The organism is Pantoea sp. PNA 03-3 (assembly GCF_003201175.1).
In the GTDB taxonomy this organism is placed as follows: domain Bacteria; phylum Pseudomonadota; class Gammaproteobacteria; order Enterobacterales; family Enterobacteriaceae; genus Pantoea; species Pantoea stewartii.
In genome coordinates this window covers 57,672-115,143 of record NZ_QICO01000008.1, presented here as the reverse complement: position 1 = coordinate 115,143, position 57,472 = coordinate 57,672, and the positions used below count along the sequence as shown (strand labels likewise).

The window sequence follows — 57,472 nt, the reverse complement described above, 5'->3', positions numbered from 1 at the left end:
GGCAGGCTCAACGGGCGTGATCATACCGGTATGCGGATCAACCGCCGTTTCAGGCCCGGCTACACGGGCGGTAACCGGTACGTCTTCAGACGTAGCTGCATCACTTTCCTGTTGCTGTTCAACACGGTTTTCAGGTGCGGCACCGCGTTCCTGTTCAGCGGTTTCCGCCTGACTGCGTGCCGGGGCTTCCTGTTCTGGCTGCTGGGCTTCCGGTTGTGCCGTCTGCGCATCCGTTAAGGGTTGTTTCTCTTCTTCTTTGCCAAATCCCAGCCAGGAAAAAAAGCCTCGTTTCTTCTCTTTTGCCATTGTGTAACCACACTCCTCGATGGCTTCATCCCGGTAGCACAATGTTCCCAGGGTTAAAAACAGTATTGGTGATAAACGCCAAAGTGGCGTTAAACCGCAGAATTATGCATAACATCAGCAGCGTCGTAGTCTAACACTTTCCTGGCGGCTCACCACAGCACCCTTTTTTAACGTTTCTTCTCATCGTTTCGCCCGTTAAACTACGCAACAAATTATGACGATTTGTGAGCAAGATGATAAAACCTCCCCGTAAAACAGGTGGTGCGGGCCAAATCCGCATTATTGGCGGACAGTGGCGCGGCCGCAAATTACCGGTGCCAGACAGCGCGGGTCTTCGTCCCACCACCGACAGGGTGCGAGAAACCCTGTTTAACTGGCTGGCACCCCACCTGCAGCAGGCTGACTGCCTGGATTGCTTTGCCGGAAGTGGCGCACTGGGGCTGGAAGCGCTCTCACGCTATGCCGCGTCGGCAACGCTGCTTGAGCTGGAGCGCCCGGTGGCGCAACAGCTGAGCAAAAACCTTCAGACATTGCAGGCCTCAAACGGCAACGTTGTACAAACCAACACTCTGAGCTGGCTGGCGCAGGACGGTCGTCCCTTTGGTATCGTGTTTGTCGATCCTCCGTTTCGGCAGGGTTTGCTGGAGCAAACCCTGCAACTGCTGGAAAAAAATAACTGGCTGACAGCGGATGCACTCGTCTACGTTGAAAGCGAAGTTGAAAACGGCCCACCGCCGGTGCCGGTTCACTGGGATTTACATCGCGAAAAAATTGCGGGCCAGGTGGCCTATCGTTTATATCAGCGCCAACAGGAGACGCATGATGTTACTTAATTTAGGACGCCTGCTGATGCTGTGCGTATGGGGTTTTTTACTGTTTAACCTGATTCATCCGTATCCGAAGCCCCTGACCTGGTTCATCAATGTGGCCTTGATATTTATGATCCTGATGCACGGCCTGCAGTTAGTCCTGCTGCGCACGACGCAGGGCAAAGATGCACCACCGCTCGATCGCGCTACCCAGATCAAAGTCTTTTTATTTGGCGTGTTCGAACTGGTTGCGTGGCAGAAAAAAAATTTCCCACGTAAATAAAGGATAACGGCGGGCGTCACGCTCGCCGTCAGTTTCCGGCAGGCGTGAAGCGGATAAAGCGCGTGCCCTGAAGTGTCAGCTCGCCTTTCGTGCCCTTGTCCATCAGATGGTAGTCGCTTTCATTAACGCGCATCTTAATATCGCTTTCGCCATTGAGCGGATGAAACCAGGCCTCATAGCGCATTTCGTCTCCGGCGATCACTTCGCGCTCACGTGAGCGGCGACTGGATACCGAAAACTCACGTTTGGTTTTGACCTCAACCGCGACGGTGCGTACCGGCGAGGCATCGTTGACGGCTGCCTCGCGCCGCTGTTTGATGAACTGGCGTGTCGCGAGTACGGCAATAATAGCCACGACGATAATAAAAAGTAGCGGTGGTTTCATCTTTCCTCAGCGTTTATCCGGTCTCAGATCGTCTTGCATTGCGCGATAAAGCATACAACCAGAGTTGACCGATTGTCACATCGCGCTGGCATAACCTAGACTGACAGGAGTGTTTCAGGAACTGTCACCATTTTGGTAAAAAGGGAGAAGCAATGCTCTGGTCCTTTCTCGCTGTACTTTTCTCCGGCTGGCTGTACGTTGATGCCTCTTACCGGGGCCCGCAATGGCAACGCTGGTTATTTAAACCTGTTACGTTGCTCCTGTTAGTCGGTCTGGCCTGGCAGGCCCCCACACGCAATACTTCTGATTACCTGATTGTGGCTGGGTTAGTCGCCACGCTCATCGGCGACACGCTGACGCTGCTCCCGCGGCAACAAATGCTTTATGCGCTGGGCGCGTTTTTCCTGTCGCATCTGCTGTACACGCTGTGTTTTGCGGCCAATATGACGATGACATTTTACTGGCCCATCCCACTAACGTTTCTGATCATCGGGGTGGTTGTGATTGGTGTGCTGTGGAGTAAGCTGGAAACGCTGCGCTGGCCCGTCTGTACGCTGATCGGCATGACGCTGGTCATGAACTGGATGGCCACTGAACAATATGTCTTCCGCCCCAGCGATTACAGCTTCTCAATTCTGGTTGGCTCTGCCCTGCTGCTGCTGGCCAATATCGTGTGGTTTATCAGTCATTATCGCCGCCGTTTCAGCGCCGACAGCGCGATTGTCGCGGCCTGCTACTTTGCCGGTCACTTTATGATCGTCCGCTCCCTGTGGATCTACTGAAAAAAGACACAATAATGCTGGCGTTGGGTTAAACCTCTGGGTGTAAGATAAGCCGTGGGCACGTCGCCCACGTCTTCCGGAGGTTATATGCATCAACATCATGCTTGTGGCTGCGGTAAGCCACGCAATACTCATCGAGCCGCAAAACCACTTTGTGCCATGCGCCCTGTTCGTCCGGGCACCTTATCCATTACTGCGGCCTCTCCTGAAACGACAGAGCGCGCCAACTGCGGCGGCGACTGTAGCTGCTCTGCCGCGTCTGCCGGCGAAGTCAGTGACGAAGGTGACCGACGACGATCCTCTGATGCTTTTCAGTTCAGCTGGCAGGTTAGCGGTATGGACTGCCCCAGTTGTGCCCGCGCAATCGAAACCGCCGTTCGCCAACTCCCTGACGTCCTGCAGGCCCGCGTCGTCTTCTCCAGTGAAAAACTTGTCGTTAATGCCCGTGCCCCGGTTCAGTCTGCAATAGAAGACGCCGTGGTAAAAGCAGGTTTTCATCTCTCCTCAACCTCTGTTTCTGCGCCTGCGCCATCGCCCTGGCATGCCCGTTTCCCGCTTTTACTGCTTGCTGCGCTCATGGTAGCCAGCGCTGCGCTCACGCAGGTGAGTGCCGTTTGGGGCGACCGGTTATTTATTCTGACGACGCTGGTCGGGCTGGTGCCGGTCGCGCGTAAGTCGTGGCAACGTCTGCGAACCGGCTCTGCCTTTACCATTGAAACTCTGATGACCCTGGCGTCGGCAGGTGCGTTATTAATTGGTGCGCATGCGGAAGCCGCCATGGTTCTGCTGCTGTTCCTGTTGGGCGAAAAACTGGAAGCCTATGCCGCAACCCGCGCGCGCAGTGGGGTAAGCCAGCTGATGGCGCTGCGTCCCGAGTTCGCTGTGCGCCTGCAAAATGGCACCCGTAGTGAGGTGCCCCTGTCCGCGTTGCAGCCTGGCGACCGGATCGTAATCGCGGCCGGTGGCCGTTTGCCGGTCGACGGCTGCTTACTGGCGGAAAGCGCCAGTTTCGATGAGAGCGCGCTGACGGGCGAGTCGTTACCGGTGCTGCGTCAGCGTGGCGAAAAAATACTGGCGGGTGCGACCAGCGTTGATCGTCTGGTGGAACTTGAGGTGGTTTCCAGGCCTGGCGAAAGTGCCATTGACCGCATTTTGCAGTTGATTGAGGAAGCCGAAAGTCATCGTGCTCCGGTAGAACGTTTTATCGATAACTTTAGCCGGATTTACACGCCAGCCATCATGCTGCTGGCCCTGCTGGTGATGGTGCTGCCGCCCCTGTTTGGCGCGGGTGCCTGGCTGCCCTGGGTTTATAAAGGCCTGACGCTGCTGTTGATCGGCTGTCCCTGTGCGCTGGTGATCTCCACGCCCGCCGCCATCACGTCCGGACTGGCCGCCGCCGCCCGCCGTGGTGCGCTGATTAAAGGAGGCGCGGCCCTGGAACGGCTGAGCACAGTGCAGACGATCGCGTTCGATAAAACGGGTACGCTGACAGAAGGCCGGCCGCAGTTGACGCGAATTTTGCCGTTCGGCGAGGCTAACGAAGACGCGATTCTGCAATTAGGTGCCGCGGTGGAACAAGGTTCTACCCATCCACTGGCAACGGCGATTGTGGCAGCCGCACAGTCCAGGGCACTGCCGCTTCCGTCTGCCACTCAACAGCAGGCACTGGCGGGAAGCGGTATTCAGGCTGAAGTGGACGGCCAGCGTATAACGTTGCTGGCACCGTCGTACGTCAGCAGCCTGAGCCCGGCGCACCAGGCAATGGTGCATGAGCAGGAAGCCCAGGGCGAAACCCTTGTGATGGTGCTGCGTAATGGCGAGGTGCTGGGGGCGCTGGCCTTACGGGACAAGCTGCGCAGCGAAACCCCCGCCGCCTTGCAGGCCTTAAAAGCGCTTGGCATCAACAGCCTCATGCTGACAGGTGATAACCCGCGGGCGGCCGCTGTCGTCGCCCAACCTTTAGGCATCGCCTGGCATGCCAGCCTGTTGCCAGCCGGTAAGGTGGAGGCGGTTCGTCAGCTCAGTGAGCAGCAGGTGGTGGCGATGGTGGGCGACGGTATCAACGATGCGCCAGCCATGAAGGCCGCCACGCTGGGTATTGCGATGGGCAGTGGGACGGATGTCGCGCTGGAAACGGCGGATGCCGCCCTGACGCGCAATCAGCTCAGCAACCTGGCCCCGATGATTGCTCTGGCGCGCCGCACCCGGGCGATTATCCGTCAGAATATTGGTATTGCGCTGGGGCTGAAGGCGCTGTTCCTGGTGACGACGCTGGCGGGGTTAACGGGATTGTGGCTGGCGGTGCTGGCTGATTCCGGTGCCACCGCACTGGTCACGGCAAACGCGTTGCGGCTGTTGCGCACGCGGGATGCATAACCTGACGGCGGCTCACTGCCGCCGTTATTCTCCCATCCCTTTCTGAATCAAAAACTGGTAAGGCAGCGTGTCGGTTTGTTCGGCCAGTAGCTGATGCTCCATAAACCGGCAAAAACCGGGGATATCCCGCGTGGTTGCCGGATCGTCCGCGATAATCAGCAGCGTTTCACCGTCCTGCATGCCGCGCACCGTTTTACGTACCATCATGACCGGCTCGGGACAACGCAGGCCCTGAGCATCCAGTTGATGGTCGGCGGAAGAAAATGCATCACTCATGACGGTCTCGATTTCAGTTAACGGGCGCTTATTCTAGCGCGTCCGCCCTTTGACGCAAGGCGGTAACGATTGCGTTAAAATTAGCCATTGCATTAATAGCACAACAGGGTAAGATGCGGCCGTTTTTTGTTCATACAACTGCAGCGCACTGAATGTTCAGTTGCCTGCACTGGGTTCCCTCACCCCACCACTAAAAAGGCTTACTATGCTCGCATTTACCCCGCGTCAGCGCGCTCATGCGCTCGTCTGGTTGTCCCTGTTTCATCTGCTGGTGATCACTTCCAGCAATTATCTGGTGCAGTTGCCTGTTTCCCTTTTCGGTTTTCATACCACCTGGGGCGCCTTTAGCTTTCCGTTTATTTTCCTGGCCACTGATCTGACCGTGCGCATCTTTGGTGCGCCGCTTGCACGCCGCATTATTCTGGCGGTGATGGTGCCGGCCCTGTTTATCTCTTACGCGATTTCCAGCCTGTTTTACCAGGGCGAATGGCAAGGCTGGCAGGCGCTGCAACAGGTAAACCTGTTTGTCGCCCGTATCGCCTGCGCCAGCTTTATGGCTTACGCATTGGGCCAGATTCTGGATGTGCACGTTTTCAACCGCCTGCGTCGCTTGCCGCAGTGGTGGATGGCGCCAGGCTGTGCCATGTTTTTAGGCAACATCAGCGATACGCTGGCCTTCTTTTTCATTGCCTTCTACAAAAGCTCCGATCCGTTTATGGCACAGCACTGGGTAGAAATCGCTCTGGTCGATTACAGTTTCAAAGTGCTGATTTGTATGATTTTCTTTTTGCCTGCCTATGGTGTTTTACTCAACGCTGCGCTCAAACGCCTGGCCGAACGCCAGGCCCAGCCGCAGATACATTTCGGCTAACCGGCAATACAGCCTTTCCTGACAATCCGCTAAAATCTCCTGACAATACTCAGGTTGCGTTTGCAACCTGATTCCTGTTGTATAAACGCCTTCGTGGAATGTTAAAAAGGGATTCTGATGCGTAATTTAGTGAAATATGCGGGAATTGGTTTGCTGGTACTCGGCCTTGCCGCCTGCGATCAAAAGAAAGATGAAGCAGCAAACGATAATGGCGCATCTGCCAGTCAGTCTGCACAAACCGTGGCGCTGATGGACGGTAAATTACGTTTTACCCTGCCACCTGGCCTGTCAGATAAGAGCGGTAAACTGGGTTCTCAGAGTACCAACATGCACGTTTATGCTGATGAAAGCGGTGCGCGGGCGATTATCGTCATTGCCGGTGAGCCGACGAATGAGGCCCTGGATGTGTTAGCGCAACGCATGGAACAACAGCAGCGTAATCGCGATCCCCAGCTTCAGGTTGTCTCCAATAAAGCGGTCACGCTGGGCGGTGAGCCGGCACAGCAGCTGGATACCGTCATCTCAGCAAACAACCAGACCTCCTGGTCCTCGGTTGTTCTGGCCAAAGTCGATGGTAAGCTGATGACGATGCAGATTACGCTGCCCGGGGACAATCAACAGCAGGCCCAAAGCGATGCTGAAACCGTGGTGAAAAGCATTACCCTGAAATAACGGCAAGGGCACACCACACCACCGCGCGTTAATACTGAGCCATGCAATGATCATTCTGCCGCATGGCTCAGTTATCACTCATCCCTTCTGCTTCAGACACGCTGTTCGCGCGCCTGACGCCAGTAATCAATCAGCCGCAGGTAGTTCTCTTTTACCGCCGCCACCAGTGCGTCGTCACGTATTTCACCCTGCAACCACTGGCGCGAGGGCTGTGCAAAGATTGTGCGCCCCACCGCAAACCCTTTTACCCACGGGGCCTGCGCCGCCGCGGCAAACCCCGCTTTAAGCGTGGCTTCTGGCGCATCAAGTCCCAGTAATAAAATGCCACGACAGTAAGGATCCTGCTGTTCGATCAAGGCACCTATGTCACGCCAGCTTGCCGGAGACAGGGGTGGGAGCTTCCACCAGTCAGGCTTGATGCCAAGCGCATAAAAGTGGTTCAGCATCTTCAGAAAATGCGCTTCATTGTGGTCTGGCTGGCTGTCAGGCAGGATCACTTCCAGCAGTAACTCATGACCGCTCTGGTTACAGCTTTTCCACACTTCCAGCAACAGCGCGTCCTGCTCCTCGCGCAGTTCGGCACTGTCGTGAGGATGATAAAACACCAGGCATTTCACCACATGCTCCGCTGGCCAGCCGATCAACTGGGAACCAATGCTGCCATGTTCCAGGCGTAACGGACGCGACCCCGGTAGTTCAATGGGTCGGCCAATCCATCGGTTCTTACCCGTAATCGCATTCAGCGTTTTCTGACCGAAGGTCGTGTCCGCCAGAATGCCGCTTTTACTTTCAATGCCGGCTTGCTGCACGGCCTGCTCCGCAGCCTGCAATAGCAAAAGTTTCAACTGCGGAATGCGCGAAACGTCCGCGCCAGCCTCCGTAGCCATCTCTACCAGCTGTTTGCGGTGATCAAAAGCGAAAATATTCAGTTCTGGCCAGGCGTGTTGACGCGACGTGACGCGGTGCAGATGGGTCAGACGGCTATCCAGATCGGGGCGTTTCACGTCCTGTTCGCGGCTTAAAAAGTCATCCAGCTCCTGTCGGGTGGGCATCGCAGGGGCGCACCCGTGTCGCGAAACCACCAACGCGCCACAGGCGTTTGCGTAACGGCAGGCCTGTTCCCATCCTTCATCGTTTAACCAGCCGCGCAGCAGACCGGACATAAACGCGTCCCCTGCGCCCAGCACATTCAGGACCTCGACACGCACGCCGCTGTGCAGTTTCACCGCTGCCCAGTTTTCTGGAATCGCGCCTTCAAATACCACGCATCCCATTGCTCCTCGCTTACAGACCAGCGTTGCGTTGCTCACCGTGCGCACGTTTTTCAGCGCGGTCAGCGTATCGGTGCTGCCGCCTGCGATATGAAACTCTTCTTCCGTGCCGACAATGAGATCGAAATAATGCATAACCTGCTGCAGTTGCGCGGTGACTTCAGAGGAGGCAATAAACCGGGTTTCCCCGTCCCCCAGTGAAGTCAGGCCCCACAATACCGGGCGATAGTCGATGTCCAGCGCGGTACGCAGACCATGCTTACGGGCATACTCCAGCGCTTTCAGCACGGCCGCTCGCGTCTGCGGGTGCGACAAATGCGTGCCGGTTACCGCAACCGAGCGAGAAGAAGCGATAAAGTCTTCATTAATGTCGTCTGGCACCAAGGCCATATCGGCGCAGTTGTCGCGGTAAAAAATCAGCGGAAAAGTGTCTTCATCTTTAATGCCCAGGATGACCAGAGCGGTCAGCCGCTTTTTGTCCGTGATAAGTGCTTCTGTATTGCAGCCGACCCGCTGCAAACTTTCCCGCAGAAAACGGCCATTATGTTCATCGCCTACACGAGCCAGCATGGCGGATTTCAGCCCCTGAATCGCCGTACCGTATGCGACATTGCCTGATGACCCGCCCAGATATTTCGCGAAAGACGTGGTGTCTTCCAGCCGCGCGCCAATTTGCTGACCATAGAAGTCGACGGCAATGCGTCCGATACAAATCACATCAAGACGCTTCTGTTCTCTCTGCATGCTTCTGGTTTCCTTCTGTGATGAGCAGACACTGCGGACAGGTTGTGCGTGGGGTCTGAAGGTGTCTGGTTAACGATAAACGCAGTATGAGGAACAAATATTCCAAACTCAATTCAAAATGAAACTTACACTGCGATTATGTGAAGCAGTTAAAAATCTGTTATGCCCGACACGTCAGTCAGGCGTTGCCGGACGGGACCTCGCGGGCCCGGTGCGACAGGGCCATGACGCTCCTGCCCGTTTTGCAGCATCTTTCTGCGTGATGAAATGAAATCTCGAAAACTTTGTAACTCTCACTAAACATTCCAGTTACGCTTATGGCATAGCTTCCCGCTGCCCTGTCAGCAAGGGTAAATTTGATCCCCCTCGCAAAATGAAATATTTCTTCTGTAATCGTATTTTATGAAAAATGCATTTGTTTATAATCCTCTGACATTTCAGTTCTTCAGGTAGCCTTTTCCGTTACGTCACGCCTTTTTAGCGCGGTGCCGGACTCTGCTACTGCCAGCACGTTGAGGAAGGTTTATGGCCACCATCAAACTGACTACCGCACAGGCATTAGTTAAGTTTCTCGATAATCAATACATTGACGTAGACGGCACAGAGACAAAGTTTGTAAAAGGCATTTTTGCCATTTTCGGTCATGGCAATGTATTGGGACTGGGACAAGCGCTGGAGCAGGACAGCGGCGATCTGGTGGTCTATCAGGGGCGTAATGAACAAGGGATGGCCCACGCCGCAACGGGCTTTGCCAAACAGTCTTTGCGCCGCCAGATTATCGCCTGTACGTCGTCCGTAGGGCCCGGCGCCGCCAATATGCTGACGGCCGCCGCCACTGCCACCGCAAACCGAATTCCTCTTCTGCTCCTGCCGGGCGACGTCTTTGCCACCCGCCAGCCCGATCCGGTCCTGCAGCAGATTGAGCAGCCCTGGGATCTGAGTATCAGCACCAACGACGCCTTTCGTGCCGTCAGTAAATACTGGGACCGCGTCAGCCGTCCGGAGCAACTGATGAGCGCCTGTATTAACGCCATGCGCGTCCTGACCGATCCGGCTGAAACGGGTGCCGTCACGCTCTCTTTACCGCAGGATGTTCAGGGTGAAGCCTGGGATTATCCGGATTATTTCTTCCAGAAACGCGTTCATCGTCTGGATCGGCGTCAACCCACCGTTGCCCAGCTCGAAGATGCGCTGAAGCTCATCATCCGTAAACGTAAGCCATTAATTATCTGCGGCGGGGGCGTGAAATATTCCGGCGCAGGCGAGGCACTGCGTGCATTTGCCGAACGCTATCAGATTCCGTTTGCTGAAACCCAGGCGGGAAAAGGTACCTTATTATCTGATCATCCTCTCAACGTCGGCGGCGTGGGTGAAACCGGCTGTCTGGCGGCCAACCTGCTGGCAAAAGAGGCCGATCTGGTGATAGGCATTGGAACGCGCTACACCGATTTCACCACCTCGTCGAAATGGATCTTTCAGCATCCTGATGTGAGCTTTCTGAATGTCAACGTCAGCAACTTTGACAGTTATAAGCTCGATGGCGTGCAGCTGCTGGCCGACGCACGTGAAGCACTGCTGGCGCTCAGTCATGGACTGGTTTCACAGCACTATGCCAACGACTGGGGCGATCAGATTGCCCTGGCCCGGCAGCAGCTGGAAGACGAGACACAGCGCGTTTATCACATCACGCCCAACGATACCGCCTTTGAGCCTGAGATTGCCGATCACCTTGACCGAAAAGCCGTCTATGCCGAATTTAACCGCCTTACGCAGTCTCTGCTGACACAAAGCAGCGTAGTGGGCACGCTGAATCAGCACCTGCCTGCCGATGCCGTGATCGTGGGCGCTGCGGGCAGCCTGCCCGGCGACCTGCAACGCGCCTGGCGTACGCGGGGTTATAACGGCTATCACCTTGAATATGGTTACTCCTGCATGGGGTACGAAGTGAATGCGGCACTGGGCGTCAAACTGGCGCAGCCTGAGCGAGAGGTTTATGCCCTGGTAGGCGATGGCTCGTTCATGATGCTGCATTCCGAGCTGGTGACCTCCCTTCAGGAAGGGGCGAAAATCAATGTGGTCCTGCTGGATAACATGAGCAATGGCTGCATTAACAACCTGCAAATGGGGCACGGCATGGACAGCTTTGTTACCGAGTTCCGTTTCCGTAATCCGGACGGTGGCAAGCTCGACGGCGGACTGGTTCCGGTGGATTTTGCCGCCATTGCCGCCGGTTATGGCTGCAAAACCTATCGCGTCAGTACGCTGGAGCAGCTTACCGCCGCGCTGGAAGACGCAAAAACGCAGCGCGTTTCCACACTGATTGATATCAAAGTGCTGCCCAAGACCATGATTCACAACTACTTCAGCTGGTGGCACGTTGGTGTGGCACAAACCGCCCACTCGACGCGCGCGCAACAGGTGGCGAACACGCTGAATACGCATCTGGCTCAGGCCCGTAAATACTGATTTCCGGGCCGTCTGACGGCCCATGTTTCTACTCTCCGATTTAACCCTACAGGTGTAATTATGACATTGAAACTTGGTGTAATTGGAACAGGTGCGATTGGTCAGGAGCACATTCGGCGCTGCAACAATGTCTTACAAGGGGCAAAAGTGGTTGCGGTATCCGATATCAATGCGGAAGGCGCCAAAGCCGCGCTGCAACGTCTGAACAGTGATGCAGACGTATGCGAGGATGGCTTCGCAGTCATTCAGTCACCCAACGTGGATGCCGTGCTCGTCACCTCCTGGGACCCGACCCATGAAGCGTTCACGCTGGCCGCCATTGAGGCGGGCAAACCGGTCTTCTGTGAGAAGCCGCTGGCGATGAGCGCTGAAGGCTGTCGTCGTATCGTGGACGCCGAGATCAAACACGGCAAACGTCTCGTACAGGTCGGCTTTATGCGCCCCTACGATGCCGGTTATCGGGCATTGAAAAAGGTGATTACCGATGGTGATATCGGTGAGCCGCTGATGCTGCATTGCGCGCACCGCAACCCGACGGTGCCGGAAAACTACAACACCGAAATGGCGATTACCAATACGCTGATCCACGAGCTGGATGTCCTGCGCTGGCTGACCCGCGACGACTATAAAACCGTGCAGGTGGTGTTCCCGCGCGTCAGTTCTAAAGCCCGTCCACACCTGAAAGACCCGCAAATCGTTCTGTTTGAAACGCAAAAAGGGATTCGCATTGATGTGGAGATCTTTGTGAACTGTACCTACGGCTACGATATTCAGTGCGAAGTCGTGGGCGAGGAAGGTATCGCCAGACTGCCCGAGCCGTCATCGGTACAGTTACGTAAAGACGCCAAACTGTCCAATACCATTCTGGTCGACTGGAAAGATCGCTTTATTGAGGCATACGACGTTGAGCTACAGGCCTTTATCAACGACGTAAAAGCGGGCCAGTTAACCGGTCCTTCCGCATGGGATGGTTTTGCCGCCTCGGTCGCTGCTGACGCCTGTATCAAAGCGCAGAAGAGCGGCGCGATCGAACCCATTGAAATGCCCGCCCGTCCGGCATTTTATAACTGACTCCTCTCGCCTTCAGGCAGGTAACTGATGAACAATCAAAAGGTTAAGCTGGCGATCGCGCCCATTGGCTGGACGAATGATGATATGCCCGAACTGGGCAGCGAAAACACCTTCCAGCAAACGGTCAGTGAAATGGCGCTGGCCGGGTTCACCGGCAGTGAAGTCGGCAGTAAATACCCACGCGATCCTGCGGTTCTGAAACCGATGCTGGAGATTCGCGGTATTGAGATCTGTAACGCCTGGTTCAGCACCTTCTTTGCACAGGGCGACAAAGCGAAAACGATTGAGGGATTCACCGAGCACATGAATTTCCTCTTCGAGATGGGCGCCCGGGTGATTGGGTGCTCTGAACAAAGCAAGAGCATACAAGGCACGACGCTGGCGGTGCTGGACGATAAGCCCGTGTTTAACGACGATGAATGGCAGCGCACGGCGGAAGGCTACAATGAACTGGCCGCGATCGCCGCCCGTAAAGGCATGCGCGTCTGCCTGCACCATCACATGGGCACCGCTATCCAGACGCCAGCAGAAATTGACCGTTTTATGGCCATGACGAACGATACTGTCGGCTTACTTTACGACACCGGCCATATCTACTATTCCGAAGGCTCACAGCAGGCCATGCTGGCGGTACTGGAAAGCCACTTGCCACGTATTTTCCACGTGCACCTCAAAGATGTGCGGGATGACATCGTCGCTGAAGTCAGAGATCAGCATCTGTCTTTCCTGGACGGCGTAAAAAAAGGCACTTTTACCGTGCCGGGCGATGGCGTGATCGACTTTAAACCCGTGTTTAAAATCCTTGATGATTACGGCTATAAGGGCTGGATGGTGGTGGAGGCAGAGCAGGATCCCGCGCTGGCGAATCCATTTGAGTATGCGGTGAAGGCACGAAAATATATTCGCGAGCACACCGGGCTGTAAGTTCACCCTGACGCAGGACGATATGCATAAGGCTGCCCCAGAGCAGCCTTTTTTCAGCCCGATCGCACCGTTTGACGACGAATCTGTGAGTCATTTCATAAACCAATGAAATAAATTATGCCTGAAAAACAAACAAATGAAATTTTCCATCCATCTGGTATCATAGCGATTCTTATCCAGCCACGCTTTCCGCACATGAGCCGACGTAATGAGCAATAACCCTTCCCAACTTTCACTGCTGCAGGACGAGATTCGTCGCCGTTATGAAACGCTGAGTAAGCGTCTGAAGCAGGTGGCTCGTTATATTCTTGATAACAGTAACAGCATCGCCTTTGATACCGTCGCGTCTATTGCTCAGCAGGCCGATGTGCCGCCTTCGACCCTGATTCGCTTTGCCAACGCCTTTGGTTTTAGCGGCTTCAACGAAATGAAACAAATTTTTCGTCAGCATCTGATGGAAGAGACGGTTAACTACACCGAACGGGCACGCCTGTTCCGCCAGACCGCCGCAGACGACGCAGCGAACGCGCCTGAAAGCCCGGCGGAAATTCTGAATGTCTTCACCATGGTAAACAGCCAGGCGTTGCAGCAACTGGCGATGCAGGTGAGCCCGGAGCAGTTGAACAAAACGGTGCAGTTACTCAATGATGCCGAGAACGTCTATGTTATCGGCCTGCGTCGCTCGTTCAGTGTCGCCTCCTATCTGGTTTACGCCCTGCGCCATCTGGAGCGCCGCGCCTTTCTGATTGACGGGTTAGGCGGCATGTTCACTGAACAGCTGACGCTGGTGAATCCGAAAGACGTGGTGATTGCTATCAGCTGTTCGCCTTACGCCCGCGAAGCGGTAGAAGTGGTTGAGCTGGGCGCCAGGCGCGGTGCCCGCCTGATTGCGATTACGGACAGCCAGGTGAGCCCTCTGGCCGCGTTCAGCGACGTTTGCTTTGTGGTACGGGAAGCCCAGGTTGACGGTTTCCGCTCTCAGGTGGCGTCACTCTGTCTGGCTCAGTCGCTGGCGGTTTCCCTGGCACTGAACAATGCCCGGACGCCCCCCGCATCCTGACGATCGCGCCACCTGACAGGGCGGCGTAGCCTGCGCCGGTCAATCAGAGACGGCCTCGTCAGGTAACAGACAGAGCCTGTCGCCGAACACCGTTCTCTGGTCAACTTACAGGTATCATCACGCAATAAAAAAGGCAGCGAATAGCGCTGCCTTGTCAGTTCTCGCCACGGATTAACGTCGCGGATAACTGTCGCTGTTAACCCAGGCGTGATCGTGCTCCCAACTGAACTTCCACAAACGTACCGGCCCCGCCATGACGTTAAGGTAGTAATTGTCGTAGCCTGCCAGCGTCGCCACAGGATGATAGCCGCGCGGCACCATGACCACATCACGGTTATACACTGCCATGCACTCATCCAGCGAACGGTCGTCAGTATAAACGCGCTGCATGGCAAACCCCTGCTCGGGTTGAAAACGGTGGTAATAGGTTTCTTCCAGATAGGTTTCGTGTTCGCTGTTTTCCTGATCGTGTTTGTGGCTCGGGTAAGAGCTGGTATTGCCCTCATCGGTATACACTTCCACGACCAGCAGGCTCTCTGCCGGTTGAGAGTCCGGCAGAATATTATGCACCAGGCGCTGATTTTGCCCTTTGCCCCGTCGTTCAACGCCAACATCCTCCGGCGCAATCAGGCGAGCGGGCAGCTTGCCGCCCTGCCCGGGTGCCTGGCAGACCGCCAGCTCAAGATCGCTTTCAGCCTGTACCCTGACGTCATCATCATGAGGAACATACACAGAATAAGGCGGCGTGCGCTCAAACGGTGACAGACGTTTGCCGATATTCGGGAAACGTGCGTGGCGCGTGGTGACGGAAGCCAGCCCCGCGACCAGCACCAGGCAAAGTTCGCTGTCGCCACTTTTCAGGTCGAGCGTTTGCCCTTTTTTCAGCAGATAGGATGAAAAACCGACATAACGCCAACCGGCGCGCGCTGGCGTCACCTGCTGAATGCAGCCGTTATTGTCGGGCTGTTTTACCTTCGAAAGTAAGGCCATTCGCCTCCTCCTGTTTTGCGGTCCTTCACCTGACAACCCGCGCCCCTGTGTGTGGAATGCTGCGTCAGTGGTGCAGGTGATTTAGCCTAACGTTGGCATGCTGAATTCGGACACCGTTTGCTGACCGCCTGGCCAACGCACGGTGGCGGTTTTCATGCGGGTGTAAAAACGCACGCCGTCTGGCCCGTGCACGTTTAACGCACCAAAGACTGACCGTTTCCAGCCCCCAAAACTGTGGAAGGCCATCGGCACCGGCACCGGCACATTGACGCCGACCATTCCGGCCTCAACATCCTGCACAAACTCCCGCGCGGTATGGCCATTGCTGGTAAAGATGGCGCTGCCGTTACCAAATTCGTGGCTGTTAACCAGCTTCAGGGCACTGTCGTAATCCGGCGCGCGCATAATGCTCAGCACCGGACCAAAAATTTCCTCACGCCAGATGGTCATCTCGGCGGTAACGTTATCGAACAGCGTACCGCCGACGTAGTAGCCCTCTTCGAAACCGGCGACTTTGTGGTTGCGGCCATCAACGACCAGCTTCGCCCCTTCCTGCTCGCCCAGATCGATATAGCCCAGCACTTTTTTCTGGTGTGCCGCAGAAACCACAGGCCCCATTTCATTTTCATCGCTGCCTTGCTGGATTCCCGGCCCAACCCGTAATGCGTTGATCAGCGGTGTCAGGCGCGAAATGAGCTTATCGGCGGTATCGTTGCCCACTGCAACGACAACCGGCAGCGCCATGCAACGCTCGCCCGCCGAGCCAAACGCACCGCCCATAATCGCGTTTACCGTGGCGTCCAAATCGGCGTCTGGCATAACGATGGCGTGATTTTTTGCCGCGCCAAAAGCCTGAACGCGCTTACCGTGCGCACTGGCCGTTTTGTAAATATGCTCGGCCACACCGGATGAGCCAACGAAGCTGACGGCGGCAATACGCGGATCTTTATAAAGCTGTTCTGCATTGTCATTGGAACTGTGCACGACATTAAACACGCCATCCGGCAGGCCCGACTCCTTCAACAGCTCGGCCATGCGCACCGACGCTGACGGATCCAGCGCAGGCGGCTTGAGAATAAAGGTGTTACCGCAGGCCAACGCAATCGGGAACATCCACAACGGCACCATCGCCGGGAAGTTGAAGGGCGTAATCCCTGCCACGACGCCCACCGGCTGCATCAGCGAGTAACTGTCTACGCCACCGCCTACATTCGGGGAATACTCGCCTTTAAGCAGGTGCGGAATACCACAGGCAAATTCGATGACTTCGATACCGCGCGTCAGCTCACCCAGCGCATCTGACCAGACTTTGCCATGCTCAGACACAATCAGCGCCGCCAGTTCATCGCGGTGCTGCTCCATCAGAGCTTTAAAATTGAACATGATGCGTGCGCGGCGCAGCGGGGAGGTTTTTGACCAGGCAGGAAAGGCCGCATGTGCCACATCAATCGCCTGAGCCACTTCATCTGCGCTGCTTTGCGTGAGCTCACGGATAACCTTGCCGGTTGCCGGATCGAACACAGGAATGGTTTCGTTGCTGGCGCTGAATGTGGTTTGACCGCCAATAAAATTTCCTACGATAGTCATGATGTTGCCTCTTTGGTATGTACGGTTCCAGCGGGCAGAGCACAGAAGTGGCATGCTGGCTGGGCAGGAAAAGCCAAAAGCATGCTGGAAAACTATTACAATGGAATAAATTTTTCAAATAGATATTTTTGGAAAATTACTTTTTAGCGGCACAGATCGCATTTCTGTTTTCATAAAGGATTGACGCCTTCGCGGCGGCCATTCTGGCTCGTCATCGCTGACAGTGTAATCGGGGTCCCCATGACATTGTCGCTTCAGGGCGATTTAACGCCTTTGCGGGATGAAAGGTTTTCGGCCTGAATGGCCTTAAGCAGCCCGGATATTTTTCATTAATTTTAAATATGAAATATACATTTTCTTTTTGCTGAGAGTCGGCCAGAAAAATGGCTGCTGGCCATGAGGACAGTTGTCTGGTGAAAAAACATCACTACGCACTAACGCAGTGCAAAAAAGGCGTTAATCGTCATTTTATGAACCAATAATTTCTTCTCCGCCCCATCAGGAATCATGTGTTTCACCTTTCCCGGGCGAGCGACGCGCTTCATCACAACATTATCCCTATGATTTTAAAGGCATTGATAGCAGAGGAACGTTTATCAGATAAACCTGGCCTGCTTTATGCAACATCCGGTGACTTCCCCGCACTGAGATGAGATAACCGTGTCTGACGAAAAAAACAGTGGCTTACTGTACGGCCTTGATCAGCGAATTCCGCCTGTGCAGGCTTTCTTTAGCGCATCGCAGCATGTACTGGCAGGTCTGGTCGGGATTATCACGCCGCCTTTGCTGATTGGCACCGCGCTTGGTCTGGAAGCCTGGCTTCCGTATTTAATTAGTATGTCGCTCCTTGCTTCGGGCATCGGCACCTTTCTGCAGTCAAATCGCGTGTGGGGCGTGGGCGCAGGCATGATATGCATGCAGGGCACCAGCTTTGCTTTTCTCGGCGTCGCCATTTCAGGTGGCCTGTGGGTCAAAGCCCAGGGCGGCAGCCCTGAGGACATTATGGCGATGCTGTTTGGCGTCAACGCCGTGGCCGCGCTGGTTCCGGTTATCGTCAGCCGCTTTATTGATACCTTAAAACGGGTCTTTACGCCGGTCGTGACGGGAAGCGTGATTGCGTTAATCGGTATCAGCCTGATTAAGGTCAGCGTGATTAACTGGTGCGGCGGTCAGAATGCACAGGATTTTGCCAGCCTTAGCAACCTCGCCCTGGGGGCGTTGACGCTTGGCGTGATCGTGCTGCTGAGCTGTTCGGGGAACCGCTGGCTGCGTCTGTCATCCATCGTGGTCGGCATTCTCACCGGCTGCATCGCGGCGGCACTGAGCGGCAAATTTCAGGTGCATGGTTTGGGGGACAGCCTGTTTCGCCTGCCCGCGCTGTTTCCGTTTGGCTTTCACTTCAACAGCAGTCTTTTTGTGCCTGTGGTGCTGGTTTCACTGGTCTGCATCATTGAGGCGGTAGGCGATCTTACCGCAAACCACCTGATCTCCGGTAAGTCGATTACGGATAAAGCGTTCAGTGCGCGCCTGAAAGGCGGCATTCTGGCTGACGGACTGAGTTGTATGATTGCCGCCATGCTGAGTGCCTTTCCAAATACCACCTTTGCGCAAAACAACGGCGTCATACAGATGACCGGTGTGGCAAGCCGTTTTGTTGGCCGCTATATCGGTGTGATGCTGATTTTACTGGCTCTGTTTCCGCCGTTTAGCGAAGCGTTGCGTCAGATTCCCACGCCCGTCCTGGGTGGCGCGACCATGGTGATGTTTGGCTGCGTGGTAACGGCCGGCATTCGTATTCTCAGCCAGACCGCGCTGACGCGCAGAGAGATGCTGATTGTCGGCCTGGCCTTGAGCTTCGGCTTAGGGATTGAGTCCGTGCCTGCTGCCCTTTCACATCTGCCGCCCCTGTTTGCGAACCTGTTTGGTTCAGCCGCCACCAGCGGCGGGATTGTTGCCATCGTGCTGAATATTCTGATTCCCGGCGGGCAGGAGCCGGTGCCACAGGACGCCACGAAAGAGGAATCTGCGCCCTCAGTGTAAGGCGGCGGCAGGCGGTCGCCTGCGTCGTTTCATTGCGGCGGCATCGCTGTTGACAGCATATCGCAGTGACAGTCGCCATTGTCCGCCGCGGCATCAGGACGCTTAACACCCTTTCGCGTCCTGTTTCCCGTCACCGTCTCGCCTCGCTTACCCTTTTCCTCAACGAATCCGCTTCTGATTTTTCCTTCAACTACACTTCAATCAGTTATTTATGCGTAGAGAGAACGAATGAACGGGTTGCAGCAGGAAAGAATTGGACAAAATATCTTAATCAAACTGGCGATGTTAGTGATTATCCTTGCCGGGATAAGAGCCGCTTCCGATATTCTGGTGCCGTTACTCCTGGCGGCGTTTTTTGCCATTGTGTTGAATCCCTTAGTCACGATACTGATGCGGCGCGGACTGCGGCGCGGGATGGCGATTACGCTGGTGATCACGGTCATTTTTGTTGTGATTTTGCTGCTGGGGGCTGTACTGGCCAGCTCCATGAGTGAGTTTTACGATCTCTATCCTCAACTGCGCACCATCATGGAAAAGAAAATGCTGGTCGTTCAGCATCTGGCGGCCAGCATTCATCTGAATGTCTCTACCGATGCGCTGGTTCAGCGCTTCGATCCCAACACATTGATGAATCTGGCCAGCGTGGCGCTGAGTGGTTTTTCAGGCGCAATGACCAATACTGTCCTGTTGATCCTTACCGTCGTCTTTATGCTGTTTGAAGTGCACCACCTGCCTTACAAAATGCGCAACTCGTTTGTGAACCCCAAAATTCGTATTGCGGGTTTACACAAAGCGCTTAAAGGCGTGACGCATTACCTGGCGTTAAAAACGCTGATCAGCCTGATTACCGGTATCTCGGTCTGGCTGACGCTGTACCTGCTGGATGTGAAATTTGCGTTACTGTGGGGCGTGGTAGCCTTTATCCTGAATTTTATTCCCAATATCGGGCCGATTATCGCCGGTATTCCCCCTTTCCTGCAGGCACTGTTGCTGAACAGTGTGTTTGACGCGGCGATGGTGGCGGCGCTGTTTACCGCCATTCATATGGTGTTTGGCAATATGTTAGAGCCGCGCATCATGGGGCGCGGACTGGGATTGTCGACACTGGTGGTCTTTCTGTCCTTGATCTTCTGGGGCTGGCTGTTGGGTCCGGTCGGTATGCTGCTCTCCGTACCGCTGACCAGCATTACAAAAATTTTGATGGAAACCACGCCAGGCGGAAGCCGGCTGGCAATCATGCTGGGCACCGGACGTCCTAAACCTGCCCGGCTGCTAACCAAGTAAACGCTGCTGCACATGCTGCAGATGCGCTCTCATCGCAGCCTGTGCAGCCTGCTCATCTCCCCCGACAATGGCCTCTGCAATGCACTGATGGTCGGCGTTCATTTCGTCAGCAAAGGTATTGTCGGCATAATGGCGTTCCAGCCGACGAAAATGCGCGCTGTCGCGTTTGTTCCACAGGTTTTCCATCATCTCCCGCAGCAGATCGTTACCGCTCATCTCGCTAATCAAAAGATGAAAGGCTTTATCCTGTTCTATAAACGCCGCATCGTTTTCATTAAATTGCTGGAGACTGATGCTCATCGCCATGAGCCGCTCACGTTGCGCCTTACTGCCGTTACGCGCCGCCATTCCTGCCAGCAGACTTTCATAGGCTTCGCGCGCCTGTAAAAGATCCTGCAGGCTGAAATGTTCGGTGTCTTTGACCGCTGAGGGCTGAGGCAGGGTTTGGGCGACAAATACGCCCGTTCCGGTCTGGATAGTGACGTAGCCCGTCATTTCAAGCGCAATCAGCGCTTCACGCACGGACGAGCGACTGACGCCCAACTGCTTTGCCAGCTCTCGCTCCGGTGGCAACGCACCGCCGGGTACGAAATCCCCACGCTGAATGCCCGCGATAATGGCATTGGCGATCTGTCGATAAAGTCGTTCAGTTTTCAGCACCGGTAGCACCATCACCTTCTCCTGTTATGGCCGTCTTTGCAGAATCCAGCCGGACGTATTTACTATGCTGCGATCCGGATCACGGCCTTAATTTACGCGCTAATTTACTCTTGGTCCAGCGGCCTGACCACTGGGCCACCCGTTCATAAAGGAGTAATAATGGAACATACATGGCGCTGGTACGGCCCCAACGATCCTGTTTCACTGGACGATGCTCGCCAGGCAGGTGCAACCGGTATTGTTACGGCACTTCATCACATCCCAAACGGCGACGTGTGGCCCGTAGCCGAAATCAAAGCGCGTCAGGCGCTACTGGCGGAAAAAGGACTCACCTGGTCTGTTGTTGAAAGCATTCCCGTTCACGAATCCATTAAAACGCAACGGGGCGATTATTCGCGCTATATCGCCAACTATCAGCAGTCGATTCGTAATCTGGCCGCCTGCGGGATCGATACCGTGTGCTACAACTTTATGCCGGTGCTTGACTGGACGCGTACCGATCTGGCCTGGACCTTGCCGGATGGGGCGAAAGCGTTGCGGTTTGACGCCGATGCGTTTGCTGCGTTTGAACTGTACCTGTTAAAACGTCCCGGTGCGGAAAAAGAATACAGCCCCGCCGAGCAGCAGGCCGCTGCTGCCTGTTTTGCCGCGATGAACGAAGAAGAGAAAGCCACGCTGGTGCGCAACATCATTGCGGGTTTACCCGGTGCGGAAGAAGGCTACACGCTTGAACAGTTCCAGGCCCAGCTGGCCCAATATGATGGCATTGATAAAGCCAGACTGCGCGAGCATATGGCCACCTTCCTGCGGGCTATTGTGCCAGTGGCAGAAGAGGTGGGCATCAAACTGGCGGTACATCCCGACGATCCGCCGCGTCCTATTCTTGGCCTGCCGCGCATTGTCTCCACCCAAGAGGATATGCAGTGGCTGAAAGAGACTGTCGACAGCCTGCATAACGGATTCTGCTTCTGTACAGGATCGTACGGCGTTCGCGACGATAACCCACTGGTTACGATGGCCGAAACCTTTGCCGATCGTATTAACTTCGTGCATTTACGCGCCACAAAACGCGAAGCAAACCCCAACAGCTTCCACGAAGCCGCTCATCTGGCGGGAGACGTTGATATGGTTGGCGTCATCAAAGTGATTCTGGCTGAGGAGCAGCGCCGTCGCCGTGCAGGCAATCTACGCGCTATTCCTATGCGTCCCGATCACGGTCATCAGATGCTGGACGATTTGCACAAGCGCACCAATCCGGGCTATTCAGCAATAGGCAGGCTCAAGGGGCTGGCCGAGCTGCGTGGCGTAGAAGTCGCGCTGAAGCAAATCTACTTCCAGGATTAGCCCACCACTGTGCCGCTGGAGGGACGTGCCAGACCAGAAGCCATCGTGTTCGGTTGACCCGGCGCATGTGGTCCGTGCCTGCGGCGTCAATGCCCTTTTGCTTTCTCCACCGCGCGGGGACATTCTTTTGCCCCGCGCGCACGGCTTGCCTGCCGGCCACAGGAACACTTAGCAGAAAATGTGAGTATTCACTTTCATCAGTACACTCTGTCATATGCCGTCTTTCACCCAATCCGGGCATGAATTTTCTGTCAATAAATTATGGACGAGGCCGATAATGACGATTATCGGAGGCAAAGGATATCCGACCGTTCACCCGTGGTGTGAACTGGCGTGCTATGCTGAATAAACCCTTAGCACCGCTCAAAAACATGATTACAATTCAGAGGTTATACGGTGCCGCTGATTAAAGAAAAACCGGCCCATACCAGGCTACTTATCGTCTTTGCTGGCGTCCTGCCACTCCTTCTGGGACTGTTTTTTTGTGCCATTGATGCGCGTCAAACTGTGCGCGAGCAACAGATCAACACGGCAGCGACTTTACTGTCTCAGGCAGAAAAAATCAGCGACAACGCCTGGAGCATGATTGCCTGGCTTCGGCAGTACGAGGAGCAGCCCTGCGAGCAAATTGAGCATGCATTGCGGCTTAACGGCACGCTTTATCCCTATTTTCGTGGCCTGGGCACGCTGGAAAACGACGTGATCACCTGCTCTTCGGCTTACGGTAATAAACCCTCAACCCTGAAAGCGATGATTGGCGTAACGCCGCCGGTGGCGCGCAAAGACGGGTGGAGTTTGTCTCTGCGCGGCTCCTACAGCGTACCCGACCGGCCCGCCGTCATCTTTGTGCGTAACCTTACCGCAGGCAGAGCCGTCTGGGTAATGGTGGAAGGGCAATATCTCATCGATTTTATGAGTGCGTTAGGGAGCACGCACGATTATCAGATCACGATGCGCTTCAGTGACGGTGCGTCAATTGTGTCAGGTGAACATGATTTTACCGGGGATACCGGGCCTTCTCCTCAACTTTATCGCGCCACGTCATCGCGCTATCCCATCAGCGTAACGCTACTGGCACCGGGCACAGAACGCATAAAAGCACTGAAACAGTTGTTGCTCCTGATTATGCCTTTTGCTTCCGTGTTTTCCGTTTTGTTGATGATTCTCACGGCATCATGGCTACGCCGGCGATTTTCATGGGCAGATGACATTCGTCGCGCCATTCGTTCCGGGCAGTTCAGCGTGCACTATCAGCCCACCTACAGCTATGCGCTTAAACGCTGCACCGGCGCAGAAGCCCTTTTGCGCTGGACGCTGCCCAATGGTGACAGCGTACGTCCCGATACCTTCATCAGCGCGGCGGAAGCCGAGGGAATGATCATTCCCGTTACCCGCCATTTAATGGATTTAATCGTTGAAGACGCGCGGCAGTGGAAAACGAATCCCGGTTTTCATCTGGCAATTAACGTGGCCGCCGACCATCTTCAGCATCCAGACTTCGTCGATGAGATGCTGAGCTTCGCGGAAAAGATGGCAGTAACGGAATTTAACCTCACTCTGGAGCTGACCGAACGAAGCCTGATTAAGGAAGGTAACGTGGTGGCGGACAAACTGGAAAGATTGCGTGCGGCGGGGATGAAAGTCGCGATTGATGACTTCGGAACCGGCCATTGCTCGCTCAGTTATCTGCAAACTTTCGCGCTGGACTATCTCAAAATCGATCGGGGCTTTATTAATGCCATTGAATCACTGGATGGCGAAACGCCTGTGCTGGACGCCATTATCAGCCTGAGCCACAAGCTTAAGCTACAGGTATTAGGTGAAGGTGTTGAAACTGCACTGCAATTCCACTACCTGCAACAGCACGGTGTAACCTTCGTGCAAGGCTATTTTTATGCCCGCCCTATGGAAAACAGCGCCTTCATTGCATGGATGGAAAAATATGGTCATTTGCCAGTGCCTCCTGAAGCGCTCTAGAGCACATCAGGTCACCATCGGATGACAACAGCACGAGATGATTTTGTAGGGATTTAGCGCCGTTTACGTGCCGCGCGCAATGCGACGGCTACCGTTTCTTCCTGCTGGCAGACAGACAGGCCTTCACAGGGCCGACGGGTACGCTGGCTTAGCCGCTGTAGCGTTGGCACCGACTGCTGGAGTAACTGCTGGCATTCTTCATATGCCGAGCACTGCTTCCCCGTTGTCGTCGACGTGATAAGCGTTTCGCTCAGCTTTGTCAGTCGGTTTATCCAGCGTTTCCCCCGACAGCGAAACCAACCCGGCGCAGAGTCCATCTGTGTCCTCTCGCCGCGCTGCCGGTCAGCGGACAACAGAGTGGCAGGATAGATTAATTTTTTTTCCACACTATCGATGAGCGCCACCCAGGGATTTTGGCTCATGGCGATATCCTCCTTGACAATTTCTATCCAAATCAAGGGGGATGAGTATTACTGAAGGGAATTGATTAGGCAAGCCTCAACAGTCAACACGAAAAATCATAAGTAATTTTAACCTGTAATGCGTCAGAGCGCATTTTCACTTGCGATCGGCACGTATCGTTACCAGGCAATCGCGTTCGCCTGCTTCTTTTTTTAGCCAGTAAGACTGGTGTAAACACAAGGCAGAGTTGGTCACTTTCAGGCCAAACATGACAAATATCACACAAAAACGTTATACTCTGCGGTCGATGAAATGAATCACGGCAGTTTTCGTTGTATTTATACGTCGACAGATAATGCTGTTTTACGGCTATGCTTAAATTTCCTCAACGCAGCGGTCTGAACGCTGTGGTCGGTTCGCGCCGTTGAGGACTTTCATGTTCCATTACAGGGTAATTCTATGAAATTGCGTAGGAAGCGTGTAAAACCGATTGGGATCGATGATGTGACCATCATTGATGATGCCCGTTTACGAAAAGCCATTACCGCCGCGTCGTTGGGTAACGCCATGGAGTGGTTTGATTTTGGTGTTTATGGCTTTGTGGCTTATGCCTTAGGTAAAGTCTTTTTTCCGGATGCCTCACCGGGCATTCAAATGATTGCCGCCCTGGCAACGTTCTCTGTTCCTTTTCTGATTCGTCCTCTGGGTGGCCTGTTCTTCGGCATGCTGGGTGATAAATATGGCCGTCAGAAAATACTGTCCATTACCATTGTCATTATGTCGGTCAGTACGTTCTGTATTGGTCTGATTCCCTCTTACGCCTCCATCGGCATCTGGGCACCGATTTTGCTGCTGTTGGCCAAAATGGCGCAGGGCTTTTCCGTCGGCGGGGAATATACCGGCGCATCGATTTTCGTGGCGGAGTATTCACCGGACCGCAAACGTGGCTTTATGGGAAGCTGGCTCGACTTCGGTTCTATTGCCGGTTTTGTGCTGGGTGCGGGCGTTGTCGTCCTGATCTCGACCATTATTGGCGAAGAGAACTTCCTTGAGTGGGGCTGGCGTCTTCCTTTCTTCCTGGCCTTGCCGTTGGGCATTATTGGTTTATATCTGCGTCATGCGCTGGAAGAAACGCCAGCATTCCAGCAGCACGTTGATAAGCTGGAACAGGGTGATCGCGAAGGCCTGCGTGATGGTCCGAAAGTCTCTTTCAAAGAGATCGCCACCAAACACTGGCGCAGCCTGTTAGCCTGTATCGGCCTGGTCATTGCGACCAACGTGACCTACTACATGCTGCTCACCTACATGCCAAGTTATCTGTCACACAACCTGCATTACTCGGAAGATCATGGCGTGCTGATCATCATCGCCATCATGATGGGGATGCTGTTTGTACAGCCGGTAATGGGCATGCTGAGCGACCGTTTTGGCCGCCGTCCGTTTGTGATTCTGGGCAGTATTGCGTTGATGGTTTTTGCTATTCCCGCCTTTATGATGATCAACAGCGGCGTGCTGGGAATGATTTTTGCCGGACTGCTACTACTGGCGGTAATCCTGAATGCCTTTACGGGTGTGATGGCATCGTCTCTGCCTGCAATGTTCCCTACGCATATTCGTTATAGCGCCTTAGCCAGCGCCTTCAATATTTCGGTATTGATTGCCGGTCTGACGCCAACGGCCGCGGCCTGGCTGGTCGAAGCGACCAACAACCTCTACATGCCCGCGTACTATCTGATGGTCGTGGCGGTGGTCGGTCTGATTACCGGTCTTTACATGAAAGAGACCGCGAATAAGCCGCTGAAAGGGGCGACGCCTGCCGCATCAGATTTAGAAGAGGCGCGCGAAATCCTTCAGGAACACCACGATAACATCGAACAGAAAATCGAAGATATCGACGCAGAAATCGCCCGTCTCGAAGCGAAACGTAAAAATCTGGTGCAGCAGCACCCGGACATTAACGAGTAAGCTCCCCCGTCTCCCGCCCATGTGGCGGGAGACGTTTTATTCTCTCAGCGCACCGCACACAAACCTTCATCGCCTGCTCTTAATCGGAGTAGACTGTCCGTCTTATTTGAATTAGCTACGTGAGTAACTATGTCTGATTTTTCCCTTACCCAACGTCCCAGAAGATTGCGCGCCAGCGCATCCATGCGTGCAATGTTTCAGGAATCCACCCTCAGTATCAACGACCTGGCTTTACCCATTTTTGTTGAGGAAGGCGTTGATGACTATAAAGACATTCAGGCTATGCCAGGCGTAAGGCGTATCCCGGAAAAACGTCTGGCCCACGAGATTGAACGTATCGCCAGGGCAGGCATCCGCTCCGTGATGACCTTCGGGATTTCTCATCATACCGACGCGACCGGCAGCGATGCCTGGAATGAAAACGGCCTGGTCGCACGGATGTCGCGCATTTGCAAAGATACCGTGCCTGAAATGATTGTGATGTCGGATACCTGCTTCTGTGAATACACCAGCCACGGCCACTGCGGCGTGCTGTGCGATCACGGCGTGGATAACGACGCAACCCTTATCAACCTGGGTAAGCAGGCCGTTGTCGCGGCAGCGGCAGGCGCTGACTTTATCGCGCCCTCGGCCGCGATGGATGGTCAGGTGCAGGCTATCCGCCAGGCACTGGATGCTGCGGGCTTTACGCAAACGGCGATTATGTCTTATTCCACCAAATTTGCGTCATCCTTCTACGGCCCGTTCCGTGAAGCCGCCGGAACCGCGCTGAAAGGCGATCGCAAAACGTATCAGATGAACCCCATGAATCGCCGCGAGGCCATTCGCGAATCACTGATTGATGCCGCCGAAGGTGCCGATTCGCTGATGGTGAAACCGGCTGGCGCCTATCTGGACATCCTGCGCGACATTCGTGAACGCACTGAGCTTCCCCTGGCGGCTTATCAGGTCAGCGGTGAATATGCGATGATTAAATTTGCCGCGCAGGCCGGCGCGATTGATGAACGTAACGTGGTGCTTGAGAGCCTGGGGGCCATTAAACGTGCGGGTGCCGATCTGATCTTCAGTTATTTTGCGCTCGACCTGGCGGAGCAAAATCTGCTGTAGGCAGTCGTTCTCTGCGATGCGACAACGTGTCGCAGAGAGGCCTGTTTTAACTTTGCTCAGGGTGACATTTTACTTTCGGCATGGTAACGTTATGTAATAGTACCACAAAGTCACCCCTCCCACCTTTGCAACAAATAATATACATATCACGCATAAATATAATTGCTCATCATGTTATTTCACATTCCTGGAAATAACCATGCACTTCCTTGAGAATCTTTACGTAACTCCTATTTTGAGAAACATATGTTAATTTAAAATCATCCTCATTATTTAAGGGGGTGTTATGAATGAGAACAAATACAATGAGAGCGTAATTATTTCTGTTACTGAATGGATTAATGAAAATCTCGATCAGCGATTAAGCATTGATGATATTGCGGAAAAGGCGGGCTATTCAAAATGGTATCTGCAGAAGTTATTTTCCCGCTATAACGATGAAACGCTTGCACGCTATATTCGCAAGAAGAAATTAATATCCTGTATTAACGATCTCAAAAACAGCCGTACACCTATTATCAATCTGGCCGTTAAATACCATTTTGAAAGCCAACAATCTTTTACGCGCTCGTTTAAACAGATGATGGGCTGTACGCCCAGCGTTTGCCGCAAAAGACAAATGAAAGGGGGAACGGACAGCGCCACGTCCACCGGTGCGCATCCCTGTAGTCTCTGCATACGGACGCCGAAAAAGGCAAAAAAGCCGGTTTACAGCGGAATAAATGACACCCGGAGCAGCGACGATTTAGTCCGCTTTTTTTAAATACAGGCGTTACTCGTCCGGCTTATAATATTGCACGCCAATCTGAATTCGCTCTCGCCCGTTGGCAACACGATGACGATTGGTATCGCGTAATGAGTAAATACATCCGCAGTACTCTTGCTGATAAAAGCTTTCGCGCTTACTGATTTCGATCATACGCGCCGAGCCGCCGCCTTTGCGCCAGTTAAATTCCCAGTAGGTCAAATCGGGATATTTTGCCGCCGCACGGACACCGCAGTCATTAATCTGCTGCATGTTCTTCCATCGGGAAATTCCCAGACAACTGGTGATAACAGGAAAACCATTTTCATGCGCATAGAGCGCCGTACGCTCAAAACGCATATCGAAGCACATGGTGCATCGCTCACCACGCTCAGGCTCCCATTCCATGCCTTTGGCCCGTTTAAACCAGTCATCACGATCGTAATCTGCATCGACAAAAGGCACATTAAACTTTTCAGCAAAGCGGATATTCTCCTCTTTACGCAGTTCGTACTCTTTAAGCGGATGAATATTCGGGTTATAGAAATAGATCGTGTATTCAATGCCGGAGGCCAGCATGGCTTCCATGACTTCCCCTGAACAGGGCGCACAGCAGGAGTGCAGAAGCACTTTTTTGTGTCCACCGGGCAACGGTAGCGGTTGACGCTGATAGGGCTGAGACATAAGCACCTTCAATGAATGAAATAAAAAAGGCAGTGTAATGCCGGGACAGGTCTGTTGCAAAACTTCAGTGTATCGGATCGCCCCTGCCTGTAGTGAAGGCCTGAGGGCGAATTCCTTTACGCCATTACCATTGCAGCGTTTTTCCCGCGTAGTCCACATAGTGGTGACCACCGCGCCCCTGAAACATCGTCAACTGCGTGAAGATCCCTTCCGCGCTTTTTTCAGCCGTAAGGGGGGCCTTATCGCCGCCCATATCCGTTTTCACCCAGCCGGGATGCAGCGTTAACAGCGTGCCATTCTGCGCTTCTACCCCTCTGGCAAGGGAACGGGTCAACATATTGAGCGCCGCTTTACTGGCCGAATACAGAGGAGCGTCCGCGCTGCGGTTCTCATTCAGGCTGGCAAGCTGCGAAGACGTTAACGCAATCACGCCCTTTTGCTGATTCAGCAACGGCAGCAAAATCTCAGCGCAACGTACCGGCGCGACGGCATTGGTCAGGAACAGCTGCATCAGTTCGCTGTCATCCGTCTCGGCCAACTTTTGATGCGCTGGCCCGTAAACGCCTGCATTAATCAAAATGGCGTCATAAGGCTCTCCACTCAGCTGGACCGCAACGTGTTTAACCGCGTCGGTATCCGTTATATCCACTTGATGCCAGTCAACCTCAGGGTGCTCGCCTTGTGGCGGAATAGCACTGCGGTATGTGGCCGTCACCTGCCAGTGATGGGCTACAAACGCGTTAACCACGGCGAGTCCGATGCCGCGCGACGCGCCGATAACTAAGATTTTCCCCTGATGAGCCATAGGATTGTCCTCGTTGATGAAGTCAGTAAGCAGAGTAGAGGCGGGTTAGCGCACGCACTGCATTATACAGGCTGTTTTGTGCGGATACCGCCGCTCCGACCCTGCTGTGTGTCCTGATACGCCCTGCCTGGGTTATTCAATCTGCTGATCAGGCGGCGAAGATTTGTTGCCATCCCGGCTCTTTTCCACACTCTGCGGATGATCTTCCCCCATTGCCAGGGCTGTCGCGCTGGCGGGATCGAACAATGAGAAGCTCTCGATCTGGTCCAGCATGATCACTTTGCGAAACGCCATGGCATTTTTAGGTTCTGAATCCAGCGTGATGCCGTGCTCGGCGTACCAGCTACTGTAATTATGTTCGACCGCCAGCTTTAATGTATGGCTGTCGCGATAACCGCTCAGCATCGGAATGAGCACGATATTGGCGGTGCTTTCATATTCAAAAGTTGCCGCATGCACCATGCCTATGTAGATGCGTCGCGATTTTAGCGTGATCCATGCCAGTTCCCCCTCCTCCATACACTGGAAAAGCATCTGCTCGACGCCGTTAGAACGGGAGAGTTTTTGATAGAGGTCTTTTCGGCCAGAGACATTCAGCCGTGCGCTGCCCGCCCAGTTCGAGCGATAAAGGCAAAACAGAATGGCGAAGGTCAGCATAATGACTACCGGTGCCTGAATACCTAAAAAGCTCCAGTTCATAAACTTCATTTGCAGCTGAAGATGATCGCCGGGGAAAATATAAAGCGCGTTGGAAACGGAGGAAATAATAAATAAGACAAACCAAATAAATGCGGTGGCAAAAACCCCCTGAAGCACGAATATACAACCGTATAACGCCACCAGAAAATAGACATCCCAGCCAGAGGTACGGCGCATTTTGAAACGGCTGGAAAGATCCCGACTGGTGTACCAGTAACCACTTACCATCAATACCATAAAAATCGCGGTACCCACCTCAGACTCCTTTTAAGCTATTGACGTGCCGGTTGAAATCCTCCTTTACTTCCTCACTGAGGATATTGACCGCGGCGTTACCGTTTTCATCGATAATAATGCGCTCACCATCGGCAATGGAGTCGTTTATGTCCTGGCGGCTCATTATCTGGAGGAATTTATCCGGGCTGGCGAACAAGGAACGAACAAAGCTGATCATGACAGGTCACTTACTGAGTTAAAAAACACAAGTATGTGACCGAATTGGCTTTGCTGCCATTTTATTGCCGGTAAACATTCTTAAAAGCCTGATTAACGAAGCGGTAAATGTTGCTGATTTTTTCGCGTTCTGCTCTCCCCCCCTTTATAAAAGATGGCGAAACGCATTCATTCATCCCTGACGACGATGCCCTTCTCAACGCAATCCGGTTTGCCCGATGCACGCCATAAAACGACAGGGCACAAACCGCTTTTGTCGCCTGATGGCAGCTCATCGCGGCAGTCGACAGCGCCGTGCATCGTACGCACCTTGTTGCCGGCCCCGACGTAAAGGATCGGCCACTTGCTCGTACGCGGAAAGAGAAACATCGTTTCTTCAGTCTGGATCACATTACCGGGTTATTTTGTTGCACTAGTGTGATGCAAGTTTCAATTACGTTGCACCTCGATTGCGCTTAATTTATCGGCAGGCTATCAACTCCACCATTCCGTTGCACATAATCACCTGACGTGGCTGTTTTTTAACAGGCCAGGGCAAACTGGCATGCATTGTGCTTGTTACTTAAATAACAACATTGCGAGCAATGACAGCCAGGTAACATTGAGGACGACATGAGCGCTCACACCGAACTGCTGAAAAAAATCGAGGCTGCCATTAGTCAGCAAACGCCCAGCGAAAAACGGATAAGTTCGTGGCTGCTCAGCCATTCCGAACAAATCCCCTTTGAAACGGCGGACAGCATTGCCCAGGCGACCGGCACCAGCGGAATTACTGTCGGGCGTTATTTGCGCAAGCTGGGATTTAAAAATCTTGATGATGTGAAAAACCTGCTGCGCGATGTGCCCAATACGCCGTACAAGCAATGGGGCGTAATTGACCGCCTTGATTCATGGGAGCAGCAACGCACGCTGCCGGATCCGGCCAGCCAGTCACTACAAATGGAGTTAGAGGCTATCCGCTATGTCTACCAGCTGGCGCAGACGGAGACCTTTCGCCATATCAGCCAGCAAATAGCCGAGGCCGAAACCGTCATCGTGTTGGGGATTCAGTCCACCCGGGGCATCGCGAACACCTTCTTCAGTCATCTGGAATATCTGCGACCGCGCGTGACCTATGCCGATGGCAGCTCGGGCAGTTGGCTGGAGTCGCTGAACTCCGAGTCGTCAAAGCCTTACGTCATTCTTACGGATACGCGAGCCTATTCCACCGTAGCAAGACAGTTTTGTCGGGTCGCCACCGCACGTGGCGTGTCGATGGCGCTGGTTACCGATATCTGGTGTCCGTGGGCCCGGGATTATCCGGTGGATTTACTCCAGGTAAAAACGGACACCGCCAATTTTTGGGATTCGCTGGCCCCCATCAGTTGCCTTTTCAACCTTCTGCTGTCTGCAGTTGTCGAACGCCTTGGCCCCGCGCTTTCTCAGCGCCTGGCACAAAACCGACTGTTGCAGCAGGAATTTGGTCAGTTTGAACATTGATAAAACAGGGATTACAGAATGATGCAGGAAACAGAGCTGGTCGATATCGCAGTGGCCTTTCCGGCGCTGACTATCGATCTGAAATATGCCACCGCCGATAACATCACGGGCCAGCCCATCTACAGCGTAGCCCGCTGCCTGCTGCATCCCGATGCCGCCGTCGCGCTGGAGAAAAGTATTGCTATTGCCAGCGTGGCGGGTTTTACGCTGCTGGTGCTGGACGCCTATCGCCCACAAAAAGCGCAGGAGCTGCTTTGGCACGCCTGTCCTGATCAGAATTACGTCGTGCCTTTATCGCAAGGCTCGAATCACAGCCGTGGCACCGCGATTGATGTCACGCTAATCGATGCTGACGGGCACATTCTGGATATGGGAACCGGGTTTGATGAAATGCAGGCGCTGTCGCACCCCTACCATCCCGACGTGCCGCTGGCTGCTCAGCGCAACAGGCTACTGCTTAATGCCGTGATGTTTGGCGGTGGCTTTACTGGCATTGCGACCGAATGGTGGCATTTCGAGTTACCGGAAGCGGCCCGTTATCCGCTGATTAACGATGTTTTCACCTGCATATCCCCAGCCCAGACTGACGGAGTTTTACCATGACAATGACGCACACAGCACCCCGTTATTTTCGCCCTTTGTTACTTGCTATTACCCTCGCGGCCACGACGACATCCGTGCTGGCTGCGGTACCGAAAGACATGCTGGTGATCGGAAAAGCGGCCGATCCGCAGACGCTGGATCCGGCGGTGACGATTGATAACAATGACTGGACCGTTACGTATCCTGCCTACCAGCGCCTGATCAAATACAAAACAGAAGACGGTAAAGGCACCACGGAGATCGAGGGTGATCTGGCTCAAAGCTGGCAGAGTAGTGACGATGGCAAGGTCTGGACGTTTACGCTACGTCCGGATGCCGCGTTTGCCGATGGCTCACCCGTGAATGCTGAGGCGGTTAAGCTCTCTTTTGAGCGTCTGATGCGTATCAAACAAGGCCCGTCGGAAGCCTTTCCAGCCGACATGAAAGTCGAGGTAGTCGATCCGCATACCGTGCGTTTCACGCTGAACACCCCGTTCGCACCGTTTCTTTATACGCTCGCGAATGACGGCGCGTCCATTATTAACCCTGCCGTGCTGAAAGCGAACACCGCCGATGATGCGCGCGGCTATCTGGCCGAGCATACCGCAGGATCCGGTGCCTATATGCTGCAACGCTGGCAGAAAGGTCAGCAGCTGGTGCTGGTGCCTAACCCGCACTTTACGGGGCCTAAACCGGCCTTTAAGCGCGTTTCCGTGAAAATTATCAGCGAAAGCTCTGCCCGTCGTTTGCAGCTGGCAAAAGGCGATGTCGATATTGCCGATGCGTTACCGGTAGACCAGTTCGCCGCGCTGAAGAAGCAAGGCGACGTCACCGTCATGGATTATCCCGCCCTGCGTGTGACCTACCTCTATCTGAACAACAGCAAAGCACCGCTGAATCAGCCTGATTTACGCAGAGCGATCTCCTGGGCGACCGACTACCAGGGCATGGTACAGGGCATTCTGGGCGGCAACGGTAAACAGATGCGCGGTCCGATTCCGGAAGGCATGTGGGGCTATGATCCTCAGGCCATGCAGTACAGCTTTAACATGGATAAAGCCAGGGCTGAACTGGCTAAACTGCCCAGCAAACCGCAGACGTTGTCCTTTCTCTATTCGGACAACGATCCAAACTGGGAGCCGATTGCCCTTTCCATGCAGGCCAATCTGAAGACGCTGGGCATCAACGTTAAGCTGGAAAAACTGGCCAACGCCACCATGCGCGAGCGTATCGGTAAAGCGGACTATGACATTGCCATTGGCAACTGGAGCCCGGATTTTGCCGATCCCTACATGTTCATGAACTACTGGTTTGAATCAGACAAAAAAGGTCTGCCCGGCAACCGCTCTTTTTATTCCAACCCGGCGGTTGATGCGCTGCTGAAGAAAGCGGTTTCCACGACCAGTCAGGCTGAACGGACCCGCGATTACCAGCAGGCCGAGCAGATCGTGATTAACGATGCGGCTTACGTGTATTTATTCCAGAAAAATTATCAGGTTGCGATGAATAAGTCGGTTAAAGGCTACGTGTTTAATCCGATGCTGGAGCAAATCTTTAACCTCGCCACCATGCATAAAGAATAACAACCTTCACGCCCGTTCACGCAGGGCCTGCCTGGCCCTGCTGAGGAAGACATGATGAGTTACTGGAGTCTGTTAAGACAGCGTAGCTGGGGACTGCTGTTGGTCGTCGCTGGCGTCTGCGTCATTACGTTTATTATTTCGCATCTTATTCCCGGGGATCCGGCCAGGCTGCTGGCCGGCGATCGTGCCAGTGATGAAATTGTCCAACACATCCGCCAGCAGTTAGGGCTGGACTTACCGCTGTGGCAACAATTTATCCGTTATGTACAGCAACTTTTGCATGGCGATCTGGGCACCTCGATCCGCACAGGCCGCCCGGTGTTAGACGATTTGCGGGCATTCTTTCCCGCCACGCTGGAGCTGGCCTTTTGTGCGCTGTTGATCGCGCTGCTGGTCGGCGTGCCGCTGGGCGTGCTTTCTGCCGTTTATCGCAACCGCTGGCTTGATCATCTGGTGCGTCTGCTGGCGCTGACCGGTATTTCGACCCCGGCGTTCTGGCTGGGACTGGGTGCCATCGTCCTGTTTTATGGCAAGTTGAACCTGCTGCCCGGCGGCGGACGCCTGGATGACTGGCTTGATCCACCCACACGCATCACCGGTTTCTACCTGGTTGATGCCTTGCTGGAGGGCAATACTGAGGTCTTTATGAACGCCCTGCAGCATCTGATTTTGCCTGCCACCACGCTGGCCTTTGTCCATCTGGGCATCGTGGCGCGTCAGATTCGCTCGGCCATGCTGGAACAGTTGAGCGAAGACTATATTCGCACCGCGCTGGCGAGCGGACTGCCTAAGTTTACTATCGTCGTGCGCTATGCCCTGCCCAACGCCCTGATCCCCTCTGTGACCGTGCTGGGGCTGGCCCTGGGTGACCTGCTGTATGGTGCCGTCCTGACCGAAACCGTTTTTGCCTGGCCCGGTATGGGCGCGTACGTGGTGTCCTCGATTCAGGCACTCGATTTTCCCGCCGTGATGGGTTTTGCCATCGTCGTGTCCTTTGCGTACGTGCTGGTCAACCTGTTTGTGGATCTTCTTTATCTGTGGATTGACCCGCGCATGGGTCGGGGAGCGTAACGCATGATGATGACGCAAGAACAGCCTGCTGTACGTCAGGCGAAACCCACGCTTCTCGTCTGGAAGCGTCGGCTCTGGATGGTGCGTAAAAGTCCACTGACCCTGCTGGGGGCCGCCATTATTGTCCTGATGCTGGGATTGATGGTGTTCTCGCCCTGGCTGGTGCCCCACGATCCGAATGCCATCAGTTTGACCGACCGTCTTCAGCCGCCCAGTGCTGCGCACTGGTTTGGCACCGATGAAGTGGGCCGGGATCTGTTTAGTCGCGTGTTGGTCGGCAGCCAGCAGTCTGTCGCGGCCGGACTGGCCGTGGTGTTGCTGGCGGGCATCAGCGGTTCATTACTGGGCTGTCTGTCCGGTGTTCTGGGTGGTCGCAGCGATGCGCTCATTATGCGCCTGATGGACATCATGCTGTCTATCCCTTCGCTGGTGCTGACCATGGCGCTGGCCGCGGCGCTGGGACCGAGCCTGTTTAACGCCATGCTCGCCATCGCCATTGTGCGTATTCCTTTTTACGTCCGGCTGGCACGCGGTCAGACGTTGATTGTCAGACAGCATACCTTTGTCGAAGCCGCCAAAACCTTTGGTGCCTCGCGCTGGCATCTGATTAGCTGGCATATCCTGCGTAATGCGCTGCCGCCGCTGGTGGTACAGGCCTCGCTGGATATCGGCAGCGCCATTCTGATGGCCGCGACGCTGGGCTTCATTGGCTTAGGCGCGCAGCAACCGACCGCTGAATGGGGCGCGATGGTAGCGAACGGGCGCAACTACGTGCTGGACCAGTGGTGGTACTGCACCTTCCCCGGCGCGGCGATCTTAATCACCGCCGTTGGATTCAATTTGTTTGGCGATGGGATTCAGGATCTGCTGGATCCGAAAGCAGGAGGACGTCACTGATGCAAGAGAGAATCCTGACGATTGAGGATTTACGCCTCAGTTTCCCGGTCTATCAGGGCGAGGTGAATGTGCTGAACAATGTGTCCATGCACATTAACCGTGGTGAAATTGTCGGCGTAGTCGGGGAGTCCGGTTCGGGGAAATCGGTCACCGCCATGCTGGCGATGCGGCTGATTCCCGAACACAGCTATCAGATCAAAAGCGGCAAACTGGAACTGGCGGGACAGAATGTCCTGACCGCCAGTGAGGCCGCGATGCGTAAAATGCGCGGCAATCGCGTTGCCATGATCTTTCAGGAACCCATGACCGCCCTGAATCCCACTCGCCGCATCGGCAAGCAGATGGTGGATGTCATTCGACAACATCGTCCCGTGTCAGCCCGTGAGGCCAACGCACGGGCGCTTGCGCTGTTGGGCGATATGCAAATCGCGGACGCAAAGAACGTGATGGCGCGCTATCCCTTCGAGCTTTCCGGCGGTATGCGTCAGCGCGTCATGATCGCCCTGGCCTTTTCCTGTGAACCCGATCTGCTGATTGCCGATGAACCCACGACCGCGCTGGATGTCACCGTACAGCGTCAGGTACTGCGCCTGTTAAAACAAAAAGCGGAGGCAACGGGCACGGCGGTGCTGTTTATCAGCCACGATATGGCGGTGGTTTCGCAGTTGTGCGACCGGATTTACGTCATGTACGCCGGCGCAGTCATTGAAAGCGGCCTGACGGAAACCGTCCTGCATTCACCGAGCCATCCCTATTCCATTGGCCTGCTTGCCTGCTCGCCCGATGCCAGCGAACCGCGCGCCCCGTTGGCGTCCATTTCCGGCACCGTCCCCAACCTGACCTGCCTGCCCTCGGGCTGTGCGTTTCGCGAGCGCTGCTTCGCGGCAGGCGAACGCTGCACCCGCGCACCACGTTTACAGGCGACGGGCAACGCTGCCCAGCAGGTGGCCTGCTGGTATCCACAACAGGAGACGCGCCATGTCTGATGCTCTGCTCACGCTACAAAACGTACACGTTGCCTTTCCTGCGAAGAAGAACTGGCGTGGCAAAGTGACGGAACGGGTTCATGCACTGAATGGCCTGGATATCCAGGTCAGACAGGGCGAAACGCTGGGCATTGTCGGTGAATCCGGTTGCGGCAAAAGCACCCTGGCGAAACTGTTGATGGGCATGCTGAGTCCGACAACGGGTCAGCTTGACCTGGCCACCGCCGCTGGCGGAGGCCGGGAACGTCGCATGCAAATGGTCTTTCAGGATCCGCTCTCGTCACTGGATCCCCGCCTGCCGGTCTGGCGTATCATGACCGAACCGGTCTGGATTCAGTCACGCGCGTCAGAAAAAACGCGACGCGCCCTGGCTGAATCCCTGGCCCGTCAGGTGGGGATTCGCCCGGAATACCTGGACCGTCCACCGCATGCGTTTTCCGGCGGTCAGCGTCAACGCATTGCCATCGCCCGGGCACTGTCCTCCCAACCCGACATCATTGTGCTGGATGAACCTACCTCGGCACTGGATATTTCTGTCCAGGCGCAGATTCTGAACCTGCTGGTGGAACTGCAACAGCAGTACAATCTGACGTATATCCTGATCTCTCACAACGTCTCGGTCGTCCGTCACATGAGCGATCGCGTTGCGGTCATGTATCTGGGCCAGATTGTCGAACTGGGCGCGGCTCAGCACGTTCTCGATTCGCCTCAGCATCCCTATACGCAATTGCTGATGGACTCTGTGCCACGCATTGGCGCGCCGCTGGAGGGGGCTCCCGTCAACACCGAACTACCGGGTAACCGCCACCTGCCAACCGGCTGTTTCTTTCGCGATCGCTGTCCGCAGGCAACAAGTGGCTGTGCCACGCCTCAGCCTTTGCGCGTTCAGGATGACGGGCGGGCGGTCAGGTGCTGGCTGGCCCATAACCTTATGCATGCCTGATTCACAACACATCAAGCGGGTGGCGCAACGCGACCACCTTTTAACGATCACTCTTTCAGGAAGACATTGCGATGAAAATCATTGTGCTTGGCAGCGGCGTGGTGGGCGTCACCACCGCCTGGTATCTGCAGCAGGCAGGGCATCAGGTCACCGTGATCGAACGCGAAGCGGGCCCGGCATTGGGTACCAGCGCCGCCAACGCCGGTCAGATCTCGCCTGGCTACGCCGCGCCCTGGGCCGCGCCAGGCGTGCCGCTTAAAGCGGTTAAGTGGATGGTGCAGCGCCATGCGCCCCTTTCGGTACGGCCGGATGGATCTCGCTTCCAGCTGGCCTGGATGATGCAAATGCTGAAAAACTGCAATCCTCACAGCTATGCCGTCAATAAAGCCAGGATGGTCAGACTGGCAGAGTACAGCCGTGACTGTATCAGTGCGCTGCGGGCCAGCACAGGAATTGAATATGAAGGACGCCAGGGCGGCACCCTGCAGCTGTTTCGCACAGAACAGCAGTTTGAAAACGCAGCGCGTGATATTGCCGTGCTGCAGGAGGCTGGCGTGCCGTATCAACTGCTTGAAGCCGACCAGCTGGCGACCGTCGAACCTGCACTGGCTGACGTAAAGCACAAGTTGACGGGAGGTTTACGGTTGCCTAACGATGAGACTGGCGATTGCCAGCTGTTTACCCAGCGACTTGCCGCCCTGGCGCGCGATGCCGGCGTCACGTTCCGCTTTAACACGCAGGTGGATGCGCTACTGACCGAAGGTGACAGGATCAGCGGGATTGTCTGTGGCGATCAGACGCTGACGGCGGACGGGTACGTTATGGCATTTGGCGCTTACTCTACCCAGTTGCTTCGACCACTGATGTACATTCCGGTGTATCCGCTGAAAGGCTATTCCCTGACGATTCCCCTCGCCGATGAGGCCGGTGCCCCGGTTTCCACGGTACTGGATGAAACCTATAAAATTGCCATCACGCGTTTTGATAATCGCATCCGCGTCGGCGGTATGGCGGAAATCGTGGGATACAGCAAAACCCTGCTGCCCGCGAGACGGCAAACGCTTGAGATGGTGGTAAACGATCTTTATCCCCGTGGCGGCCGCGTTGAGCAGGCGACCTTCTGGACCGGATTACGGCCGATGACGCCTGACGGCACGCCGATTGTCGGTCATACACATTTCACCAACCTGTGGCTGAACACCGGACATGGCACGCTGGGCTGGACGATGGCCTGCGGATCCGGCCAACTGTTAAGTGATGTGATTTCAGGCAAACAGCCCGAGATTGCGCACGCAGACTATGCGGTTTCGCGCTATGCCTGAGCGCGTCACTGATGGCGAAGCACGTTACACGGCCTGCGCGCAAGCCCAGGCCGAGCTCCAGGCCCACTGGAAATTATAGCCTCCCAGCCAGCCGGTCACGTCAACGACCTCACCGATAAAATAGAGTCCCGGCACGTCACGTGCTTCCATTGTTTTAGAGGACAGCTGAGTCGTATCCACACCGCCCAGCGTGACTTCAGCGGTACGGTAACCCTCCGTGCCGTTGGGCTGCACCTGCCAGTTGTGCAACGTCTGCACCAGCGCTGACTGCTGCTTGCTGTTCAGTTGCTTCAGCGTGACATCCGGCACCACCTGCATTTCCTGTAAGATTTCGACCAGGCGCTTAGGCAGAATTTTCGCCAGACTGTTTTTCAGACTCAGATTCGGGTGCGCGTCACGCTGAATCGTGAGGAACGCATCCAGCGGCGTGGCAGGCGAGAGATTGACCGAGATAAACTCACCCGGCTGCCAGTAGCTGGAAATCTGCAAGACCGCCGGGCCGGACAGGCCACGATGGGTAAACAGCATCGCCTCTTTGAAGACGGTGCCGTCTTTCGCTTCGATGCTCGTGTCCAGCGCCACACCGGAGAGTGTCTGCAGTTGTTCAAGCAGGGGTTTATGCAGCGTAAAGGGCACCAGGGCGGCACGGGTTGGCAACACCGTTAACCCAAACTGCTCGGCCACTTTATAGCCAAACGGTGACGCGCCCAGGCCCGGCATGGAAAGCCCGCCGCTGGCGATGACCAGCTTCTCTGCCTGTACGCTGCTGCCGTTGAGTTGCAGGACGTAGCCCGCTTCGTCGCGGGTTACACTCAGGATTTCGCTGCGCAAACGCAGGGTCACACGCCCCTTTTCACACTCGGCGAGCAGGAGATCGACCATCTGCTGCGCAGACTCATCGCAAAACAGTTGCCCCAGCGTTTTCTCGTGCCAGGCAATGCCGTGACGATTCACCAGATCGATAAAATCCCATTGGGTATAACGCGCCAGCGCTGACTTACAGAAATGGGGATTATTCGACAGGTAGGCGGCCGGTTCGGTATAGAGATTGGTGAAATTGCAGCGCCCACCGCCTGACATTAAAATCTTGCGGCCCGGCTTTTTGCCGTTATCCAGCAGTAATACGCGGCGACCGCGCTGTCCAGCCTGCGCGGCACAAAAAAGCCCCGCGGCCCCTGCTCCAATCACGATAACGTCAAACTGTTCCACTGCCATTGTCCACCTGATAAAAGAGGGGCAGATTGTAGTGATCTGCCTGCGTTGATGCCAGTGTCAAAAAATTGCCGCAATTATGTCATAATGTAACTTTATAATTTTAAAGGAATTTACGCCTTTAAGCTTACAAAATTGACACTTTTAAGCCGGTTCAGGTCTATATTTTCCTTTCCCAGACCACATATTGTCGCGGATAATGCGCCGCGTTCATGTCCTCCAAAATGGCGTAACGTCTATGCTACATCTGTTTGCTGGTCTCGATCTTAGCACCGGCCTGTTACTGGTTCTTGCTCTGCTGTTTGTATTGTTTTACGAAGCAATTAACGGCTTCCATGATACGGCCAACGCGGTTGCGACGGTCATCTATACACGCGCTATGCGTGCTCAGCTTGCTGTGTTAATGGCTGGGGTATTCAATTTCTTTGGCGTGCTGCTCGGCGGATTAAGCGTGGCTTACGCCATCGTGCATATGCTCCCGACCGATCTGCTGCTCAATGTTGGCTCCGCTCACGGTCTTGCTATGGTCTTCTCCATGCTGCTGGCCGCGATTATCTGGAACCTGGGAACGTGGTATTTAGGGCTTCCGGCCTCCAGTTCTCACACCCTGATCGGCGCGATTATCGGTATTGGCCTAACCAATGCGTTAATGAGCGGGACATCGGTGGTGGATGCGCTTAACATTCCGAAAGTGCTGAATATCTTCCTGTCGCTCATTCTCTCTCCCATTGTCGGTCTGGTGATTGCGGGCAGCCTGATTTTCCTTCTGCGCCGTTACTGGAGCAACACTAAAAAGCGTGCACGCATTCATATGACGCCCGCTGACCGTGAGAAGATTGACGGCAAGAAAAAACCGCCTTTCTGGACCCGTACCGCCCTGATTGTCTCCGCCATTGGCGTCAGTTATTCACATGGTGCTAACGACGGGCAAAAAGGCATTGGTCTGATTATGCTGGTCCTGATTGGCGTTGCGCCAGCGGGCTTTGTGGTCAATATGAACGCGTCGGGTTACGACATCACGCGAACGCGCGATGCTGTGAATCACCTGGAACAGTATTACCAGCAGCACAGCGAATCACTGACCCATATTATCCAGATGGCACCGCCTAAGCTGCCCACGCCGGAAGAAGTCGAACCCACCAGTCCCAAAGAGTTTCACTGCGACAGTGCGCGTGCGCTTCAGGCCGTGCAGCGTGCGCAGGTGCTTCTGAACAATCTGCAAAATTACAACGACTTGTCGGTTGAGCAACGCAGCCAGATGCGTCGCCTCTTGTTGTGTATTTCCGATACGGCCGATAAAGCGGCGAAGCTGCCGGAAACCTCGCCAGAGGATAAACGCTTCCTGGGCAAGCTCAAAGGCGACCTGCTGAACACCATTGAGTACGCGCCGGTGTGGATTATCATGGCGGTCGCACTGGCATTGGGAATCGGCACGATGATTGGCTGGCGCCGCGTGGCCACCACCATCGGTGAGAAAATCGGTAAAAAAGGCATGACGTATGCGCAGGGCATGTCGGCGCAGGTTACTGCCGCAGTGTCCATAGGGATTGCCAGCTACACCGGCATGCCGGTTTCCACGACCCACATCCTCTCGTCTTCCGTGGCCGGCACCATGCTGGTCGACGGTGGCGGACTGCAGAGTAAAACGATCAAAAACATCGCCATGGCCTGGGTTTTCACCCTGCCGGTCTGTATTTTGTTATCAGGTTCACTCTACTGGATAGCGCTGAAGCTCATCTGAGTAAGCAGCACATCAGGGCGACTTCGGTCGCCCTTTTTAATGCCAGATAGCCAGGGCGATCAAACTGATAATGACTAATCCGCACAGCGAACTGGTCAACAAAAACAAGCCTCTTACCCGCTCACACCGGCGAATAAATTCGTCATCATGATGATCAAGATAGCGCCTTGCCCAAATATAGCGGACCAGCCGCACCTGCTTGCCAGGCTGACCATGGGAGGTGAAAAAACCCGCGCCGTCAACATATTGGTATAAGAGGGGATCGCAACCCCGGAGAACCACCAGCAGCGCACGCAACGAAGAGAAATAGCGCGCCATATTTACAAGGCATACCACACAAAGAGCCCAAAAAAGCGCGATAGTGCTGATCATGTCACCCTCCTTACCGGCACCGCAGAACAGTGCAGAACGCGCACCATGCTGAACAGTCCCTGCAGAATTTGCCAACAACCCCGTTAAGCGATTTGTAGTTTTATTTTTGAATCATCAGAAAAGTAACAGCCATGTGATCAAGGCTGCTTTTTTTAGTTTAGGAGAAATGTTCAATTTTTTACCAGCGAGGATTTTCGTTTTATACGAGTAAAAATCGTTCATCATTGATCTTATTCACAAGCCAGACGGCTTCAGAAGCATTTGTTAACACACAGGGCTATACTTTCAGGTATAACAACAGCATTGCCTGTATTGCAGGTTACCCAATTTGGTGGCGCTCATCGCCCGTTCGCGCAATGGATTTCGCAGCTGTGACGCGTCTGGAAACCGCTGCCATTCTGAATCTCGTGGAAGGAGTTATATCATGGCTTATAAACATATCCTGATTGCAGTCGATCTTTCGCCAGAAAGTCAGTTATTAGTGGATAAAGCTGTCTCGCTCGCGCGCCCTTACGACGCCAAAATTTCGCTGATTCATGTCGATGTGAATTACTCTGATCTGTACACCGGCCTGATTGACGTCAACCTGGGCGATATGCAAAAGCGGATTTCTGAAGAAACCCATCTGGCGCTGAAAAATCTGTCAGATGCAGCGGGCTATCCCATCACCGAAACCCTGAGCGGCAGTGGCGATCTGGGCCAGGTGCTGGTCGATGCGATTAAAAAATACGACGTGGACATGGTGGTGTGCGGTCATCATCAGGACTTCTGGAGCAAGCTGATGTCATCAGCGCGTCAGTTGATCAACACCGTGCATATCGACATGTTGATCGTGCCACTGCGCGACGAGGATGACGAATAACCCGCACGAAAAAAGCCGGGGCGGTTGACGTGAAGGAACGTCGTCGCCGACCGGCTTGACATGACTACTCCGCGAGCGGCGGATAGATATCGAAGCGGTGGCTTTTCGTGACCACCGCAGACTGCGTCACGACACCGGCCAGCGGTGGCGCATAATCAGGACGTTTCACCACGATACGCTTCTTTGCCAGACGGCGTGCCGGTTCCAGCAAGGCATCCGCATCCTCATCCGCGCCGACTAATGACTGAAACACCCGCATCTCTTTTTTCACCATGGCGCTTTTTTGTCGATGGGGATACATAGGATCGAGATAAACCACATCTGGCGGTGGCGCAATATCGGTGAGTGCCTGAATACTGGAGGCATGAATCAGTGAAAGACGCTCACGCAGCCAGCCACCAATTTCCGCATCCTGATAGCCACGCGCCAGCCCGTCTTCCAGCAGCGCCGCCACCACGGGATGCCGTTCCAGCATGCGCACCCGACAGCCTAAGGCCGCCAGCACAAACGCATCGCGCCCTAACCCGGCGGTCGCATCCACCACATCGGGCAGGTAACTGCCTTTAATGCCGACCGCTTTTGCTACCGCTTCGCCACGGCCACCGCCAAAACGCCGGCGATGCGCCATGGCACCGGAAACAAAATCCACGAAGATGCCGCCCAGTTTAGGCTCATCCCGCTTACGCAGTTCAAGATGCGTTGCGGTCTTTACCAGCGCCAGCACCGCATCGTCACAATGCGTCAGTTGCCAGCGTTCGGCCAAAACAGATAAGGCGCCGTCACCGGCGCCTGTTTCATCAAACAAACAAATTTTCACGTACGGCTTATCCCTGAATACCGTAGTGTTCCAGCATGGCATCCAGCTGAGGCTCACGGCCACGGAAGCGTTTAAACAGCTCCATCGGTTCTTCCGAACCGCCGCGCGTCAGAATGTTGTCGAGGAAGGACTGACCGGTTTCGCGGTTAAAAATGCCCTCTTCTTCAAAACGTGAATACGCATCCGCCGCCAGTACATCGGCCCACAGATAGCTGTAATAACCCGCTGCGTATCCGCCCGCGAAGATATGGCTGAACGCATGCGGGAAGCGGCCCCATTCCGGGCTGGGGACCACGGCGACTTTGCTTTTCACTTCGCGCAGCGTCTCCAGGATCTGTGCGCCTTTTTCTGGGTTGAATTCAGTATGCAGACGGAAATCGAACAGACCGAACTCCAGCTGGCGCAGGATGAACAACGCCGCCTGGTAATTTTTCGCTGCCAGCATCTTATTCAGCAGGTCTTCAGGCAGCGGCTCGCCGGTTTCGTAGTGCCCGGAAATAAACGCCAGCGCCTCCGGCTCCCAGCACCAGTTCTCCATGAACTGACTTGGCAGTTCCACCGCATCCCATGGCACACCGTTAATGCCTGACACGCCAGCCGCCTCAACGCGGGTCAGCATATGGTGCAGGCCGTGACCAAACTCATGGAACAGGGTGATCACTTCGTCGTGCGTGAACAGCGCCGGTTTACCACTGACGGGACGGTTAAAGTTACAGGTCAGGTAAGCGACCGGTTTTTGCAGGCTGCCATCGGCTTTACGCATCTGCCCAACGCAGTCATCCATCCACGCGCCGCCACGCTTATGCTCACGCGCATACAGGTCAAGGTAGAAGCTGCCGCGCAGCTCGCCACTTTCATCAAACAGATCGAAGAAACGCACATCCGGGTGATAAACATCCACATCCGTCCGCTCTTTGGCGGTGATGCCATAGATGCGTTTGACGACTTCAAACAGGCCAGACACCGCACGGGATTCCGGGAAGTAAGGACGCAGTTGCTCATCACTAATGGTGTAGAGGTGCTGTTTCTGTTTTTCGCCATAGTAGGTCAGATCCCAGGGATTCATGGTCTCCACGCCGTACTCTTTCTTCGCGAAAGCACGCAACTGCGCCAGCTCTTTCTCGCCCTGTGGACGTGCGCGGTCGGCCAGATCGTTCAGGAAATCGATCACCTGAGCAGGGCTTTGCGCCATTTTGGTTGCCAGCGATTTATCCGCGAAGGAGTCGAAACCCAGCAGCTGAGCCAGTTCGTGGCGCAGAGCCAGCTCCTCGGCCATAATCGGGCCGTTATCCCATTTGCCCGCATTAGGGCCTTGATCGGAGGCGCGGGTGGAATAAGCACGGTACATTTCTTCACGCAACGCGGCGTTATCACAGTAGGTCATCACCGGCAGGTAGCTGGGAATATCCAGCGTCAGCAACCAGCCTTCCTGACCTTTGGCTTCAGCCTGCGCTTTCGCTGCGGCCAGTGCGCTCTCCGGCATGCCCGACAGTTCGCTTTCGTCAGTGATCAGCTTGCTCCAGCCCATCGTGGCATCCAGCACGTTGTTACTGTAGGCAGAGCCCAGCTCAGACAAACGCGCGGCAATTTCGCCATAGCGCTGCTGCTTGTCTTTTTCCAGACCAATCCCGGACAGTTCAAAGTCACGCAGGGCGTTATCGACGGCTTTCTGCTGCGCCTGATCCAGCGTGCGGTAATGACTGCCTTCCTTTAAATCCCGGTAAGCCTGATAGAGCCCTTCGTGCTGACCAACCCAGGTACTGTACTCAGACAGCAGCGGCAGCGTTTGCTCGTAGGCTTCACGCAGTTCCGGGCTGTTTTTAACCGAGTTCAGATGGCTGACCGGCGAAAAAATACGGCTCAGGCGATCGTCGGCTTCTGCCAGCGGCTGGACAAGATTATCCCAGGTGTAAGGTGCGCCGTGCGCTACCACTTTTTCCACCATCGCCCGGCATTCATTTAAAACGTCGGTCACGGCAGGCACCACGTGCTCAGGCTTAATCGCCGAAAACGGGGGAAGCGTGAACGAGGTGAGTAACGGATTAGTCATAGCGCAGTCCTTTAACAATGTGTGGGGCGCGATGAATCGCGCAACGCAATCTTATTAACATGCGGTCTGGAATGCTGAAAATCAATGGTGTAACCGGTCATGAATAGCAGAATAGCGCCAGGCTGGCCTTCCGCCGGCGTTTGGATTAACCATAGCAGAGGATAAAACAGGCTAACACACCGATGGCGCAGAAGGTTTACCCTGTAATCCAGGGCCAGAGGCCCGCTGCCGTGCGCGAAATGCCAGCAATTATTCTTATCTGTCGTTATAATCGGGCCAACTTGATTATTTTTAGCTTCAACCGCGGACATACCCTTTTTTATGTTGAGTTATCGCCACAGTTTTCACGCTGGCAACCATGCCGACGTGCTTAAGCACACCGTACAGAGCCTCATCATCACTGCGTTAAAAGAGAAAGAAAAACCGTTTCTCTATCTGGATACGCACGCCGGTGCAGGACGTTATCAACTCAGCGGCGAGCACGCAGAGCGCACGGGTGAATATCTGGAAGGCATCGGACGCATCTGGCAACAACCGGACGCGCCCGCCCTGCTGCAACCCTATTTCGATGCGATTCATGCCCTGAACCGTAACGGCACGCTGCGCTACTATCCTGGCTCTCCGCTAATCGCCCGCCATCTGCTGCGCCCTGAGGATAAGATTCAGCTGACCGAGCTGCATTCCAGCGATTATCCGCTGCTGCGTACCGAGTTCAGCAAAGACAGTCGCGCGCGCGTTGAAAGGGCCGATGGCTATCAGCAGCTAAAAGCGAAGCTGCCACCGCTGTCACGTCGTGGACTGATACTGATTGATCCGCCTTACGAAATGAAAAGTGATTACCAGGCTGTTGTAAAAGGCATTCAGGAAGGTCACAAACGTTTCGGTACCGGTATTTATGCGCTGTGGTACCCGGTCGTCTTGCGTCAGCAAATCAAACATATGCTGCGCGAGCTGGAGGCCACGGGCATCCGTAATATCCTGCAGATTGAGCTGGCCGTGCGCCCCGATAGCGATCAGCGTGGCATGACCGCGTCCGGCATGATTGTCATCAATCCCCCGTGGAAGCTGGCCGATCAAATGAACACGCTGCTGCCGTGGCTGCATCAGAAGCTGGTGCCAACCGGCACAGGCCATTTCAGCGTTAACCAAATCGTACCTGAATAATTCCTTTCCCAGCTTAACGTCGCCGCGCACAGCACGGCGGCGTTGAACGTAGGTCATTTTTATGTGGATCATCCTGGCGGGCGCGCTGGCCGCCCTGCAACCGGCGAAACGCCTTTCTCTGTTATTGCTCGCGCTGGCAACGGCGCTGGGCGTTTATCAAAACGTCCTCGACTGGCCCGTTACCTTTGTGTTTGCGGCTGTCGCTGCCCTGGTCGCGTTTCGTATCTACGATCGCCGGAGTCGGCGATGGCAGATCGTCAGCGAAGCCCTTCTGGTGTTGATTGCGCTGGCGCTGATGCTGCACCTTATTCCGGGATTCAATAATCCCCCGCAGGTCGAGGCGGTTAAGGTCGGTGCCCGCAGCGTACCCTTCTCATTTTCCTTTAATTTCGATAAAGCGCTGATTCCTTTTCTGCTGCTGGCCTGTCTGCCGACGCTGTTCAACGCAGAGGCGCATCCGCCGCGCTCGCCGGCCTGGTGGCTCGCGCCTGTCGCCGCCGTGCCGCTGCTGTTGGGCAGCGCCGTGTTGCTGGGCGGCCTTGCCCTCGAAACGCACCTTCCGGACTGGCTGGGGGCGTTTGCGCTGGCCAACCTGTTTTTTGTCTCACTGGCCGAAGAGGCGTTTTTCCGGGGTTATCTCCAGCAGCGCCTGCGCCAGAAATGGGGCGGCGTGATCGCCCTGCTGGTAACGGCACTGCTGTTTGGTCTGGCCCATGCATCTGGCGGGGTGCTGCTGATGATCTTTGCCGCGCTGGCCGGACTGATTTATGGTCTGGTCTGGCACTGGAGCGGCCGCCTGTGGCTGGCGACCGCGTTCCATTTTGCACTCAACATGGTCCACCTGCTGTTCTTTACCTACCCTGCGCTGGCGCACTGATCCCTACAGCGTGAAGACCGCCAGGTCGTGCGCCATCTCGGTGTCAGGGAAAATGCGCTGGCATTCTGCCAGCAGGCGCGCCATGTCCCGGGCGAGGTAACGCGAACTAAAATGGGTGGCAATCAGGCGCTTTGCTCCGGCCTGCTTTGCCACCGTCGCAGCCTGTAAGGTAGTAGAGTGACCGCGTCCGTTGGCTTTTTCAGCCAGCGCCTCTTCCAGCGTGGTTTCATGCACCATCACATCAACGTCCGCCGCCAGCTGTAGCGCGACGTCAGTGGGCGCAGTATCACCAAAAATGGCCAGCGTTTTGCCTTTCACTGGCGGCCCAAGATACTCAGCGCCGTTAACGGTACGCCCGTCTTCCAGCGTAATCGTGTCGCCCTGCTTTAACTGCTGATACCAGGGTCCGCGCGGTACGCCCTCTGCTTTCAGGCGAGGCGCATCCAGAAAACCGGGTTTGTCATGCTGCTCAATGCGATAGCCAAAGCAGGCAATGGTGTGATTCATCGGCCAGGCGGTCACGCGAAATTCGCCATCATCCAGTACCTCACCCGCGGCGATCTCGACGATCTCCAGCGGGTAATCGGTATACGAGCTGGACAGCGACAGTGCCGTTTCAACGAAGGCTTTCAGCCCTGCTGGACCGTAAACCGTCATTGGCGTGGTTAACCCCGCCATCGAGCGACTGGTAAGCAGGCCCGGCAACCCAAAAATATGGTCGCCATGAAGATGGGTGATAAAGATTTTATCGAGTTTGCCAGGCTTCAGGTCTGAGCGCATAAACTGGAGTTGCGTGCCCTCACCGCAGTCAAACAGCCAGGTGGCGCCGCTTTTGTCGCGGGTAAACGCGATGGCAGTGACATTGCGTTGCAGACTCGGCGCGCCCCCGCCGGTGCCAAGAAAAGTCAGGTACATGCTATGCTTCCCTGTAAATAATGAAACGATAAGGCCTGTTACAATCATAGGCGCAATTTTTGCGACGCCGTACCCTGCGGCGTTACACTCTCTATCACTTTCCCAGTAACCGGATGAGACTTCCATGACCCGACATTATGACTATCTCGCCATCGGCGGCGGCAGCGGCGGTATCGCTTCAATTAACCGTGCAGCAAGCTATGGCCAGACGTGCGCCCTGATTGAAGCCAAAGCGCTGGGCGGAACCTGTGTCAACGTCGGCTGCGTGCCGAAAAAAGTAATGTGGCACGCCGCACAAATTGCCGAGGCCATTCATCTTTACGGGCCGGATTATGGTTTTGATACCACCGTTAATCGCTTTGACTGGGGCACGCTGGTGAAAAACCGTAGCGCCTATATCGATCGTATTCACCAATCATACGACAATGTTCTGGGGAAAAATAAGGTCGATGTGATCCACGGTTTTGCCCGTTTTATTGATGCCCATACCGTTGAGGTGAATGGCGAAACGATCACCGCCGATCATATTTTGATTGCTACGGGCGGACGCCCGAGTCATCCCGACATTCCCGGCGCGGAATACGGGATTGATTCTGACGGCTTCTTTGAGCTGGATGCCCTGCCAAAACGTACCGCCGTGGTCGGCGCGGGCTATATCGCCGTTGAGCTGGCGGGCGTGGTAAACGCATTAGGTTCAGAAACCCATCTGTTTGTTCGCAAACATGCGCCACTACGCAATTTTGATCCGCTAATTACGGATACGCTGGTTGAGGTGATGAACGCGGAAGGCCCAACGCTGCATACGCAGGCGACGCCAAAAGCGGTAGTAAAAAATGCCGATGGCAGCCTGACGCTGCAGCTGGAAGACGGCAGTGAATACACGGTTGATTGCCTGGTCTGGGCGATTGGACGCGTTCCTGAAACCGACGGCCTGAATATTCAGGCAGCGGGTGTGGCGCTGGACGAGAAAGGCTACATCAAGGTCGATAAATTCCAGAACACCAACGTGCCTGGCGTTTATGCCGTCGGCGATAACACCGGTGCCGTCGAACTGACGCCGGTCGCCGTCGCGGCGGGCCGTCGCCTGTCAGAGCGTTTGTTCAATAACAAACCGGATGAGCATCTGGACTACCGCAATATCCCGACTGTGGTGTTCAGCCATCCCCCCATCGGCACGGTGGGCCTGACAGAGCCGCAGGCGCGCGAACAGTACGGTGATGACCAGGTGAAAGTCTACAAGTCCGCCTTTACCGCGATGTACACCGCCGTCACGCAGCATCGCCAGCCGTGCCGCATGAAACTCGTCTGCGTCGGTCCGGAGGAAAAAATCGTCGGCATTCATGGCATTGGCAGTGGTATGGACGAAATGCTGCAGGGCTTTGCGGTTGCGTTAAAAATGGGCGCGACCAAAAAAGACTTTGATAATACCGTGGCGATTCACCCGACGGCGGCGGAAGAGTTTGTCACCATGCGCTAACCCGTTCCTCTCTGCTGCCGACAGACAGCAGAGAGACCACCGCTCGCTGGCCTTCGCGCCAGTGAGCGATTTATCAGTTGAAATAGGTCTCCCGCAGCGGCGTCAACGCCGCACCGAGTGCCGAGCTGTCGCCCTCAATAGTGCTCAGCAGAATATCCGGATACTCCGCCGAAATATTCCAGCGTTTGCCCGAACTGACCCGGGGCATGGCTAAAAACATTTCGCCCAGCTTACGGGGCAATTCGCCGCCTAAAATAATGGCACCGGGATCGATAACGGCATTCAGGGCATCCATGGCCCGATGTAAATTGGGCGTGACTTCGTTGACCCATTGCCGGGCAATGGGCCAGTCCGGATCGAATTTATTATTCAGATCGCGAATGTTGTGAATTTCAATACCGCCGTTGCGCAGTCGATCAATTAAGATCCCCAGCGCAGGACGCAGTTTGCCCTCTTCCGGCGAAAAAATCCGGCTGATCTCGCCCGCATTGCCAAAAGCGCCCTGAAACGGTTTGCCGTTAATGACAATGCCGCCACCAAAGCCGTAATTAAAAGAGAGGTAGCCGAAGGTCTCGTAGTGCAGGCCCGCGCCTAAAAAAGCTTCTGCATGCGCGGCCGTCGTGGCGTTATTTTCAATCCAGACGGGCCGGTCAAACAGCGTCATAATTTCACGGCGCAGATCAATGCCCATCCAGGTTTTCAGCGGTTCTGGCGGATTAAAATATTTCCGGGCGTCATACAGAAAGCCCGCCATGCTGTATCCGACGCCACACACTTTTTCTGACGAAATACCAATATGTTTTAAGGTATCCAGATAATGGCGTTTGAGATCCAGCAGCGTTCGGGCAGGATTGCCGGGCAGCGTGTCCAGCACGCAGTATTCGATAATATCGCCGCGGAAATTAATCAGGCTTGCCGCCACGCTGTCAGAGTTAATGGAAATACCGTAACTGTAACGTGCGTCCGGATTCAGGGATAACGACGGGCTGGGCTTACCCCTTCCCTGTGAGGGCGATTCCCCCAGGCTGAGAAAACCGTTTTCGGTCAGTGTATCAACAATACGGTGAACCGATGACTGATTCAGAATCGTTTGTGAAACCAGCGAGGAGCGGGAAATGCCGTGATTGCGGCGAACAAGCTCAAGAATAAGTTTTTCACTGCGATTAAGTTCGACTTCATCACGACCTGAATATCCATGAACCACCACGTTATCCTCACCGTTTTAATGACAGGTTCTGTTACACCCTAGCACGCTTTTATGCGTTCCGAATAGTCATGCGCCTGACCTTTACGTGCTGTGTGAACATGCTGATTCAGGACGATATTCCTAAAAAAAATCGCATCACCAAATCATCATAATACTGACACAAAACAGGCCGACACTCTAATTTCATGCGTAAAGCATTATATTAAATCAGCGTTTCCCGTTGCTGAGTCATTGTGCAGCACAAGGTAAACGAACGAGCTCAGGACCTTTCACAAAATGAACGGATTAAGAATGGATACGCGCGTAAAGGTAATTGAACGTATTGCTCAAGAGGCATCACAGCTGGCGCTGGATTATTTCAGGCAGCTCAGTGAATTAGAAATCTGCGAAAAAAGGCCCCAGGATGTGTTCAGTGAAGCAGATCAGGAGGTTGAGAAGCTGATTCGTCAACGTCTGGCGCAATATTTCCCCAATGAACGCGTCATTGGCGAAGAGCAAGGCGGCGAACTCAGTGACCGTTACTGGTCGGTCGATCCGATTGATGGCACCAGTAACTTTCTCCGTGGCTCGTCGTTATGGGGCATTTCTGTCGGTTATGTCATCGACGGCGAACCGGTCATTGGGGTGATTGTTCATCCGGTGTTAAACATCATGCTGAGCGGGGGCAAGGAGGCCGGCATTTATTTTAACGGCCAGCCTTTTACGCGACCCGAAATCGCCCAGGGACTCAAAACCGTTGCCATTGGCGACAGTCCTTCATGGGACTTCACCCACCAGCTCTGCATTGAAAAAGCGTACCGGGATACTGGCTGGAATGTGGTGCGCTACCGCTGTGCCACCATCGGTTTAAGCTTTAGTGTGCTGGGCTATGTCGATGGCTATCAGGAGTGCTTCAGCAGTATGTGGGATGTTTCCGCGGGCTATGCCCTATGCAAAGCCGCAGGGCTTGATGCTCATCTGGCCGGGAGCCAGGAAAAAAGTTCAACACATGTGAGTGTTGGCACCGCGGCACTCAATCGCCTTTCCGCCCAGTTTATTCCGCATCCCCGCTTTACCCCCGCCTGAATATCCGTCAGTCCGCGCTCTCTTCCTGCCGTCTTTTCAGGACAGCGTTTCGGCGCTGTCCTCCCCGCTTTTTTCTTCATATGACCGACAAACGTTCTGCCCTTAATATTATTCACTATGCATGATAATAGTTAGCAGAGTAAATGTACGAAATCAAATCACCTCAGTATTATCATGTTAAATATGGGTTTTATAAAATTAATAAATTCTTAACCTGCCTGAAATTGCCTAATTTCGCCGCATCAAATTATTATGCGCATCGCATTAATTAAGATGCACACATTTCTTCAATGACGGGGCAGCCATACGTGAATACGCTTGAAATCAATAATGCCATGCTCAGATTCGACGACTTTGTCGCGCTGGACGGCATTTCACTGAAGGCCGAAAAAGGACAGTTCGTTTCCCTGCTGGGTCCGTCTGGATGTGGCAAAACCACGCTGCTCAAAGTGATTGCGGGCTTTTACAGCCTGGACAGCGGGGAAGTCCTGATTCACCAGCAGGACATGCATCAGGTTAAACCTGAGCACCGCGATACGGCCATGTGCTTTCAGTCCTATGCGCTGTTCCCTCACCTGTCTGTGGCCGAAAACATTGGGTTTGGGCTGAAGCAGAGGAAAATGGCCAAAGCGGAGAGACAGGATCGCGTCACGCAAACCGCCGCTCAGGTCTCGTTAAACGCCCACTTACCGAAGCTGCCTGCGCAGTTATCGGGCGGTCAGCAGCAGCGTGTCGCGCTGGCCAGAGCGCTGGCTGTGCGGCCCGAAATCGTGTTGTTCGACGAACCGCTGTCGAATCTCGACGCCACATTACGCGACAGAGTCCGCCTCGAAATCCGCCAGCTGCAGCGTTCACACGGGTTTACCGCTATCTATGTGACCCATGACCGTGCAGAAGCCCTGTCCATGTCTGACGTCGTCGTGGTTATGAACGCCGGACGCATTGAGCAAACCGGCACCCCTGAAGATATTTATTACTCGCCGGTTAACCGGTTTGTTGCGGGCTTTGTTGGCCAGGCGAATGTGATGAAAGCGCATGTCATCGACGGTGACAGTCACACCGGAATGTATCGTGTTTCCTGCGTGCTGGGTGAAATGAACATTCACAGTCCTGTTCCGCCCCTTTCCGACAAGGTATACACCTTCTGGCGTCCGGAAGATGCTCTGCTGAGCGAACAGGAAACCGGTATGAATACCCGTGCTTTCGAAATAGGTGCCGTGAGCTTTCTGGGCAACCTGTCCGAGCTACAGGTTCACCCAAAGGACCATGAAGAGCCGGAATACCAGTGGCATATTCAGTTAGTCGGTAAAAATCACATTCGGGAAGGAGATAGCGTTAATTTTTCCATCGCGCCTGACAGGATTCGCTTTTTGCAGGAAAGCTGGTCATGAAAGTGCACAACCGAAACATAGTCGCCTGGTTACTGGTGCTGCCTGCGGTCGCTCCCGTCGTGCTCACCCTGATTCTGATCGTCGTTATGGCCATCGCGCAATCTGTCGGACTGTTCAACTTTGGCGCGCCTGCGCATTTTACGCTGCAGTACTGGGAAACCATCCTGAACGACAGTCAGCTGTGGCGCGCCACCGGCTATTCCCTGAAAATTGGCGTGGTCAGTGCCGTCCTGTCTGTGGCGCTGGCCCTGCCGCTGGCGCTGTGGCTGAGAAAGCCCTTTCCCGGCTCTGTGCTGATGAGCGGCTTACTGAAAGCCCCGTTGATGGTACACGGGCTGGTCGCCGCCCTGCTGTTCATCAATCTGATTTCCTGGCAGGGCTTTATTAACCTCGGCCTGCTCAAACTGGGCATCATCTCGCAACCCATCCGTATGCAGAATGATCGCTGGGGCATTGGTGTCATTATCCTGCAGGTCTGGAAACAGCTTCCCTATGCCCTGTTGATCATCACCGGCAGCCTGCGCGCTATCGGGGACGAAATCGTTGATGCGGCCCGCGATCTGGGCGCAGGCAAAACCGCCCGCCTTTTACAGATCATTCTGCCCTTATCCATCAAAGCCGTTCAGGTCTCGCTGATCCTGATCTTCATTGGCGCATTGGGCGACTTTTCATTCCAGGTCGTGGCTGGCCCCACCAGCGTTTTCTCCCTGTCGCAATACATGCTGCGCTTTCCGGAAATCAGCGCCCAGGGCTGGAACCTTGCGGCCGTGGTGGCGGTGATATTAATGCTGGCGGCGTTTGTCGGTGCGGTGGTGCTGGCCGGTGTGGCGAAGTGGCTGCAAAAAGTGGGAGAACATAAATGATGAGAGCCAGAAAAAGCATGTCGCCCCTGCGTATCATGATGATGATCCTGATTACCGCACTGTTCATGTTGTGGCTGGTGATCCCCTTTATTCTGACCGTGCTGTGGTCCCTGGTGGATAAAACACATCCCTGGGCCTGGCCGGATGCCCTGCCGCCCGTGCTTTCCCTGGGCCGCTGGGTCGAAGTCTGGACGACCACGGCCCTGCCGCAGGCGCTGAAGAACAGCTATTTACTGGCGGCAACCGTCTCTGTGCTCACGTTGCTACTGGCCCTGCCAGCGGCCTGGGCATTTGGCCGGATGTCGTTTACGGGTAAATCCCTGCTACAGAATGCGATTTTGCTTCCGCTCATTGTGCCCGGCTTTGTGATTGCGCTGTTTTTTTCCATGCTGTTGAACGTGGTGGGCATCCACAGTCGGTTTGTCGGCATTTTACTGGGACATACCATCATCTTAATGCCCTATGCCGTGAGGATTCTGACCCTTTCCTTTTCTCAAATACGTCAGGACACCCTGGATGCCGCCCGCGATATGGGCGCGTCTGTAGTAAATCGTTTTTTAGTTGCCTGCCTGCCAACTATCAGACCCGGCATATTTGCGGCCTTAATTATTGTCTTTACGTTATCCATCGAAGAGTTCGCCATTAGCTTTATTGTCGGCTCGCCGGATTTTATTACCGTACCGACCATTCTTTATTCTTATCTGGGTTACAACTTTATCAGACCTAATGCCGCTGTTATTTCTTTAATGCTGGTCGTGCCGAATGTCATTTTAATGCTGATAGCTGAAAAATTACTGACAAAGAATCCCGTCGCCGCTTTTGCTGGAAAAGGCTGACGGTTATTAACTCGCTTAACTGGGGAAAATCATGTTCAGACGATCTGCCACCTTATTATTACTTGCGTGGGCTTTTTGTACTCAGGCTCAGGATATTACACAAATGGACTGGCAACATATTGTTGACGAGGCTAAAAAAGAAGGGAAATTAACCTGGTACCAATGGTATTACCAGGATCGTCTTAAAGAGCAGGTCAGCCTGTTTGAAAAACAGTACGGTATTGCTGTTACGATCTCTGAAGGTCCGCTGCAAGGCAATATTAATAAACTCATGGCTGACCGGGGACGGGAAACAGGCGATATTGATGTGTTTTCGATTGGCGGAGGCGCATTCGGTACGGTATCGCCTCAGCAAACGTTTTTTGGCCCGATTAATACACTGCTGCCGGAAGGCAAAACCCTGAACTACACCATTGAGGGTACGGACAGTAAAGGTTATGGCGTGGCATTTTGGGGCAATCAGACGGGCCTGGCCTACGATTCGCGCCGCATGAAAGAAAGCGAGTTGCCCCGTACCCTGCCGCAGCTCACCACCTTCCTGCAGACTCATCCTCAGGAGTTTGGCTTTAACGTGGAAAACGGCGGTTCCGGTCCGGCGTTTATTGAATCTGTCACACGTACGCTGGTGCCTGGCTTTGATTTCACCAAAGGCGATGCGGATGTAAAAAGCCTGACGGCCTTACAACCGGCCTGGAACTGGTTCAAACAACTGCGTCCTGATT

The 57,472-nt window shown here is 54.6% G+C and carries 53 protein-coding genes (2 of these 53 only partly in view); 35 read left to right on the top strand and 18 right to left on the bottom strand.

All coding sequences use genetic code 11. From position 1 onward, the window contains the following. On the bottom strand, positions 1 to 306 hold the start of the coding sequence (gene ftsY, locus C7433_RS18980; RefSeq protein ID WP_110268720.1) for a signal recognition particle-docking protein FtsY. Its footprint begins 1,404 nt before the window's first position; 306 of the gene's 1,710 nt are visible here — the first part of the coding sequence; the start codon lies at positions 304 to 306; its stop codon lies beyond the left edge, outside the window. Positions 307 to 539: 233 nt separating this feature from the next. On the opposite strand from ftsY, the gene rsmD reads away from it, so the two are divergent. Further along, on the top strand, positions 540 to 1,139 hold the full coding sequence (gene rsmD, locus C7433_RS18975; RefSeq protein ID WP_110268719.1) for a 16S rRNA (guanine(966)-N(2))-methyltransferase: 600 nt from the start codon (positions 540 to 542) through the stop codon (positions 1,137 to 1,139). Beyond that, positions 1,129 to 1,398 (top strand): DUF1145 family protein, encoded by a 270-nt coding sequence (locus C7433_RS18970; protein ID WP_006121057.1) that lies wholly within the window; start codon positions 1,129 to 1,131, stop codon positions 1,396 to 1,398. Before rsmD ends, C7433_RS18970 begins: the two co-directional genes overlap by 11 nt. Positions 1,399 to 1,426: 28 nt before the next feature. On the opposite strand, the gene C7433_RS18965 is transcribed toward C7433_RS18970, so the two are convergent. Continuing rightward, positions 1,427 to 1,783 carry a DUF2500 domain-containing protein gene (locus C7433_RS18965; RefSeq protein ID WP_033738213.1) on the bottom strand — a complete coding sequence of 119 codons (357 nt, stop codon included), beginning with the start codon at positions 1,781 to 1,783 and terminating at the stop codon, positions 1,427 to 1,429. A 152-nt stretch (positions 1,784 to 1,935) separates the two neighbouring features. Between C7433_RS18965 and C7433_RS18960 the strand changes: the two genes are divergently transcribed. Both C7433_RS18960 and C7433_RS18955 read left to right on the top strand, forming a co-directional pair. Then, complete coding sequence (locus tag C7433_RS18960; protein WP_033738214.1) at positions 1,936 to 2,565, top strand: lysoplasmalogenase; 630 nt, start codon at positions 1,936 to 1,938, stop codon at positions 2,563 to 2,565. 87 nt (positions 2,566 to 2,652) lie between these two features. After that, positions 2,653 to 4,941: a zinc/cadmium/mercury/lead-transporting ATPase gene (locus C7433_RS18955; protein WP_110268718.1), complete on the top strand. Its 2,289-nt coding sequence runs from the start codon at positions 2,653 to 2,655 to the stop codon at positions 4,939 to 4,941. 24 nt (positions 4,942 to 4,965) lie between these two features. On the opposite strand, the gene tusA is transcribed toward C7433_RS18955, so the two are convergent. Next, on the bottom strand, positions 4,966 to 5,217 hold the full coding sequence (tusA, locus tag C7433_RS18950; protein WP_006121061.1) for a sulfurtransferase TusA: 252 nt from the start codon (positions 5,215 to 5,217) through the stop codon (positions 4,966 to 4,968). Between the two features lie 205 nt (positions 5,218 to 5,422). Here tusA and C7433_RS18945 point away from each other — a divergent pair, with 205 nt between their 5' ends. Together C7433_RS18945 and C7433_RS18940 are read left to right on the top strand one after the other, a co-directional pair. Then, positions 5,423 to 6,088, top strand: coding sequence for a 7-cyano-7-deazaguanine/7-aminomethyl-7-deazaguanine transporter (locus C7433_RS18945; protein WP_110268717.1), 666 nt, complete (start codon positions 5,423 to 5,425; stop codon positions 6,086 to 6,088). A gap of 117 nt (positions 6,089 to 6,205) precedes the next feature. Further along, positions 6,206 to 6,760: a DcrB family lipoprotein gene (locus tag C7433_RS18940; protein ID WP_006121064.1), complete on the top strand. Its 555-nt coding sequence runs from the start codon at positions 6,206 to 6,208 to the stop codon at positions 6,758 to 6,760. Between the two features lie 92 nt (positions 6,761 to 6,852). Here C7433_RS18940 and iolC read toward each other — a convergent pair whose 3' ends face one another. Further along, positions 6,853 to 8,775: a 5-dehydro-2-deoxygluconokinase gene (gene iolC, locus C7433_RS18935; protein WP_033738224.1), complete on the bottom strand. Its 1,923-nt coding sequence runs from the start codon at positions 8,773 to 8,775 to the stop codon at positions 6,853 to 6,855. Between the two features lie 525 nt (positions 8,776 to 9,300). On the opposite strand from iolC, the gene iolD reads away from it, so the two are divergent. From iolD to C7433_RS18915, 4 genes are all read left to right on the top strand, one after another. Next, positions 9,301 to 11,241 (top strand): 3D-(3,5/4)-trihydroxycyclohexane-1,2-dione acylhydrolase (decyclizing), encoded by a 1,941-nt coding sequence (iolD, locus tag C7433_RS18930; RefSeq protein WP_110268716.1) that lies wholly within the window; start codon positions 9,301 to 9,303, stop codon positions 11,239 to 11,241. Between the two features lie 60 nt (positions 11,242 to 11,301). Continuing rightward, positions 11,302 to 12,312 carry a Gfo/Idh/MocA family protein gene (locus C7433_RS18925; protein ID WP_033738232.1) on the top strand — a complete coding sequence of 337 codons (1,011 nt, stop codon included), beginning with the start codon at positions 11,302 to 11,304 and terminating at the stop codon, positions 12,310 to 12,312. Between the two features lie 27 nt (positions 12,313 to 12,339). After that, on the top strand, positions 12,340 to 13,236 hold the full coding sequence (iolE, locus tag C7433_RS18920; RefSeq protein WP_110268715.1) for a myo-inosose-2 dehydratase: 897 nt from the start codon (positions 12,340 to 12,342) through the stop codon (positions 13,234 to 13,236). Between the two features lie 208 nt (positions 13,237 to 13,444). Beyond that, positions 13,445 to 14,296, top strand: a complete 852-nt coding sequence (locus C7433_RS18915) for a MurR/RpiR family transcriptional regulator (protein ID WP_110268714.1) — start codon at positions 13,445 to 13,447, stop codon at positions 14,294 to 14,296. Between the two features lie 171 nt (positions 14,297 to 14,467). Here C7433_RS18915 and iolB read toward each other — a convergent pair whose 3' ends face one another. Together iolB and C7433_RS18905 are read right to left on the bottom strand one after the other, a co-directional pair. Beyond that, positions 14,468 to 15,286 carry a 5-deoxy-glucuronate isomerase gene (gene iolB, locus C7433_RS18910; protein ID WP_054632931.1) on the bottom strand — a complete coding sequence of 273 codons (819 nt, stop codon included), beginning with the start codon at positions 15,284 to 15,286 and terminating at the stop codon, positions 14,468 to 14,470. Positions 15,287 to 15,367: 81 nt separating this feature from the next. Continuing rightward, positions 15,368 to 16,873 (bottom strand): CoA-acylating methylmalonate-semialdehyde dehydrogenase, encoded by a 1,506-nt coding sequence (locus tag C7433_RS18905; RefSeq protein WP_110268713.1) that lies wholly within the window; start codon positions 16,871 to 16,873, stop codon positions 15,368 to 15,370. 660 nt (positions 16,874 to 17,533) lie between these two features. Here C7433_RS18905 and C7433_RS18900 point away from each other — a divergent pair. Both C7433_RS18900 and C7433_RS18895 read left to right on the top strand, forming a co-directional pair. Further along, the gene (locus tag C7433_RS18900; protein ID WP_110268712.1) at positions 17,534 to 18,913 is read left to right on the top strand and encodes a nucleobase:cation symporter-2 family protein; all 1,380 of its coding nucleotides are present in this window, start codon (positions 17,534 to 17,536) and stop codon (positions 18,911 to 18,913) included. 228 nt (positions 18,914 to 19,141) lie between these two features. Then, positions 19,142 to 20,197 (top strand): AI-2E family transporter, encoded by a 1,056-nt coding sequence (locus C7433_RS18895; RefSeq protein ID WP_006121073.1) that lies wholly within the window; start codon positions 19,142 to 19,144, stop codon positions 20,195 to 20,197. On the opposite strand, the gene C7433_RS18890 is transcribed toward C7433_RS18895, so the two are convergent. Next, complete coding sequence (locus tag C7433_RS18890) at positions 20,186 to 20,869, bottom strand: FadR/GntR family transcriptional regulator (RefSeq protein ID WP_110268711.1); 684 nt, start codon at positions 20,867 to 20,869, stop codon at positions 20,186 to 20,188. The two genes, C7433_RS18895 and C7433_RS18890, sit on opposite strands and share 12 nt — an antisense overlap. A 147-nt stretch (positions 20,870 to 21,016) precedes the next feature. Here C7433_RS18890 and uxuA point away from each other — a divergent pair, with 147 nt between their 5' ends. Together uxuA and C7433_RS18880 are read left to right on the top strand one after the other, a co-directional pair. After that, positions 21,017 to 22,201: a mannonate dehydratase gene (uxuA, locus tag C7433_RS18885; protein ID WP_039342747.1), complete on the top strand. Its 1,185-nt coding sequence runs from the start codon at positions 21,017 to 21,019 to the stop codon at positions 22,199 to 22,201. A gap of 396 nt (positions 22,202 to 22,597) precedes the next feature. Further along, positions 22,598 to 24,178, top strand: coding sequence for an EAL domain-containing protein (locus tag C7433_RS18880; protein ID WP_054632928.1), 1,581 nt, complete (start codon positions 22,598 to 22,600; stop codon positions 24,176 to 24,178). A 53-nt stretch (positions 24,179 to 24,231) separates the two neighbouring features. Here the strand turns inward: C7433_RS18880 and C7433_RS18875 are convergent, their stop codons facing one another. Next, complete coding sequence (locus C7433_RS18875; RefSeq protein WP_226376310.1) at positions 24,232 to 24,600, bottom strand: hypothetical protein; 369 nt, start codon at positions 24,598 to 24,600, stop codon at positions 24,232 to 24,234. A 439-nt stretch (positions 24,601 to 25,039) separates the two neighbouring features. Here C7433_RS18875 and proP point away from each other — a divergent pair, with 439 nt between their 5' ends. From proP to C7433_RS18860, 3 genes are all read left to right on the top strand, one after another. Continuing rightward, complete coding sequence (proP, locus tag C7433_RS18870) at positions 25,040 to 26,545, top strand: glycine betaine/L-proline transporter ProP (protein ID WP_006121078.1); 1,506 nt, start codon at positions 25,040 to 25,042, stop codon at positions 26,543 to 26,545. A gap of 129 nt (positions 26,546 to 26,674) precedes the next feature. Further along, positions 26,675 to 27,652 (top strand): porphobilinogen synthase, encoded by a 978-nt coding sequence (hemB, locus tag C7433_RS18865; protein ID WP_006121079.1) that lies wholly within the window; start codon positions 26,675 to 26,677, stop codon positions 27,650 to 27,652. 286 nt (positions 27,653 to 27,938) lie between these two features. Then, entirely contained in the window at positions 27,939 to 28,415 is a 477-nt protein-coding gene (locus C7433_RS18860; RefSeq protein WP_054632927.1) for a helix-turn-helix domain-containing protein, read from the top strand. Between the two features lie 9 nt (positions 28,416 to 28,424). On the opposite strand, the gene C7433_RS18855 is transcribed toward C7433_RS18860, so the two are convergent. The 4 genes from C7433_RS18855 to C7433_RS18840 form a co-directional block, all read right to left on the bottom strand. Then, positions 28,425 to 29,081 (bottom strand): epoxyqueuosine reductase QueH, encoded by a 657-nt coding sequence (locus tag C7433_RS18855; RefSeq protein ID WP_006121081.1) that lies wholly within the window; start codon positions 29,079 to 29,081, stop codon positions 28,425 to 28,427. 124 nt (positions 29,082 to 29,205) lie between these two features. After that, entirely contained in the window at positions 29,206 to 29,886 is a 681-nt protein-coding gene (locus C7433_RS18850; RefSeq protein WP_033738243.1) for an SDR family oxidoreductase, read from the bottom strand. 132 nt (positions 29,887 to 30,018) lie between these two features. Beyond that, the gene (locus C7433_RS18845) at positions 30,019 to 30,840 is read right to left on the bottom strand and encodes a hypothetical protein (RefSeq protein WP_006121083.1); all 822 of its coding nucleotides are present in this window, start codon (positions 30,838 to 30,840) and stop codon (positions 30,019 to 30,021) included. Position 30,841: 1 nt separating this feature from the next. After that, on the bottom strand, positions 30,842 to 31,039 hold the full coding sequence (locus C7433_RS18840; RefSeq protein WP_033738245.1) for a hypothetical protein: 198 nt from the start codon (positions 31,037 to 31,039) through the stop codon (positions 30,842 to 30,844). Positions 31,040 to 31,650: 611 nt separating this feature from the next. Here C7433_RS18840 and C7433_RS18830 point away from each other — a divergent pair. The 8 genes from C7433_RS18830 (at position 31,651) to C7433_RS18795 (ending at position 39,901) form a co-directional block, all read left to right on the top strand. Next, on the top strand, positions 31,651 to 32,517 hold the full coding sequence (locus C7433_RS18830; protein WP_006121084.1) for a MurR/RpiR family transcriptional regulator: 867 nt from the start codon (positions 31,651 to 31,653) through the stop codon (positions 32,515 to 32,517). An 18-nt stretch (positions 32,518 to 32,535) separates the two neighbouring features. Further along, positions 32,536 to 33,120: a D-alanyl-D-alanine dipeptidase gene (gene ddpX, locus C7433_RS18825; protein WP_039342773.1), complete on the top strand. Its 585-nt coding sequence runs from the start codon at positions 32,536 to 32,538 to the stop codon at positions 33,118 to 33,120. Beyond that, positions 33,117 to 34,682, top strand: coding sequence for an ABC transporter substrate-binding protein (locus C7433_RS18820; protein ID WP_110268709.1), 1,566 nt, complete (start codon positions 33,117 to 33,119; stop codon positions 34,680 to 34,682). The genes ddpX and C7433_RS18820 overlap by 4 nt, the downstream gene beginning before the upstream one ends. Positions 34,683 to 34,736: 54 nt before the next feature. Continuing rightward, the gene (locus C7433_RS18815; RefSeq protein WP_054632925.1) at positions 34,737 to 35,753 is read left to right on the top strand and encodes an ABC transporter permease; all 1,017 of its coding nucleotides are present in this window, start codon (positions 34,737 to 34,739) and stop codon (positions 35,751 to 35,753) included. Between the two features lie 3 nt (positions 35,754 to 35,756). Beyond that, positions 35,757 to 36,650, top strand: a complete 894-nt coding sequence (ddpC, locus tag C7433_RS18810) for a D,D-dipeptide ABC transporter permease (protein WP_006121090.1) — start codon at positions 35,757 to 35,759, stop codon at positions 36,648 to 36,650. Then, a complete protein-coding gene (locus tag C7433_RS18805) occupies positions 36,650 to 37,636 on the top strand; it encodes an ABC transporter ATP-binding protein (RefSeq protein ID WP_058701451.1) in 987 nt (328 codons plus the stop codon). The genes ddpC and C7433_RS18805 overlap by 1 nt, the downstream gene beginning before the upstream one ends. Further along, positions 37,629 to 38,579, top strand: coding sequence for an oligopeptide/dipeptide ABC transporter ATP-binding protein (locus tag C7433_RS18800; protein WP_110268708.1), 951 nt, complete (start codon positions 37,629 to 37,631; stop codon positions 38,577 to 38,579). The genes C7433_RS18805 and C7433_RS18800 overlap by 8 nt, the downstream gene beginning before the upstream one ends. A gap of 71 nt (positions 38,580 to 38,650) precedes the next feature. Next, positions 38,651 to 39,901: a D-amino acid dehydrogenase gene (locus C7433_RS18795; protein ID WP_039342784.1), complete on the top strand. Its 1,251-nt coding sequence runs from the start codon at positions 38,651 to 38,653 to the stop codon at positions 39,899 to 39,901. 24 nt (positions 39,902 to 39,925) lie between these two features. Here C7433_RS18795 and C7433_RS18790 read toward each other — a convergent pair whose 3' ends face one another. Continuing rightward, positions 39,926 to 41,110: an NAD(P)/FAD-dependent oxidoreductase gene (locus C7433_RS18790; RefSeq protein WP_199227870.1), complete on the bottom strand. Its 1,185-nt coding sequence runs from the start codon at positions 41,108 to 41,110 to the stop codon at positions 39,926 to 39,928. A 241-nt stretch (positions 41,111 to 41,351) separates the two neighbouring features. Here C7433_RS18790 and pitA point away from each other — a divergent pair, with 241 nt between their 5' ends. Continuing rightward, positions 41,352 to 42,854, top strand: coding sequence for an inorganic phosphate transporter PitA (pitA, locus tag C7433_RS18785; protein WP_033738258.1), 1,503 nt, complete (start codon positions 41,352 to 41,354; stop codon positions 42,852 to 42,854). A 36-nt stretch (positions 42,855 to 42,890) separates the two neighbouring features. On the opposite strand, the gene uspB is transcribed toward pitA, so the two are convergent. After that, entirely contained in the window at positions 42,891 to 43,226 is a 336-nt protein-coding gene (uspB, locus tag C7433_RS18780) for a universal stress protein UspB (RefSeq protein ID WP_006121097.1), read from the bottom strand. A gap of 424 nt (positions 43,227 to 43,650) precedes the next feature. On the opposite strand from uspB, the gene uspA reads away from it, so the two are divergent. Beyond that, on the top strand, positions 43,651 to 44,088 hold the full coding sequence (gene uspA, locus C7433_RS18775; RefSeq protein WP_006121100.1) for a universal stress protein UspA: 438 nt from the start codon (positions 43,651 to 43,653) through the stop codon (positions 44,086 to 44,088). A 64-nt stretch (positions 44,089 to 44,152) separates the two neighbouring features. Here the strand turns inward: uspA and rsmJ are convergent, their stop codons facing one another. Together rsmJ and prlC are read right to left on the bottom strand one after the other, a co-directional pair. Continuing rightward, positions 44,153 to 44,905 (bottom strand): 16S rRNA (guanine(1516)-N(2))-methyltransferase RsmJ, encoded by a 753-nt coding sequence (rsmJ, locus tag C7433_RS18770; RefSeq protein WP_033738260.1) that lies wholly within the window; start codon positions 44,903 to 44,905, stop codon positions 44,153 to 44,155. A 7-nt stretch (positions 44,906 to 44,912) separates the two neighbouring features. Next, on the bottom strand, positions 44,913 to 46,955 hold the full coding sequence (gene prlC, locus C7433_RS18765; RefSeq protein WP_054632922.1) for an oligopeptidase A: 2,043 nt from the start codon (positions 46,953 to 46,955) through the stop codon (positions 44,913 to 44,915). Between the two features lie 321 nt (positions 46,956 to 47,276). Here prlC and C7433_RS18755 point away from each other — a divergent pair, with 321 nt between their 5' ends. Together C7433_RS18755 and C7433_RS18750 are read left to right on the top strand one after the other, a co-directional pair. Beyond that, positions 47,277 to 48,119, top strand: coding sequence for a 23S rRNA (adenine(2030)-N(6))-methyltransferase RlmJ (locus C7433_RS18755; protein WP_006121111.1), 843 nt, complete (start codon positions 47,277 to 47,279; stop codon positions 48,117 to 48,119). A gap of 61 nt (positions 48,120 to 48,180) precedes the next feature. Beyond that, positions 48,181 to 48,996 carry a CPBP family intramembrane glutamic endopeptidase gene (locus C7433_RS18750; RefSeq protein WP_110268706.1) on the top strand — a complete coding sequence of 272 codons (816 nt, stop codon included), beginning with the start codon at positions 48,181 to 48,183 and terminating at the stop codon, positions 48,994 to 48,996. A 3-nt stretch (positions 48,997 to 48,999) separates the two neighbouring features. Here the strand turns inward: C7433_RS18750 and rnz are convergent, their stop codons facing one another. Next, entirely contained in the window at positions 49,000 to 49,911 is a 912-nt protein-coding gene (rnz, locus tag C7433_RS18745) for a ribonuclease Z (RefSeq protein WP_033738264.1), read from the bottom strand. A gap of 124 nt (positions 49,912 to 50,035) precedes the next feature. On the opposite strand from rnz, the gene gorA reads away from it, so the two are divergent. After that, positions 50,036 to 51,388 carry a glutathione-disulfide reductase gene (gene gorA, locus C7433_RS18740; protein WP_033738266.1) on the top strand — a complete coding sequence of 451 codons (1,353 nt, stop codon included), beginning with the start codon at positions 50,036 to 50,038 and terminating at the stop codon, positions 51,386 to 51,388. Between the two features lie 73 nt (positions 51,389 to 51,461). Here gorA and C7433_RS18735 read toward each other — a convergent pair whose 3' ends face one another. Further along, positions 51,462 to 52,592, bottom strand: coding sequence for an ROK family transcriptional regulator (locus C7433_RS18735; RefSeq protein WP_110268705.1), 1,131 nt, complete (start codon positions 52,590 to 52,592; stop codon positions 51,462 to 51,464). Between the two features lie 294 nt (positions 52,593 to 52,886). Between C7433_RS18735 and C7433_RS18730 the strand changes: the two genes are divergently transcribed. From C7433_RS18730 to C7433_RS18710, 5 genes are all read left to right on the top strand, one after another. Then, positions 52,887 to 53,660 carry an inositol monophosphatase family protein gene (locus tag C7433_RS18730; protein ID WP_039342793.1) on the top strand — a complete coding sequence of 258 codons (774 nt, stop codon included), beginning with the start codon at positions 52,887 to 52,889 and terminating at the stop codon, positions 53,658 to 53,660. Between the two features lie 290 nt (positions 53,661 to 53,950). Continuing rightward, positions 53,951 to 55,051: an ABC transporter ATP-binding protein gene (locus tag C7433_RS18725; protein WP_054632917.1), complete on the top strand. Its 1,101-nt coding sequence runs from the start codon at positions 53,951 to 53,953 to the stop codon at positions 55,049 to 55,051. After that, positions 55,048 to 55,914 carry an ABC transporter permease gene (locus tag C7433_RS18720; RefSeq protein WP_039342799.1) on the top strand — a complete coding sequence of 289 codons (867 nt, stop codon included), beginning with the start codon at positions 55,048 to 55,050 and terminating at the stop codon, positions 55,912 to 55,914. Before C7433_RS18725 ends, C7433_RS18720 begins: the two co-directional genes overlap by 4 nt. Continuing rightward, a complete protein-coding gene (locus C7433_RS18715; protein WP_006121122.1) occupies positions 55,914 to 56,750 on the top strand; it encodes an ABC transporter permease in 837 nt (278 codons plus the stop codon). The genes C7433_RS18720 and C7433_RS18715 overlap by 1 nt, the downstream gene beginning before the upstream one ends. Positions 56,751 to 56,781: 31 nt before the next feature. After that, a protein-coding gene (locus C7433_RS18710; RefSeq protein WP_033738282.1) for an extracellular solute-binding protein crosses the window boundary here: on the top strand, positions 56,782 to 57,472 show its 5' portion. 413 nt of this gene lie beyond the right edge of the window; 691 of the gene's 1,104 nt are visible here — the first part of the coding sequence; it begins with the start codon at positions 56,782 to 56,784; its stop codon lies beyond the right edge, outside the window.

Bases quoted from the DNA above. Each gene is read 5' to 3' on its own strand.
- iolE (WP_110268715.1), top strand. From the start codon at position 12,340: ATGAACAATCAAAAGGTTAAGCTGGCGATCGCGCCCATTGGCTGGACG.
- C7433_RS18925 (WP_033738232.1), top strand. From the start codon at position 11,302: ATGACATTGAAACTTGGTGTAATTGGAACAGGTGCGATTGGTCAGGAG.
- proP (WP_006121078.1), top strand. From the start codon at position 25,040: ATGAAATTGCGTAGGAAGCGTGTAAAACCGATTGGGATCGATGATGTG.
- C7433_RS18875 (WP_226376310.1), bottom strand. From the start codon at position 24,600: ATGAGCCAAAATCCCTGGGTGGCGCTCATCGATAGTGTGGAAAAAAAA.
- ddpC (WP_006121090.1), top strand. From the start codon at position 35,757: ATGATGATGACGCAAGAACAGCCTGCTGTACGTCAGGCGAAACCCACG.
- C7433_RS18915 (WP_110268714.1), top strand. From the start codon at position 13,445: ATGAGCAATAACCCTTCCCAACTTTCACTGCTGCAGGACGAGATTCGT.
- uspB (WP_006121097.1), bottom strand. From the start codon at position 43,226: ATGATCAGCACTATCGCGCTTTTTTGGGCTCTTTGTGTGGTATGCCTT.
- C7433_RS18795 (WP_039342784.1), top strand. From the start codon at position 38,651: ATGAAAATCATTGTGCTTGGCAGCGGCGTGGTGGGCGTCACCACCGCC.
- iolB (WP_054632931.1), bottom strand. From the start codon at position 15,286: ATGGCCTTACTTTCGAAGGTAAAACAGCCCGACAATAACGGCTGCATT.
- prlC (WP_054632922.1), bottom strand. From the start codon at position 46,955: ATGACTAATCCGTTACTCACCTCGTTCACGCTTCCCCCGTTTTCGGCG.
- iolD (WP_110268716.1), top strand. From the start codon at position 9,301: ATGGCCACCATCAAACTGACTACCGCACAGGCATTAGTTAAGTTTCTC.
- C7433_RS18965 (WP_033738213.1), bottom strand. From the start codon at position 1,783: ATGAAACCACCGCTACTTTTTATTATCGTCGTGGCTATTATTGCCGTA.
- C7433_RS18725 (WP_054632917.1), top strand. From the start codon at position 53,951: ATGACGGGGCAGCCATACGTGAATACGCTTGAAATCAATAATGCCATG.
- C7433_RS18855 (WP_006121081.1), bottom strand. From the start codon at position 29,081: ATGTCTCAGCCCTATCAGCGTCAACCGCTACCGTTGCCCGGTGGACAC.
- C7433_RS18755 (WP_006121111.1), top strand. From the start codon at position 47,277: ATGTTGAGTTATCGCCACAGTTTTCACGCTGGCAACCATGCCGACGTG.
- rsmD (WP_110268719.1), top strand. From the start codon at position 540: ATGATAAAACCTCCCCGTAAAACAGGTGGTGCGGGCCAAATCCGCATT.
- hemB (WP_006121079.1), top strand. From the start codon at position 26,675: ATGTCTGATTTTTCCCTTACCCAACGTCCCAGAAGATTGCGCGCCAGC.
- C7433_RS18890 (WP_110268711.1), bottom strand. From the start codon at position 20,869: ATGGTGCTACCGGTGCTGAAAACTGAACGACTTTATCGACAGATCGCC.
- C7433_RS18820 (WP_110268709.1), top strand. From the start codon at position 33,117: ATGACAATGACGCACACAGCACCCCGTTATTTTCGCCCTTTGTTACTT.
- ddpX (WP_039342773.1), top strand. From the start codon at position 32,536: ATGATGCAGGAAACAGAGCTGGTCGATATCGCAGTGGCCTTTCCGGCG.
- tusA (WP_006121061.1), bottom strand. From the start codon at position 5,217: ATGAGTGATGCATTTTCTTCCGCCGACCATCAACTGGATGCTCAGGGC.
- C7433_RS18730 (WP_039342793.1), top strand. From the start codon at position 52,887: ATGGATACGCGCGTAAAGGTAATTGAACGTATTGCTCAAGAGGCATCA.
- C7433_RS18840 (WP_033738245.1), bottom strand. From the start codon at position 31,039: ATGATCAGCTTTGTTCGTTCCTTGTTCGCCAGCCCGGATAAATTCCTC.
- C7433_RS18805 (WP_058701451.1), top strand. From the start codon at position 36,650: ATGCAAGAGAGAATCCTGACGATTGAGGATTTACGCCTCAGTTTCCCG.
- uspA (WP_006121100.1), top strand. From the start codon at position 43,651: ATGGCTTATAAACATATCCTGATTGCAGTCGATCTTTCGCCAGAAAGT.
- C7433_RS18815 (WP_054632925.1), top strand. From the start codon at position 34,737: ATGAGTTACTGGAGTCTGTTAAGACAGCGTAGCTGGGGACTGCTGTTG.
- C7433_RS18720 (WP_039342799.1), top strand. From the start codon at position 55,048: ATGAAAGTGCACAACCGAAACATAGTCGCCTGGTTACTGGTGCTGCCT.
- C7433_RS18860 (WP_054632927.1), top strand. From the start codon at position 27,939: ATGAATGAGAACAAATACAATGAGAGCGTAATTATTTCTGTTACTGAA.
- C7433_RS18905 (WP_110268713.1), bottom strand. From the start codon at position 16,873: ATGACTATCGTAGGAAATTTTATTGGCGGTCAAACCACATTCAGCGCC.
- C7433_RS18940 (WP_006121064.1), top strand. From the start codon at position 6,206: ATGCGTAATTTAGTGAAATATGCGGGAATTGGTTTGCTGGTACTCGGC.
- C7433_RS18715 (WP_006121122.1), top strand. From the start codon at position 55,914: ATGAGAGCCAGAAAAAGCATGTCGCCCCTGCGTATCATGATGATGATC.
- C7433_RS18970 (WP_006121057.1), top strand. From the start codon at position 1,129: ATGTTACTTAATTTAGGACGCCTGCTGATGCTGTGCGTATGGGGTTTT.
- C7433_RS18830 (WP_006121084.1), top strand. From the start codon at position 31,651: ATGAGCGCTCACACCGAACTGCTGAAAAAAATCGAGGCTGCCATTAGT.
- uxuA (WP_039342747.1), top strand. From the start codon at position 21,017: ATGGAACATACATGGCGCTGGTACGGCCCCAACGATCCTGTTTCACTG.
- C7433_RS18850 (WP_033738243.1), bottom strand. From the start codon at position 29,886: ATGGCTCATCAGGGGAAAATCTTAGTTATCGGCGCGTCGCGCGGCATC.
- rnz (WP_033738264.1), bottom strand. From the start codon at position 49,911: ATGTACCTGACTTTTCTTGGCACCGGCGGGGGCGCGCCGAGTCTGCAA.
- C7433_RS18800 (WP_110268708.1), top strand. From the start codon at position 37,629: ATGTCTGATGCTCTGCTCACGCTACAAAACGTACACGTTGCCTTTCCT.
- C7433_RS18960 (WP_033738214.1), top strand. From the start codon at position 1,936: ATGCTCTGGTCCTTTCTCGCTGTACTTTTCTCCGGCTGGCTGTACGTT.
- C7433_RS18945 (WP_110268717.1), top strand. From the start codon at position 5,423: ATGCTCGCATTTACCCCGCGTCAGCGCGCTCATGCGCTCGTCTGGTTG.
- C7433_RS18750 (WP_110268706.1), top strand. From the start codon at position 48,181: ATGTGGATCATCCTGGCGGGCGCGCTGGCCGCCCTGCAACCGGCGAAA.
- C7433_RS18955 (WP_110268718.1), top strand. From the start codon at position 2,653: ATGCATCAACATCATGCTTGTGGCTGCGGTAAGCCACGCAATACTCAT.
- C7433_RS18895 (WP_006121073.1), top strand. From the start codon at position 19,142: ATGAACGGGTTGCAGCAGGAAAGAATTGGACAAAATATCTTAATCAAA.
- iolC (WP_033738224.1), bottom strand. From the start codon at position 8,775: ATGCAGAGAGAACAGAAGCGTCTTGATGTGATTTGTATCGGACGCATT.
- gorA (WP_033738266.1), top strand. From the start codon at position 50,036: ATGACCCGACATTATGACTATCTCGCCATCGGCGGCGGCAGCGGCGGT.
- pitA (WP_033738258.1), top strand. From the start codon at position 41,352: ATGCTACATCTGTTTGCTGGTCTCGATCTTAGCACCGGCCTGTTACTG.